47 protein-coding genes, 4 tRNA genes and 2 pseudogenes (2 of these 53 cut by a window edge) are annotated in these 55822 nt (G+C 72.6%); 26 read left to right on the forward strand and 27 right to left on the reverse strand.

Going from position 1 to position 55822, the window contains the following annotated elements; genetic code table 11:
* Positions 1-3271, reverse strand: the 5' portion of a protein-coding gene (locus IH61_RS0108495) for a PAS domain-containing protein (RefSeq protein WP_051836576.1). Its footprint begins 164 nt before the window's first position; the window shows 3271 of its 3435 coding nt (coding positions 1-3271); its start codon is at positions 3269-3271; its stop codon lies off the left edge, out of view.
* A 177-nt stretch (positions 3272-3448) separates the two neighbouring features.
* Here IH61_RS0108495 and IH61_RS0108500 point away from each other — a divergent pair.
* The 6 genes from IH61_RS0108500 to IH61_RS42715 all read left to right on the forward strand — a co-directional run bounded on the left by IH61_RS0108500 (position 3449) and on the right by IH61_RS42715 (position 9816).
* Positions 3449-3539, forward strand: a tRNA-Ser gene (locus tag IH61_RS0108500).
* A 144-nt stretch (positions 3540-3683) separates the two neighbouring features.
* Positions 3684-3759, forward strand: a tRNA-Arg gene (locus IH61_RS0108505).
* A gap of 32 nt (positions 3760-3791) precedes the next feature.
* A tRNA-Arg gene (locus tag IH61_RS0108510) sits at positions 3792-3867 on the forward strand.
* 363 nt (positions 3868-4230) lie between these two features.
* The gene (locus tag IH61_RS40575) at positions 4231-7347 is read left to right on the forward strand and encodes an Ig-like domain-containing protein (protein WP_037971976.1); all 3117 of its coding nucleotides are present in this window, start codon (positions 4231-4233) and stop codon (positions 7345-7347) included.
* A 226-nt stretch (positions 7348-7573) separates the two neighbouring features.
* On the forward strand, positions 7574-8857 hold the full coding sequence (locus IH61_RS0108520; protein ID WP_051836580.1) for an SPFH domain-containing protein: 1284 nt from the start codon (positions 7574-7576) through the stop codon (positions 8855-8857).
* Positions 8854-9816 (forward strand): C40 family peptidase, encoded by a 963-nt coding sequence (locus IH61_RS42715; RefSeq protein WP_051836582.1) that lies wholly within the window; start codon positions 8854-8856, stop codon positions 9814-9816. The genes IH61_RS0108520 and IH61_RS42715 overlap by 4 nt, the downstream gene beginning before the upstream one ends.
* 86 nt (positions 9817-9902) lie before the next feature.
* Here IH61_RS42715 and IH61_RS0108530 read toward each other — a convergent pair whose 3' ends face one another.
* Positions 9903-10856, reverse strand: coding sequence for an aldo/keto reductase (locus tag IH61_RS0108530; RefSeq protein ID WP_031067367.1), 954 nt, complete (start codon positions 10854-10856; stop codon positions 9903-9905).
* Between the two features lie 155 nt (positions 10857-11011).
* Here IH61_RS0108530 and IH61_RS0108535 point away from each other — a divergent pair, with 155 nt between their 5' ends.
* Complete coding sequence (locus tag IH61_RS0108535; protein WP_031067370.1) at positions 11012-11212, forward strand: hypothetical protein; 201 nt, start codon at positions 11012-11014, stop codon at positions 11210-11212.
* A 53-nt stretch (positions 11213-11265) separates the two neighbouring features.
* On the opposite strand, the gene IH61_RS40585 is transcribed toward IH61_RS0108535, so the two are convergent.
* The 16 genes and pseudogenes from IH61_RS40585 to IH61_RS0108620 form a co-directional block, all read right to left on the reverse strand.
* Positions 11266-12243, reverse strand: coding sequence for an endo alpha-1,4 polygalactosaminidase (locus tag IH61_RS40585; RefSeq protein ID WP_234327083.1), 978 nt, complete (start codon positions 12241-12243; stop codon positions 11266-11268).
* A gap of 22 nt (positions 12244-12265) precedes the next feature.
* Complete coding sequence (locus IH61_RS0108545) at positions 12266-13003, reverse strand: spherulation-specific family 4 protein (protein WP_324607589.1); 738 nt, start codon at positions 13001-13003, stop codon at positions 12266-12268.
* Complete coding sequence (locus tag IH61_RS0108550) at positions 12958-13875, reverse strand: NAD-dependent epimerase/dehydratase family protein (protein WP_031067378.1); 918 nt, start codon at positions 13873-13875, stop codon at positions 12958-12960. The genes IH61_RS0108545 and IH61_RS0108550 overlap by 46 nt, the downstream gene beginning before the upstream one ends.
* 164 nt (positions 13876-14039) lie before the next feature.
* Positions 14040-14741: pseudogene (locus IH61_RS0108555) on the reverse strand (nucleotidyltransferase family protein); the annotation flags it as partial.
* A 74-nt stretch (positions 14742-14815) separates the two neighbouring features.
* Positions 14816-15811 (reverse strand): SDR family NAD(P)-dependent oxidoreductase, encoded by a 996-nt coding sequence (locus IH61_RS0108560; RefSeq protein ID WP_031067382.1) that lies wholly within the window; start codon positions 15809-15811, stop codon positions 14816-14818.
* A gap of 77 nt (positions 15812-15888) precedes the next feature.
* On the reverse strand, positions 15889-17490 hold the full coding sequence (locus IH61_RS0108565) for a hypothetical protein (protein WP_037971979.1): 1602 nt from the start codon (positions 17488-17490) through the stop codon (positions 15889-15891).
* A gap of 73 nt (positions 17491-17563) precedes the next feature.
* A complete protein-coding gene (gene pelF, locus IH61_RS0108575; RefSeq protein WP_078910940.1) occupies positions 17564-19078 on the reverse strand; it encodes a GT4 family glycosyltransferase PelF in 1515 nt (504 codons plus the stop codon).
* 129 nt (positions 19079-19207) lie between these two features.
* Entirely contained in the window at positions 19208-21550 is a 2343-nt protein-coding gene (locus tag IH61_RS0108580; protein WP_063763162.1) for a hypothetical protein, read from the reverse strand.
* Between the two features lie 324 nt (positions 21551-21874).
* The gene (locus IH61_RS0108585) at positions 21875-22753 is read right to left on the reverse strand and encodes an RNA polymerase sigma factor SigF (protein ID WP_031067392.1); all 879 of its coding nucleotides are present in this window, start codon (positions 22751-22753) and stop codon (positions 21875-21877) included.
* A 145-nt stretch (positions 22754-22898) separates the two neighbouring features.
* Complete coding sequence (locus tag IH61_RS0108590) at positions 22899-23738, reverse strand: RNA polymerase sigma factor SigF (RefSeq protein ID WP_420713868.1); 840 nt, start codon at positions 23736-23738, stop codon at positions 22899-22901.
* Between the two features lie 307 nt (positions 23739-24045).
* Positions 24046-24339, reverse strand: coding sequence for a Dabb family protein (locus IH61_RS0108595; RefSeq protein WP_031067397.1), 294 nt, complete (start codon positions 24337-24339; stop codon positions 24046-24048).
* Between the two features lie 83 nt (positions 24340-24422).
* Positions 24423-24587 (reverse strand): hypothetical protein, encoded by a 165-nt coding sequence (locus tag IH61_RS47675; protein ID WP_199823286.1) that lies wholly within the window; start codon positions 24585-24587, stop codon positions 24423-24425.
* Positions 24588-25099: 512 nt separating this feature from the next.
* Positions 25100-25189 (reverse strand) — tRNA-Ser (locus IH61_RS0108605).
* A 109-nt stretch (positions 25190-25298) separates the two neighbouring features.
* A complete protein-coding gene (tadA, locus tag IH61_RS0108610; RefSeq protein WP_051836586.1) occupies positions 25299-25826 on the reverse strand; it encodes a tRNA adenosine(34) deaminase TadA in 528 nt (175 codons plus the stop codon).
* Between the two features lie 51 nt (positions 25827-25877).
* Entirely contained in the window at positions 25878-26414 is a 537-nt protein-coding gene (locus IH61_RS0108615) for a tRNA adenosine deaminase-associated protein (RefSeq protein ID WP_031067404.1), read from the reverse strand.
* 257 nt (positions 26415-26671) lie between these two features.
* Entirely contained in the window at positions 26672-26908 is a 237-nt protein-coding gene (locus tag IH61_RS0108620; protein WP_031067407.1) for a hypothetical protein, read from the reverse strand.
* A gap of 162 nt (positions 26909-27070) precedes the next feature.
* Here IH61_RS0108620 and upp point away from each other — a divergent pair, with 162 nt between their 5' ends.
* Positions 27071-27706 (forward strand): uracil phosphoribosyltransferase, encoded by a 636-nt coding sequence (gene upp / locus IH61_RS0108625; RefSeq protein WP_031067409.1) that lies wholly within the window; start codon positions 27071-27073, stop codon positions 27704-27706.
* Positions 27707-27792: 86 nt separating this feature from the next.
* On the opposite strand, the gene IH61_RS0108630 is transcribed toward upp, so the two are convergent.
* Positions 27793-28446: a LytR C-terminal domain-containing protein gene (locus IH61_RS0108630; RefSeq protein WP_107057080.1), complete on the reverse strand. Its 654-nt coding sequence runs from the start codon at positions 28444-28446 to the stop codon at positions 27793-27795.
* A gap of 231 nt (positions 28447-28677) precedes the next feature.
* Entirely contained in the window at positions 28678-28974 is a 297-nt protein-coding gene (locus tag IH61_RS0108635) for a type II toxin-antitoxin system VapB family antitoxin (protein WP_030061387.1), read from the reverse strand.
* A 175-nt stretch (positions 28975-29149) separates the two neighbouring features.
* Here IH61_RS0108635 and IH61_RS0108640 point away from each other — a divergent pair, with 175 nt between their 5' ends.
* Positions 29150-30736, forward strand: coding sequence for a helicase HerA-like domain-containing protein (locus tag IH61_RS0108640; protein WP_031067419.1), 1587 nt, complete (start codon positions 29150-29152; stop codon positions 30734-30736).
* 37 nt (positions 30737-30773) lie between these two features.
* Here the strand turns inward: IH61_RS0108640 and IH61_RS0108645 are convergent, their stop codons facing one another.
* Together IH61_RS0108645 and IH61_RS49525 are read right to left on the reverse strand one after the other, a co-directional pair.
* Positions 30774-31940: a hypothetical protein gene (locus IH61_RS0108645; RefSeq protein WP_031067421.1), complete on the reverse strand. Its 1167-nt coding sequence runs from the start codon at positions 31938-31940 to the stop codon at positions 30774-30776.
* A gap of 91 nt (positions 31941-32031) precedes the next feature.
* The gene (locus IH61_RS49525; RefSeq protein ID WP_063763163.1) at positions 32032-32793 is read right to left on the reverse strand and encodes a rhomboid family intramembrane serine protease; all 762 of its coding nucleotides are present in this window, start codon (positions 32791-32793) and stop codon (positions 32032-32034) included.
* 111 nt (positions 32794-32904) lie between these two features.
* On the opposite strand from IH61_RS49525, the gene IH61_RS0108655 reads away from it, so the two are divergent.
* Entirely contained in the window at positions 32905-33423 is a 519-nt protein-coding gene (locus IH61_RS0108655) for a YbhB/YbcL family Raf kinase inhibitor-like protein (RefSeq protein WP_031067425.1), read from the forward strand.
* 156 nt (positions 33424-33579) lie between these two features.
* Here the strand turns inward: IH61_RS0108655 and IH61_RS0108660 are convergent, their stop codons facing one another.
* Positions 33580-34539, reverse strand: coding sequence for a helix-turn-helix transcriptional regulator (locus tag IH61_RS0108660; protein WP_031067427.1), 960 nt, complete (start codon positions 34537-34539; stop codon positions 33580-33582).
* Between the two features lie 88 nt (positions 34540-34627).
* Here IH61_RS0108660 and IH61_RS0108665 point away from each other — a divergent pair, with 88 nt between their 5' ends.
* On the forward strand, positions 34628-36109 hold the full coding sequence (locus IH61_RS0108665) for an MFS transporter (protein ID WP_031067429.1): 1482 nt from the start codon (positions 34628-34630) through the stop codon (positions 36107-36109).
* A 135-nt stretch (positions 36110-36244) separates the two neighbouring features.
* On the opposite strand, the gene IH61_RS0108670 is transcribed toward IH61_RS0108665, so the two are convergent.
* On the reverse strand, positions 36245-36886 hold the full coding sequence (locus IH61_RS0108670) for an HhH-GPD-type base excision DNA repair protein (RefSeq protein ID WP_051836589.1): 642 nt from the start codon (positions 36884-36886) through the stop codon (positions 36245-36247).
* Between the two features lie 283 nt (positions 36887-37169).
* On the opposite strand from IH61_RS0108670, the gene IH61_RS0108675 reads away from it, so the two are divergent.
* The 9 genes and pseudogenes from IH61_RS0108675 (at position 37170) to IH61_RS0108710 (ending at position 46967) form a co-directional block, all read left to right on the forward strand.
* Entirely contained in the window at positions 37170-37517 is a 348-nt protein-coding gene (locus IH61_RS0108675; protein ID WP_031067434.1) for a DoxX family protein, read from the forward strand.
* 263 nt (positions 37518-37780) lie between these two features.
* Positions 37781-37972: pseudogene (locus IH61_RS49905) on the forward strand (helix-turn-helix domain-containing protein); the annotation flags it as partial.
* 192 nt (positions 37973-38164) lie between these two features.
* Positions 38165-39076 (forward strand): DNA-binding protein, encoded by a 912-nt coding sequence (locus IH61_RS0108680; protein ID WP_324607590.1) that lies wholly within the window; start codon positions 38165-38167, stop codon positions 39074-39076.
* A 78-nt stretch (positions 39077-39154) separates the two neighbouring features.
* Positions 39155-39937 (forward strand): toll/interleukin-1 receptor domain-containing protein, encoded by a 783-nt coding sequence (locus tag IH61_RS0108685; RefSeq protein ID WP_031067440.1) that lies wholly within the window; start codon positions 39155-39157, stop codon positions 39935-39937.
* A complete protein-coding gene (locus IH61_RS0108690; protein WP_031067442.1) occupies positions 39934-41868 on the forward strand; it encodes a hypothetical protein in 1935 nt (644 codons plus the stop codon). The genes IH61_RS0108685 and IH61_RS0108690 overlap by 4 nt, the downstream gene beginning before the upstream one ends.
* Before the next feature lie 50 nt (positions 41869-41918).
* The gene (locus IH61_RS40590) at positions 41919-42983 is read left to right on the forward strand and encodes a hypothetical protein (protein WP_158844809.1); all 1065 of its coding nucleotides are present in this window, start codon (positions 41919-41921) and stop codon (positions 42981-42983) included.
* Between the two features lie 136 nt (positions 42984-43119).
* Positions 43120-45534, forward strand: coding sequence for a terpene synthase family protein (locus IH61_RS0108700; RefSeq protein ID WP_051836598.1), 2415 nt, complete (start codon positions 43120-43122; stop codon positions 45532-45534).
* Positions 45535-45675: 141 nt separating this feature from the next.
* Entirely contained in the window at positions 45676-46485 is an 810-nt protein-coding gene (locus IH61_RS0108705) for a VOC family protein (protein ID WP_031067452.1), read from the forward strand.
* Positions 46482-46967, forward strand: coding sequence for a DinB family protein (locus IH61_RS0108710; protein ID WP_031067455.1), 486 nt, complete (start codon positions 46482-46484; stop codon positions 46965-46967). Before IH61_RS0108705 ends, IH61_RS0108710 begins: the two co-directional genes overlap by 4 nt.
* 117 nt (positions 46968-47084) lie before the next feature.
* On the opposite strand, the gene IH61_RS0108715 is transcribed toward IH61_RS0108710, so the two are convergent.
* Positions 47085-47885, reverse strand: a complete 801-nt coding sequence (locus IH61_RS0108715; protein WP_078910941.1) for a TetR/AcrR family transcriptional regulator — start codon at positions 47883-47885, stop codon at positions 47085-47087.
* A 286-nt stretch (positions 47886-48171) separates the two neighbouring features.
* On the opposite strand from IH61_RS0108715, the gene IH61_RS0108720 reads away from it, so the two are divergent.
* Positions 48172-49695: an MFS transporter gene (locus tag IH61_RS0108720; protein WP_031067459.1), complete on the forward strand. Its 1524-nt coding sequence runs from the start codon at positions 48172-48174 to the stop codon at positions 49693-49695.
* Between the two features lie 373 nt (positions 49696-50068).
* Positions 50069-50785, forward strand: a complete 717-nt coding sequence (locus tag IH61_RS0108725) for a helix-turn-helix transcriptional regulator (protein WP_031067460.1) — start codon at positions 50069-50071, stop codon at positions 50783-50785.
* Between the two features lie 209 nt (positions 50786-50994).
* Here the strand turns inward: IH61_RS0108725 and IH61_RS0108730 are convergent, their stop codons facing one another.
* On the reverse strand, positions 50995-51405 hold the full coding sequence (locus IH61_RS0108730; RefSeq protein WP_031067461.1) for a VOC family protein: 411 nt from the start codon (positions 51403-51405) through the stop codon (positions 50995-50997).
* Between the two features lie 81 nt (positions 51406-51486).
* Here IH61_RS0108730 and IH61_RS0108735 point away from each other — a divergent pair, with 81 nt between their 5' ends.
* The 3 genes from IH61_RS0108735 to IH61_RS0108745 all read left to right on the forward strand — a co-directional run bounded on the left by IH61_RS0108735 (position 51487) and on the right by IH61_RS0108745 (position 54011).
* A complete protein-coding gene (locus IH61_RS0108735; RefSeq protein WP_031067462.1) occupies positions 51487-51999 on the forward strand; it encodes a GrpB family protein in 513 nt (170 codons plus the stop codon).
* A 77-nt stretch (positions 52000-52076) separates the two neighbouring features.
* Positions 52077-53039, forward strand: a complete 963-nt coding sequence (locus IH61_RS0108740) for a molybdopterin-dependent oxidoreductase (protein WP_051836600.1) — start codon at positions 52077-52079, stop codon at positions 53037-53039.
* Between the two features lie 12 nt (positions 53040-53051).
* Positions 53052-54011 carry an aldo/keto reductase gene (locus tag IH61_RS0108745; protein ID WP_031067467.1) on the forward strand — a complete coding sequence of 320 codons (960 nt, stop codon included), beginning with the start codon at positions 53052-53054 and terminating at the stop codon, positions 54009-54011.
* Between the two features lie 192 nt (positions 54012-54203).
* On the opposite strand, the gene IH61_RS46840 is transcribed toward IH61_RS0108745, so the two are convergent.
* Positions 54204-54341, reverse strand: coding sequence for a hypothetical protein (locus IH61_RS46840; protein WP_158844812.1), 138 nt, complete (start codon positions 54339-54341; stop codon positions 54204-54206).
* A gap of 417 nt (positions 54342-54758) precedes the next feature.
* Here IH61_RS46840 and IH61_RS0108755 point away from each other — a divergent pair, with 417 nt between their 5' ends.
* Positions 54759-55822, forward strand: the 5' portion of a protein-coding gene (locus tag IH61_RS0108755) for an asparagine synthase-related protein (RefSeq protein WP_063763164.1). Its footprint extends 874 nt past the window's final position; only the first 1064 of its 1938 coding nucleotides appear in the window; the start codon lies at positions 54759-54761; its stop codon lies beyond the right edge, outside the window.

Genomic DNA, 55822 nt, shown 5'->3' on the forward strand with positions numbered 1-55822 from the left:
TGTAGACCACCAGCGGGGTGCGGTGCAGCCGGTCGTTGGCGCGCAGCCAGTCCAGCAGGCCGACCCTGCGGCGGCGGATCTGCAGCAGGTCCATCACCACCAGGTTGGGCTGGACGCTGCTGGCGCGGGCCACCGCGTCGTTCTCGTCCGTCGCGTGCTCGACGTGCATGCCGCGCCGCTCCAGGCTGGCGATCATGGCGGCGGCGATGTCCGGGTCACTCTCGACCAGCAGCACCCGGGGCGCGTGGTGCTCGCCGTCGCGCGGGGCGAGGGCGCGCAGCAGCACGGCCGGGTCGGCGCCGTACGCGGCGTCGCGGGTGGCCTGGCCGAGGCCGGCGGTGACCAGCACCGGGATGCGCCGGTTGAGCGCCGCGGTGCGCAGCGACTGCAGCGCGGTGCGGGTGATCGGGCCGGTCAGCGGGTCGACGAAGAGCGCGGCGGGATCGGCGCCGGCCTGGGAGTCCACCTCCTCGCGGGAGCGGACGATCACCGGCCGGTAGCCGCGCGACTGCAGCGCCTCGCGGGTGTTCGGGTCGGGCTCGGGCCAGACCAGCAGCCGCCGTTCGCCGTTCGACCCCTCCTGCGGCGCCTCCGCGCGCTCGGGGGCGGCGGGCAGCTCGGCCATCGCGCGCGGCGCCGTCCGGGTCTCGACCGGTACGGGCGGCTGCGGGGGCACGGCGGGCAGCGGCGGCGGGCCGATCGGGCGCGGCGGGGCCAGCTCGGCCAGGCCCGTGCCGACGGGCCTGGGCGCGGTGGGCTCCTCGGCGGCGGGCAGCGCGGGCCTGGCGGGTTCCAGCGCGGTGCCGGGGGTGCCGTTCGACGCGGCGGGCGCCTCCTGGCCGGGGCCGGGCGGCACGGCGAGGCGGCGCCGACGGCCGGTGGGCGCGGCGGCGGGCTCCGGCGGCGCGGGTGCGGGGCCCGCGGGCAGGGCGTGCTCCAGGCCGGGGTAGACCGGGACCACCTCGGGCAGCCCCGGCAGGGCCCCCGGCACGGCTCCTGGTACAACGCCGGGCACGGCTCCGGGTGTAGCTCCGGGTACGGCTTCGGGCAGGGCTCCGGGCAGGGCGAGGGCGCCGGAGGAGTCCTCGGCGGAGGGCAGCCCGCGGCGCCGTCTGGGCTTGGCCTCGCCCTCGCCGGACGGGTCGGCGGACGGCGCGGGAGCCTCGGCCACGGCCGTGCCGGGGCCGAGCGCAAGCGGCTCGCGACCGCCCGTACGGGCCTGGGCGGGGCGGCCCTCCTCGACGGGCACGGCGTAGGCGGGGCCGGAGCGGCCGTCGTCCTTGCCCCACGGGTCGGTCCGGGTGCCGTCGGGGCCGGTCAGGCCCTGGCGTCCGTACGCGGGGCCGGCGTTGCTGACCCACTGCCCGGTGGCGTCCCGCTCGGCGGGCGCAAGGGGGGCGGCGGAGGCCGGCGGTTCGGTCTCGGCGGCGGGGCGGCCACGGCGGCCGCGCCGCTCGGCGGGGGGCTCCTCGGCGCCCGCGCGCTCCGGCTCGGGGGTCTCGTGCGCCGGGCGCCCGCCCTCGGCGGGCGACTCCCCGGGCTCGGCCGCCTCCTCGCTGCTGGGCAGCTGCGGGATGCCGGGCAGCTCGGGCAGGACGGCGCTGTCGGTCTCCTTGGGCCGGTCCGAGCGGCCCTCGGCGGCCGCGCGCTCGGCGGCGGCCTTCGCGGCGACCGGGTCCAGCGGCAGCTCGACGACGTACGTGGTGCCGGCCTTGCCGGGCAGCTCGTGCGGCTGGAGGACGCCGCCGTGGCGCTCGACCACCGCGCGGGCTATCGGCAGGTGGACGGCGCTGCCGCCGCGGCCGGGGCCGCGGATCTCGACCCGGGCGACGTCGCCGCGCTGGGCGGCGGCCAGGACGACGGTCGGCGGCTCGGAGGCCGGGCGCGGCGCGGGCGCGCCGGTCAGCCCGGGGACGGCGAGGCCGGGGGAGGCGGGGACGGGGGCGTCCAGCGCGTGACCGACGCCGCTGACGTCGGCGACCAGGTGCGCGAGCGCCTGGGCGAGCCGCTGCTCGTCGGCGATCACCTCGACGGCGGCGGCGTGCACCGAGAACCGCACCCGGCCCGGACCGGTCAGCTCCCCGGCCTCCTCGACGGCCCGCCGGACCACCGTGTCCAGGCCGACGGGGACGTGCTCCGGGGCGGGCTGGCGGCCGCTTCTGCCGTCCTTGTTCTCCTTGCCGTCCTTGCCCTCGGCCGGGGCGCCCGCGCCGGCCTCGGCGCGCTGGTGGGCCAGCACGTCGTCGATGAGCTTCCCGTAACGGCGGCACTCGTCGGCGAGGCGGCGCAGGGTCCAGTTGGCCTCGGGCCACAGCTGCCCGGCCGGGTCGGCGGCGAGGGTCTCCAGCCGCTGGTTCAACGCGCTGAGCGCGCCGCCGAGTTCGCTCTCCAGGACGGCGGTGAGGTGCTCGTTGCGGGCGATGAGGGCGAGTTCGCGGCTGCGGTCGGTGAAGGTCATCACCGCGCCGACCAGCTGGTCCCCGTCCCGGACGGGGGCGGTGGTGAGGTCGACGGTGACGGGCCGGCCGTCCTTGCGCCACAGCACGGTGCCGCGCACCCGGTGCTTGCGCCCGGAGGTCAGGGTGTCCAGCAGCGCGGACTCCTCCAGCGCCAGCGGGGTGCCGTCCGGCCGGGAGTGCTGGATCAGCGGGTGCAGCTCGCGCCCGCCCAGCTCGCTGGCCCGGTACTCCAGGATGTGCGCGGCGGCCGGGTTGACCAGGACGCAGCGTCCTTCGAGGTCCACGCCGAGCACGCCCTCGGCGGCGGCCCGCAGGATCATCTCGGTCTGCTTGTGCTGGCGGCGCAGCTCGGCCTCGACGCCGACCCGGCCGGAGAGGTCGCGGACCAGCAGCAGGAGCAGGTCGGAGGAGGGGGAGCGGGAGCCCTCGCGGTAGGGGTCGTACGGGACGAGGGGCGAGAGCGCGTAGCCGCGGCCCTCGGTGTCGCCGTCGGCGAAGTCGTTGCCGGAGACCTCGACGGGGAAGGTGGTCCCGTCGGTGCGGTGGGCGGTCATCCGGACCGGACGGTCCAGGGGGTCGTCCTCGCGGGTGGCCGGGCGCATCGAGCCGGGGATGCGGCTCGGGTCGAACTCGGGCAGGAGGCCCAGCACGCCCATGCCGACCAGTGAGGTGCCCGGGGCCTGCAGCGCCTGGACGGCCGCGCTGTTGGCGTCCACGACGGTGCCGTTGCTGTTCACCAGCAGCAACGCGTCGGGCAGGGCGTCGAGTATGGCGTCGAGGCGAGCAGCGCCTCGGATCGGCCTGCTGCTCACGTCGACAGGTCTCCTCGGCTCGGGGCAGCTCCTCCGGAGACGGCAGTATCTCATTCTTCTTTGCGGCGGGGACGACCCGCCTAGTAACGTGGGCGGTGGTTGGTGCCGGGCCCCACGGTTGTGGCATCATCGCTGACACACGGAACGGGTCCGCGCGAGCGGGCGTGCTCCTTGTGGGGAGGCTTCGCCTAGTCCGGTCTATGGCGCCGCACTGCTAATGCGGTTTGGGTTTTACCGCCCATCGAGGGTTCAAATCCCTCAGCCTCCGCAGCACGGGAGCCCCGTCGACGGTCACGTCGGCGGGGCTCTTCGCATGCCGGGGGCGGGGGCCGGAGCAATCGATTTCGTCCCACGTCGCAGGTCATGTAATGTTGTCCTCGCACCGCCCCGGGGGCAACGTTCACCGGGGCGAGCGCTCATAGCTCAACGGATAGAGCACTTGACTACGGATCAAGAGGTTGCAGGTTCGAATCCTGCTGAGCGCACCACAACTCCGCAAGATCGGGTTCGCCCGTTCCTTGCGCTCATAGCTCAACGGATAGAGCACTTGACTACGGATCAAGAGGTTGCAGGTTCGAATCCTGCTGAGCGCACCATCGAGAAGCCCCCGGCCACAGGCCGGGGGCTTCTCCCGTTCCACGGCCGCCCCGGAGGATCGAACGGGCATTCCCGGTGGATGGGTTGACACCGAAGACCGGGCTCCGGCGGATTGTTCTGAATTCCCCTTTCCCGTAGGGCATTTCCGTGCGCCGCGCGCAGGATCGATTGCCGCCTAATGGATGAAATGCATCCGTTTCGGGTACATCCCGTCCTGCCGCCCGGATGCCTGCCAAACGGGTGGGACACGGCCAAAACAGCAGGTGTCGCGGTATGACCGGCTCAGGATCGTGATTCCGTTTTGTCCGATCTTGTGTCCAGACTGCCCGCCGTCCCGGCAGCCGACCGTGAAGGAGAGCCGGATGAGCCGACAGTTCCCCCGCACCGCTGCCGCCCTGGCCGTCCTCACGGCAGGGCTGCTGACCGGCTGGAACGCCCCGCTCTCGGTGGCCGAACAGTCCCCCGACACCTGGTCCGGGGAGCACCGCGCGGTGCTGCCCTCGGGCCTTTCCGTCCAGTTGGAATTCGCCGCTTCCCCGGGCGTCGGCATCACCGCCTCGGCCGGGGAATTGGCCGACCGGGCGGGCGGTCGTTCGGCCACGCCGTACGCGGACGGAATGCACCCCGGAGATCCCGCGCAGGTATTCGCGGTCGCCGACGGCGAAGCGCGGACGGACGGTTCCTGGCACCCGGTCGGAACGCTGCGGCTGACATTCTCCCGGCCCGTCCGCAATCCCCGGCTCCACCTCAGCGGGCTCGCCGCCCTCGCCACCGGGAAGTCCGGCACCACCTCCACCGCGGCCCGCCTCACCCTCACCGGCGGCTCGCCCGCCACCCCCACCCTGACGGGCCGCACCGACTGGGCGGGCTGGACGGTCGACGCCGCGACCCTGGCCCCGGTCGGTGCGGACGGCTCCACCGACGGCGCGGCCGGCTCCGCCGCCGAGGGCACCGTCGAACTCGCCGGGACGATCCGCAGCGCGGAGTTCCGCGTGGAACAGCGCAGCACCGCCCGCGCCGGGAGCACCACTCCCGCGCCCGCGCTGAGCCACGCCTTCACCGTCACCGTCGACGAGGACCTCGGCACCGCCCCGCAGGACTACGGCAACGCCTCCCACGTCGTCTCCGACCTCTTCCTCGGCCGCGACGCCACCGGCTCCGGCCGCAGCGCCCGTCCGTCGGCCTCCGGGGTCCCGGGGGCCGGGGGCTCAGGGGCCGGGGGCTCAGGGCGGGGCGACGAGCCGCTGGTCCAGCTCGACCACGGCGCCGCCCGGCGCAGCCCGTTCGACCGGCCCTCCGTCAGCCCGCCGCCGCCCAGGCTCCAGCCCGGCCGCGGCGAGTACCAGGGCGCCGACCCCTCGATCAGCTTCCCCGCGGAGGCTTCCGTCGGCCGCTACTACCGGGTCACCGTGCCCGTCGCCGTCGGGGACCAGCCCGCGACCCTGGCCGGCTGGATCGACTTCGACCACAACGGCCGCTTCGACCCGACCGAGCGGGTGCAGGTCGAGATCCCCGCCGGCGTCGACACCGGGACCCTGGAGTGGACCGTCCCGCCCGGCGCCTCCGCCAGCGACACCTGGGCCCGGCTGCGGATCGCCCGGGACACCGGCCAGCTCATCGGCTCCGGCGGCTTCGCCGACTCCGGGCAGGTCTCCGACCAGAAGATCAAGCTGACGGTCGGCGCCGCGCGGCCCGAGATCGCCGACCCCGTCGACGGCGACGTGCTCGCCGACACCCGCCCGCAGATCCGCGGCGAGGCGGCCGTCCCCGGCGCCACCGTCGAGGTCCGGGACGGCGACACCGCGCTCTGCCGCGCCAAGGCCGGGCGCGGCGGCGACTGGACCTGCCGGCCCGACACCGCGCTGGCCGGCGGCGTGCACAGCCTCACCCCGGTCGAGACCATCGCCGGGGGCGTGGTGCTGCGCGGCGAGGTCGTCCGGGTCAGCGTCAAGACGGCGCCGCCGAGCACGCCCGTGCTCACCCTGCCCGAGTTCACCAACGACCCGGCGCTCCTGCTCACCGGCACCGGCGAGCCCGGCAGCGCCGTCTCGGTCTCGGACCGCTACTCCGACAGCGAGGTGTGCACCACGGCCGTGCGGGCGGACGGCCAGTGGTCCTGCATCCCGGTCGAGAACCTGCCGGACGGGCAGCACCCGCTCACGCCCGTCGCCGTCGACGCGGCCGGGAACCGGACCACCGGGAAGCCGGTCACGCTGACCGTCGACACCGTCGCGCCGGACAAGCCCGTCCTCGCCACCCCGGCCTCCGGGGAGACCGTCCGCAGCAGCCGTCCGAAGCTCACCGGGCGCGCCGAGCCCGGGGTGAACGTGCAGGTCACGGCCCGGACGGGCGGCGCGGATTCGGCGGATCGGACGGTGCTGTGCGGGGCGACGGCTGCCCTCGACGGCAGTTGGAGCTGCACCGCCAACCGGGACCTGACGGACGGGGCGCAGTGGCTCGTCGTCACGGCCACGGACCGGGCGGGGAACGCGACTTCGGGGGACCCGGTGGCGATCCGGGTCACGGCGGGGGCGGATACGGCGAGCACCTCGCCGAGCCCGTCCGCCGCGGCTTCGCCGAGTGCGGCGGTGCCCGCGTCGGTGCCTGCTTCGGCTCCGGTGAGTGCGGTGGCGTCGCCGAGTGCCTCGGCTTCGAGCCCGGCGGCGGGGACGGGTACGGCTTCGCCGAGTGCGAGTGCGAGTGCGAGTGCGAGCCCGAGCCCGTCGGCGTCGACCTCGGCGTCGTCGGCGGAGGTTTCGCCGAAGCCGAGCCCGAGTGCTCCGGCCTCGGTGGTGCCGGAGGTGCCGGTGACGGTGCCGCTGCCGCCGGGGGTGCTGCCGATTCCCGTGCCGGCGGTCCCCGTGCCGGCCCCGGTTCCCGGGGGGCCGAGCCCGAGCGCGGTTGCTTCGGCGTCGGTGGCCTCGCCGTCGGCAGTGCCGACGGTGTCGGGCTCGCCGAGTGCGCCCGCGTCGCCTTCGGTCGCGGCGTCGGGTCTGCGGCCGGTCGAGCCCGGGGTGTTGCCGGTCTTCGTCCCGCAGGTCCCTGCTCCGGTTCCGCCGGGTCCGACGGTTCCGTCGGTCGCGGCCCCGAAGCCGAGCGCTCCCCCCAACTCGCCGAAGGCGAGCGCGAGCCCGAGCCCGAGTCAGAGTCAGATCCCCAGCGCATCCGCGCAGGTCACGGCCTCGCCGTCCGCCTCGCCGTCCGCGTCCGCGTCGGCGTCGGCCTCGGCCGGTTCGAGGGCGGCGCTCGCGCCCGCCGACCCGCCGTCGTCGCCGTCAGCGGTCGTGGAGGAGGAGCAGCCCGAGGGCGCAGCGGCGCGGCCGCAGGCGGCGCCGCCCTCCGAGGGGCGGGTCGCGGCCGCGCCGCCCGGGGAGTCCGCCCGGCGGGGCCTGCTCGCCGGAGTCCTGCTGGTGCTCGCCGGGATCGCGCTCATCACCCGCCGGGTGATCGCCCGGGGGCCCGGCTCCAGACGGCGCTGACCTGCGCAGACTGTCCTCCGATCTCCCTCCGACCGTCCCCGAACCGTCCCGACCATCCGTTCATGTGCCTGCGCGTCAGGTCGGCTTTGGACGATTCGTCAGCAAATGTCGACACACCTCAGCTCAAATGTCGCATTTGATGACGTATGAACTTAGCCTGACCCTGGCACTGCCCGTCAGATCCGGGCCGCCCGTTGCGCGACACACCGACCCTGAGGACCCGTGCATGGACGTCACCCGCGATTCGTCGCAGCGACCCGACCACCTGCCCAAGCCGCTCCCCCCGGCACTGCCGGAACGTTCCGCCTCGGGTTCCAGCCCCCTGGCCAAGGCCACGACCGTGCAGGTGACCAAGACCGGCAAGCCGGTCGCCTCGGTCGACCTGGCCGACGCGGGCCCGGCGACCGCGCCGCTGGCCCTGGTGCCGAGCCCCTTCCAGGGCGGCCCCTCCGACCTGGGCGATCCCCTGGAGGCGGCCGCGCCGGAGACGGTCGAACTGCCAGGGACGGCCGCGCCGGCCGCCGCCACCTCCCGCCGCCCCCCGCGCGCCGACCAGGCGCTGCGCGAGCACGGCGCCCGGGCCGTACCCGGCTGGATCGCCGTGTTCGCCGTCCTGCTCGGCCTGGCCGGCGTGCTGTACCCGCTGCTGCGCACCGGCGTCATCCCGCACTGGGACGTGCTGCCCGACCTGCGCGGCACCGCCGCGAAGGAGAACGGCCGGGCCGAGGTGGACCTCCTCTCGATCGCCGAGGTCGCCGGGGCGGGCCTGGTCGTGGTGTTCGCGCTGGCCGGCCTGCTGGCCAACGCCGGCGGCGAGACCCGGGTGCTGACCCGCTGGGGGCGCTACCGGGGGACGGTGCGCCGCACCGGCCTGATGTGGGTCAACCCGCTGCTGCGCCGCCGCCGGGTGGACGTGCGGCTGCGGCACTGGCGCAGCGAGCCGGTCAAGGTGGTCGACCGCACCGGCACCCCGATCGTCGTCCGGCTGCTGATCGTCTGGCGGGTCAAGGACACCGCGCGGGCGCTGCTGGCGATCGAGGACCACGAGGGCTACCTGCGCGAGCAGGTCCAGGCCGTGCTCACCCGGACGGCCTCCATCCTGCCCTGCGACAGCAACGCGGCCCCCGGCCCCGCCCTGCGCGACGGGCAGTGGTTCGCCGACGAGCTGACCCGGGCCCTCGCCGCCGAGGCGGCCCCGGCCGGTCTGGAGGTGTACTCGGTGCAGCCGTTGGCGCTGGACTACGCGCCCGAGGTCGCCGAGTCGATGCGCCGCCGCCGGCTGGCCGACCTGGACGCCGGTCTGCGCACGGTGCTGGTCGACGACGCGGTGGAGGCGGCGGCCCTGGCCGTGCGCCGGTTGGAGCGGGCCACCGCCCACGAACTGGACGAGGCCGCCCGCAGCGCGCTGATGGAACAGCTGCTGGTCGCCTTCGTCGCCCCGGCCGGAGTGGCCGCTTCGGTACCGCCCCCGGCCGCTCGGGCCGGGCGGAAGGAAGGACGACCCGCATGAGGATAGCCACCGGCGCGTACGCCGAACCCGATGTCGAGCAGGCGGTGGACGCCGGGCTGATCGGCTTCGAGGAGAGCCTCGGCAGCATCCCCGCGATCGTCGGCTGCGGCTGCCCGAACTGCGCGGCCCGGCCGCGGACCGCCGACTCCGACTCCTCGGCCGGTGGCAGCCGAATACACCGCGCCGTGCGGGGGACCTGCCTGGCGACCACCGTTCTGGCGGGCGCCGGCGTGGTCGGCCTGACGGCCGGAGCCGGGGCCGCGCACGCCGCGCCGGGCACCCAGGGCTGGGACGGGTCGAAGTACTGGTTCAAGAACAGTGCGGGTGAGTGGCGTTGGACGAGCCACTACACCGTGTACTCCAACCGCACCGGCGGGTCGGGCTCCTCCGGCGGCCAGGCGGTGTCCAACGGCTCGGCCTCCTCCTGGGGGATGCAGCAGGGCTGGGACGGGTCGAAGTACTGGTTCAAGAACGGCGCCGGCGAGTGGCGTTGGACGAGTCACCACGACGTCTACCTGAACCGCACCGGCCAGTCCGGCGGCGGCTCGGCGCCGCAGACCCCCGCCCAGCCGTCCGGGAGCAGCGCGCCGAGCTCGGGGAACACCGAGGCGGTGATCGGCTACGCGCTCGCGCAGCTGGGCAAGCCGTACGTCTGGGGCGGTGACGGCCCGACCGGCTACGACTGCTCGGGGCTCGTCCAGCAGGCGTACCGGCGCAGCGGGATCAGCCTGCCGCGGGTGGCCGACGACCAGTACGCGGCCACCACGCCGATCAGCTCGGGGCAGCTGCGCCGGGGCGACCTGGTGTTCTGGTCGGACAGCGGCCGGGCCTCGGGGATCCACCACGTGGGGATCTACCTGGGCGGCGGCAAGTTCGTCGAGGCGCCGAGGCCGGGCAGGACCGTCCGGATATCGACGCTCAACTCGGGCTACTACCCGACCCACTTCGGTCGGCCGTAGGGCGTTCGCGAGACACCTCGCAACACACCTCGCGAGACACCTCGGGCCCCGGCGGGAACGCTCCCGCCGGGGCCCGAGGCATGCGGTCAGGCGGAGGCGTCGTCCAGCAGGGCGGTCTGCGCCGGGGTGAGCTCCAGGGCGGCGGCGGCCAGCAGCGGGGGCAGCTGCTCGACGGTGCGGGCGCTGGCGATCGGGGCGGCGACGGTCGGGCGGGCGGTGAGCCAGGCGAGGGCGACGGTGGCGAGCTCGACGCCGTGCTCGGCGGCGACGGCGTCCAGGGCGTCCAGCACCTTGGGGCCGCGCGGCTCGGCCAGGTAGCGGGCGGCGCCCTCGGCGCGGGCGCTGGTGACGTCCGGGCCGCCCGGGCGGTACTTGCCGGTCAGGAAGCCGGAGGCGAGCGCGTAGTAGGGGACGGTGGCCAGGCCGTGCCGGGCGACGACCTCGGCCAGCGGGCCCTCGAAGATGGCGCGGGAGACCAGGTTGTAGTGCGGCTGGACGGCGACGTACGCGGCCAGGCCCTCGCGCTCGGAGAAGGCCAGCGCCTCGGCGAGCCGCTCGGCGGAGATGTTGGAGGCGGCGACGGCGCGGACCTTGCCCTCGCGGACCAGCTCGTCCAGCGCGGTGACGAACTCCTCGACCGGGGTCTCGTCGTCGCGGTGGGTGTAGTACAGGTCGATGTGCTCGACGCCGAGGCGGCGCAGCGAACCCTCGGCGGACGCCTTGATGTTGGCCGCGCTCAGGCCGCGCGCCTCGGGGTGCATGCCGACCTTGGTGGCGATCACCACGTCGTCCCGACGGCCGCGGCTGCGCAGCCAGTCGCCTATGACGGTCTCGGACTCGCCGCCGGCGTTGCCCGGGGCCCAGGCCGAGTAGACGTCGGCGGTGTCGACGAAGTTGCCGCCGGCGGCCGTGTAGGCGTCCAGGACGGCGAAGGACTGCTGCTGGTCGGCCGTCCATCCGAAGACGTTGCCGCCGAGGGAGAGCGGGGAGACGGACAGGTCGGAGGCGCCGAGGCTCACCCGGCTGAAGGCTGCGGTCATGATCGCAGTCAACCGGATCGGCGGGCGGCGCATTCCGTCCGTCGCACGGACTTCACACGCTCGTCGCCCCGCCGTCGCACGAAGCGGTGGGCGCGGGCAGGTGAGGTGGGGTCCGGGGTGTGCCTGAGGTGGGCGGATTCGTTAGAGTCCGTGCCATGGCTGACAACGACTACGACCCCGCCGGCAGCACGCAGATGTTCCGGGCGTTCGTCGACGAGACTCCGGCCCCCCAGGCTCCGGGTTCCGTCTCCACCTACGGCAGCACCGGCGGCGGCAGGCGCACCGGCGTGATCGCGCTGATCGCCGTCGTGACCCTGGTGGTCCTGGGCACCGTCGTCTGGCTGGCGGTCAAGTGACCCTCGCGCGGGTGACCCGGACGAGGGTCACCCGCGCGGTGGGAGTGTGAGGTTCAGCAGGGCTTGCGCCAGGCGTTCAGATCGAGCTGCTTCTGCATCGAACTGAAGCCCAGGGACTTGGCCTTGGCGCAGAACTGGTTGGTGTCGAGCTTGTACTCGACGTGGAAGACCGCCTTGTTGGCCTTGATGAACGGCGCGACGCGGTCGCACTCGTCGAACTGCGAGCACTCCTCGTTGACCGCGAAGTCGAAGTCCGGCAGCAGCGCGGGGATCTGGTCGAGGTCGTTCTTGAGGCCGATGGCCAGGCCGCGGTCGTGCGCGAGCTTGGCGAGCATGCGGTTGTACGCGAGCTGGTCGTCGGGGGTCAGCGGGAAGCCGCTGTGCTGGTTGTACGCCTCGATGGTGTCGGGCTCGATGGCGTCGAAGCCCTTGCTCTTGCACATGTCGAAGCGCGCGGCCATCAGCGGCTTCAGCTGGTCCAACTTGCGGATGTCGAACCACTTCTCGCCCGTCCAGCCCGTGTCGGAGCCCTGGAGGGCCTTGGCGAAGGCTTTGGAGTCGGGGCGGAAGTCCTCCCAGGAACCGGCGTTGATGTAGCAGATCACCTTGCGGCCCTTGGCGTGCAGGGCGGAGACCACCGAGGCGTCGTTCTCGAAGCCGTCGATGTCGTAGACCGGCACGTCCACCGACTGGTCGACGGGGCCGTTGCCGAGCTGCCACTGCCAGGCCAGGCCCGGGGCGGGCTGCCAGCGGCCTCCGGCGGCCGGCGGCGGGACGGGGGAGCCCGGGGTGCCGGGGGCGGTCGTCGTGGCGCCCGGGGTGGTGGGCGTCGTGCCCGGCGGAGTGGCCGGGGTGGTGCTGCCGGGGCCCCCGGGGGTGCTCGGGGCGGTGGCCGCGGGCGGGTTGCTCGGCGAGGAGTCGGCCGAGTCGTTGTCGTCGTCCGAGCCCGAGCTGCTGCACGAGGTGGCGAGCAGCGCGGTGGCGGTGGCGAGGGCTGCGGCGGCGGGCATCAGCCGGAGGCGGCGGTTCACGGTTGTCGAACTCCGAGTCGGGTCAGGTGAGTTCGGCGGCGGCCAGGCCGTACGGCAGGGTGCACCAGGGGTTGTCCCCGGCGCCCGGTACGGCGCAGCCGACGCCGGCGCGGCGGGCGGCGATCAGTGCGGTGGCATCCTCGGCGGCATCGGCCGGGACGTCGTAGACCAGGTGGCAGAAGCGGGAGGCCGCGTGACGGCCCGTCCACAGCGGCTGGGTCATCGAGCGGTACGCCGTCCAGTCGCCCTCGAAGGTGACCAGCAGGTCGGCCAGGCCGACTTCGGCGTAGCCCGGGTCCGGGTGGTCGCCGTGGCCGAACACCACGGTGTGGCAGCCGGCCGCCCTGGCCGCCGTCGCGAGGCGGCGGTAGTGCGCCAACGCGCCGGGGTGGGTGGCGACTTGGTCGAGGTAGGCGCCGTTGATGCCATGGCGCTGACGATACGTGAGGATGTCGGCGACCACCGCCGCGTGGGGCCTGCGGCCGTAGTCGGTGTCCGTGTACCCGATCAACGGCAGCCCGGCGGCGCGGAGTTCTTCGACGGCGTCGGAGAAGACGCCGTCCGGGGTCTCGCCCGGACCGTCCGCGAGGTTGAGCACCACGGCGGTGATCCGGGAGGGGTCGGCGGCGGCGACCGCCCGCCAGGCCGCCGGGTCCACCGCGGGGTGGACGTACAGCGGCACCAGCAGGCGGCCGTCCGGTACGGGCCCGGTCGTCATGCCACCGCCGGGGTGGTGGCGGGCGCGGCGCTGTCGAGCCACAGGTCGCGCAGGGTATCGGCGAGGCCCGTGGTCGGGTGCCAGCCGAGCGCCTCGGCGGCGGCCGACACGTCGGCCTGCTGCCAGGAGACGCCGGCCGAGCGCTCGGAGCCCGCGCCGCTCTCGTCGATCCGGCCGGTGAAGCCGGAGGCGGCGACCAGCCCGTCCGCGATCGCCCGGACCTGCTGGGCCCGTCCGGAGGCGAGGTTGAGCACCCGGGGGAGCGGGCCCTCGGCGGCGACGGCCAGGCCGACCGCCCCGGCGACGTCCCGGGCGTCGACGAAGTCGCGGTAGGCGGAGAGGTCCCCGACCTTCACGACTCCCTCGGCGCCCTCGGGGGCCACCCGGCGCAGCTCGGCGGCCAGCCGGCCGGGCAGCGAGCCCGCCGGAGCGCCCGGGCCGACCGGGTTGAACACCCGCAGCACCACGGCGTCCAGCGGCGAGCCGGCCACCGCGAGGGAGCCGGCCAGCTTGGTGGCGCCGTAGACGCCCACCGGGCGGGCGTCGGCCTCCTCGGACAGCGAGCTGCCCTCGGCGCAGACGCCGTACTCGCCGGCCGAACCGATGTGCACCAGGCGGGTCTTCGGGGCGCACAGGGAGAGCGCCTCGCAGAGCACCGCCGGGCCGCGGGCGTTGACCTCGGCGAGCTTGACCGCGCTGCCGGCCACCGCGCCGGCGAAGTTGACCACCGCGTCGGGCGCCAGCGCGGCGATCTCCTCGCCGAGCGGGCCGGCCTGGGCGGTGGCCAGGTCAAGCCGGAGGTCGTGGGCGGGCCGCCGCCCCGCGGTCAGCACGGTGGCCCCGGGCAGGGCCCGCAGGACGGCGGCGGCGTGACGGCCCAGGAAGCCGTCACCGCCGAGGAGCAGGATTCTCACGCGGCCCGTCCGTCGCTCTCGGCGCCGGCGGCGGCCGGGGTGTCCGGCTGGGCGCTGTCGTCCGAGGCGGTGCGGGCCGCCGGGATCGGCAGTTCCGCGACGGCCGGGACGACGGCCGGGACGACGGTCGGGGTGGCGGCCGGGGTGTCGGCCGACTCGAAGGGCATCAGGACCGGGCGGATGCTGGAGAACTCGGCGTTGGCCCGGTCGTAGTCGTCCGGGCGGCCGATGTCCAGCCAGTAGCCGTCGAAGTCGTAGGAGGACGGCGGGGTGTCGGCGGCCAGCAGGTCGAGTACCAGCTCGTCGAAGCCCAGCGGCAGGCCGGGGGTGTACTTCGCCAGCGCCGCGCGCGAGACGCCGTACACGCCCATCGAGACGCGGTAGTCGATGCTCGGCTTCTCCTGGAAGCCGGTGACGCTGCCGGCCTCGGTGGTCAGCACGCCGAAGTCGATCCGGACCTGGCGGGCGTAGGTGGCGATGGTCAGCGGGGAGCCGGACGCCTCGTGGTGGCGGAGCACCGCGGCGAAGTCCAGGTCGGTGAGGATGTCGCCGTTCATCACCAGGAAGTGCTCGGGCAGGCGGTCCTGCATGGTGAGCAGCGGGCCCATGGTGCCGAGCGGGCTGTCCTCGACGGCGTAGCCGACCCGCAGGCCCCACTGGGAGCCGTTGCCGACGTACGCGCGGATGATGTGGCCGAGGTGGCCGATCGCCAGGGTCACGGTCTTGAAGCCCGAGGCGGCGAGCTGGCGCATCACGATCTCCAGGATCGCGTGCTGGTCGCCGATCGGGACGAGGGGCTTGGGAAGCGCGGTGGTGTACGGGCGCAGGCGGACGCCCTTACCACCGGCGAGGATCACTGCGTGCATGGTGTTTCCCCCACGGAAAGGATGTGCTGGACACGAGCCTCGGATACCAGGGCGGTCATGATCGCGACGGTGCGTCAGACGTTGTAGATGTCGGTCTTGTAGCGGGCGAGGTTGGCCGGGTCGCGGAAGAACTCGATGGTCTCCTCCAGGCCCTGCTCCAGGCTGAAGCGCGGAGCCCAGCCGGTGGCCTCGCGCAGCCGGGTCGCGTCCGCGACGAGCCGCATGACCTCGGAGTTGGTCGGGCGGATGCGCTGCTCGTCCTCCTTGACGAGCAGGTCCACGCCCATGAGCTTGCCGACCAGGGTGACCAGGTCGCCGACGGAGATCTCGCCGCCGGTGCCGGCGTTGAAGGTGCGGCCGACCACCGACTCGGCGGACGCGGTGCCCACCGTGCGGAAGGCGTTGGCGGTGTCCTTGACGAACGTGAAGTCGCGGGTCGGGCGCAGGTCGCCGAGGGTGATCTCGGTCTGGCCGGCCGCGACCTGGGCGATCACGGTGGGGATGACGGCGCGCATCGACTGGCGCGGGCCGAAGGTGTTGAACGGGCGCAGGGTGACGACCGGGGTCTCGAAGCTGGCGTGGTAGCTGTCGGCCAGCCGGTCCCCGCCGGCCTTGGAGGCGGCGTACGGGGACTGGGTGTTGATCGGGTGGTCCTCGGTGATCGGCACGGTCTGCGCGGTGCCGTAGGTCTCGCTGGTGGAGGTGTGCACCAGGCGCGGGATCTCCAGGTGGCGCACGGCCTCCAGCACGTTCAGGGTGCCGGTGACGTTGGTGTCCACGTAGGAGTGCGGCGCGCGGTAGGAGTAGGGGATCGCGATCAGGGCGGCCAGGTGGTAGACCGCCTCGGTGCCCTTGACCAGGCCGTTGACGGAGCCCGGGTCGCGGACGTCGCCGAGCACGATCTCGACGGAGTCCAGAACCTCCGGGGAGAGGGTCTCCAGCCAGCCGAAGGAGGAGAAGGAGTTGTACTGCACCATCGCGCGGACGTGGTGACCGTCGGCGACCAGGGTCTCGACGAGGTGGGAGCCGATGAAGCCCTCGGCTCCGGTGACCGCGACGCTGCTGCTCATGCGGAATTCGCTTTCTCGATGTGCGGGACGGTCCGACGCCCTGTGGTGGTCGGCCGAGCTTGTCGATCGGTTGTCGATCAGCGGTGCTGGGTGGTGCGGCCGAGCGCGGGCCCGGCGATGGCGGTGAGGAGGAGTGCGGCCGCCCCGCAGCCGATGAGCTGCAGGGCGATCGGGTCCGCACCGGTCAGCAGTCCGACGCTCTCGGCGACGGCGGCTGCCAGACAGATGAGGGCGGTGCTCCAGCTGAACCCGAAGGCGTTCAGCAGCAGCGCCAGCCAGAGCGAGCCGCCCAGGAGCAGCATCGCGCCGAGCTGCGGCACGCCGAGCGCGGGAGCGCCCGGCCACAGCACGGTCGCGGCGGCGTCCAGCGCGGCGACGGTCGTGAGGTAGATGAACAGGCAGCCGAGCAGGATGCCGCCGGTGCGGCGGCCGAACTGCGCACTGGTGTGGCTGGTGCGCAGCGCCGCCACGGCCATCGCCCGGTAGCGGAACAGCAGCCACTCGGCCAGGCCCAGGCTGAGCGTCAGCGCGATCATGGCCGGGCCGGTGAGGGCGGCCTTCGTCTGCCCCGCCGCATGGTGGGCCCCGGGGTGCGCACCGGCGTGGGCGGCGGCGTGCGTGACGGTGGTGTGGACGGCGTGGACGGTGTGCCCGCTCGCCTGCACCGCCTGGTGGACGGTCTCGCCGAGGCCCGCGATCAGCGTCAGCGCGCCGCAGGCCAGGCCGAACAGCAGGTGCGGCAGCTCCTGGTACAGCGGCAGCCTGAGCGCGGGCGCGTCCTTGTCGCCGGCGCGCACGCAGCGCAGCAGCTCCCGGGCGGCCAGCCCGATCGCCAGCGCCACCGAGGCGAGCAGCACCACCGTCCGTACGACCTCCGGCACGTCGGCGGCGAGCACCACGCCCGCGCCGACCGAGGCCGGCGCCAGCGCGACCAGCAGGAACTTCTCCCGGCCCAGCACCAGCAGCACGGTGGCCGCGCCCAGGTACGCCGACTGCCCGGCGGCGAAGCAGAGTGAGCCCAGCGGGCCGCCGACCACGTACGCGGCGGTGGCCGCGACCAGCGCGCCCATCGGCGCGCCCACGGCCAGGCAGACGGCGGCGTCCCGGCGGCGCACCCGGCTCAGCCAGCGGTACGAGCGGTGCGCCAGCGCCTGGTTGAAGCCCCAGCTGACCAGCGTCGCCACGGAGAGCGCGAGCATGCCCGAGGGCAGGCCGAAGCGCATCCGGGCGGTCGCGAACAGGTTGGCGCCGAGCAGGTAGCCGAGCCCGGGCAGGGCGAACACCAGGCCGCGCACCACGCAGCGCCAGGGGTCGGCCCGCCAGGGGTTGGCGAACTCGGAGCTCGGGCCGGGGTAGCGGCGCTGGACCTTCTCGAACAGCTCCTCGGCGACGGTGAAGGCGTCGGGGCGGCCGTAGAGCAGGGCGGCCTGCTCGTCCGAGAGGCCGTCCGACTCCAGGATGGCCGCGATCTCGTACGGGTGGACGGCGTCGGCGCAGATGTCGTTCAGGCGCTCGGCGAGCTCGTCCAAGGGGTCGGCGGAGAGGCCGAGTTCGTCCTCCGGCTCGGGCTGCACCGGGGTGGCCGGGGCCTGGCGGCGGAGCTTGAGCGGCAGCGTGCGCAGCTGCATCGTCCGCTCGGCGCCGCCCTCGTCCTGGACGAGCCGCAGGGGACCGCTCATGCGTCCACCTCGCTGCGCTCGGCGGCCGCTTCGCGGGACACGCACCTCTTGATGATGAGCTCGCTTCGCTCGCTCATGCGTCCACCTCGCTCGGCTCGGGCTGGACGGAGGCGAGCGGGCGTTCCCAATCGGGGCTGGGGGCCTGGTCGGTGACGGGGACGACGCCGCCGGGCATCCAGCGGGCGGTGCCCAGGAGTTCGGTGTAGATGCCGCGGAAGCCGTCGATGTTCTGGCGCAGGGTGAACTGCTCGATGACCCGCAGCCGGGCGCCCTCGCCGAGGCGGGCGCGGCGCTCGGGGTCGCGCAGCAGCTCGATCGCGGCGGCGGCCATCGGCTCGGGCTCGCGCGGGGGGACGACCAGGCCCGTGTCGCCGACGGCCTCGCGCACGCCGCCCACGTCGGTGGAGACGGTCGCGCGGCCGCAGGACATGGCCTCGATCAGGGTGAACGGGAAGCCCTCGCTGATGCTGGAGAGCATGACCACGTTGCCGGCCGCGTAGGCGTCGGTGATGTCGGCGACGCGGCCCTCGAAGACCACCGAGTCGGCTATATCGAGCTCGGCGGCCAGGGCTATGCAGCCGTCCCGGTACGCCTCGCCGCCCTTGGGCGTGCCCCCGAAGAGCCGCAGCCGCGCCTCGGGGATCTCGCTCCGGACGATGGCGAAGGCCCGGATCAGCGTCTCCAGGTCCTTGATCGGGTCGACCCGCCCGGCCCAGCTGAGGGTGGGCGTCTCGGGCTCGGGCCCGGCCGGGGGGAAGGCCGCCGGGTCCACCCCGTTGTAGACGGTGCGGATGTGCGTGGACGGCGTGCCGCCGCGCTCCTCCCAGCGCCGGTTGTACCGGTTGCCGGGGGTGACCAGCGCGGCCTGGCGGTAGCTCTCCTCGGCGAGCATCCGGTAGAAGCCCAGCAGCAGCGCCTTGACCGGCCAGCGGTACGGGCCGGTGCGGTAGCCGAGGTAGCGCTCGCGCAGGTAGATGCCGTGCTCGGTGAGCAGGAACGGTACGCCGTACTGCTGGGCGGCGATCAGCCCGGGCAGGGTGGCGAGGCCGCCGCTGGCCGCGTGGGCGACGCCGTCGGTGGGCGGTTCGACCGCGAGCGGCCGCAGGGCGTGCTCGAGCAGGTCGGTGGCGTTCAGGGCGTCGTGCATGGTCGGCCGGGAGGCGGCGGTCGGCAGGTAGTCGCGGGTCCAGACCTGCTGCAGGGTGCGCAGGGCGCGCTCGCTGCGCAGCGCCGGGCTGAGCAGCCCGCGCCGAGCGAGGTCGGCGAAGCCGTACAGCTCGGTGCCGAAGTGGGTGGTGTAGACCGGGTCGAGGACGGAGTGCAGGAAGCGCTCGTACGCGTTGAGGAAGAGCCGCATCTCCTTGCCGCGCGGTGCTCTGGCGTCGGAGGCCGGGCCCCACAGCGGTGCGGTGGTCACGGACCGTACGTTGGCGGGCAGTTCCCACGCGAGCGGTTCCTGGCCGGTGCCGGTGACGGCGATGATGTCGAAGTCGACGTCGGGCATGCCCTGGACGAGCTGGTCGCACCAGACACTGACCCCGCCGTGCTGGTGCGGGTACGTCCCCTCGGTGAGCAGGGTGACGCGCATGTCCTGTCCCCCTCCTGTTCTTGCCTGTTCTTGCGTCGGTTGTCCGGCCTGGATGGCCGGAACGGCAGCCGTGGCGGGGCCGGGCCGGTCGCCCGGTCCGGCCCCGTCATCGGGTGTTGCGGTTACGGGTTACCGGTTGCCGGAGCGGCCGGTGGTGGTGCCGCGCGAGGCCGTCCCCCCGGAAGCCTTGCCGCGCGTGTCACGGGCGTCGGCAGCCTTGGCTACGACGCCCTTGCCGGGCACGGGGGTTCCGCTGCCGGGCACCAGGGACGGGGTGGCGCCGCGAGCGGTGTCGCTCGGGCCCACCGGGACGGGAGTGGCCACGCCCTGCGGGACGACCTTCTTGTCGGCCGGGGCCGGGGCCGGGACGGACTTTGCGGCGATGCTCGGGGCGACGGCGGCCGGAGCGGCCGGGGCGGCACCCGAGGGGAGCTGCAGCACGACGCTGGTCTGCATGGGGCCGGGGGCCACCCAGCCCGAGAGGTTACCGGCGTAGGCGGAACCGAAGGCGGTCGTCCCGATGGCCAGCTGCTGAGCAGTTCCGGTCGGCATGGTGGCCTGGACCTGAACGCCCGCCGGCGCGTTGACCGTGACGGTGTTCCCGATCCGGTAGCCGGTGACCTGGCCGGCGGCGACGGCCGTGTTCCAGGCGCCGCGCTTCTGGAACTCCTGGCCGATCTCGCGCTCGCTGAGGTTCACGATCGGGGTGTTGTCGGCGTGCAGCGAGCGGTAGGTGCCAAGGATCTTCTCCAGCACCGGGTACAGGATGCGGTCCTCGGACAGGTTCGACTGGTGCACGAAGTGCGGGCGCGGGTCGTTGTTCAGCACGTGGCCGAGGTCGATCCGGGCCTCCAGCGGCACGATGTACGACTGGTAGCCGGTGGTGGTGTTCAGCGGCTGGGGCAGGCAGGTGGAGTTGGCGTTGTTCTCGCAGACGCCGCTTCCGCCGTTGGCCTTGCTGGTGTAGATCCAGTTGTACTCGTCGGTCTCCTCCACCGCCGAGCCGGCGTTGTAGAAGACGTTCATCGGGTACCGCGGCACGGTCAGCGTGGACGGGCCGACGGGCCGCTGGGCGGCCTCGCGGGAGGCGTCGCTGCCGGTGAACTTGATGCCGTTGGCGGCCAGCGCCGGCGCCAGGTTCGGGTTGTCGCTGGTCTCCTGCGGGGCGGTCAGCAGCCCGGAGTGCTCGCCGGTCACGAGGGCCTGCGGGTCGACGCGGAGGCCGTTGCGGGTGGCCCAGTCGAAGTTGTTCTTGATCTGGGTGCTGATGGTGTTGTAGTCGACCCAGACGGTGTTGCCCGCGGCGTCCTTGGTGCACCGCCACGGCACCACGGTGACGTCCTGGAGGCAGCCCAGGTACGGGTGGGAGTACGTGTGGTTGACCCACCGGTAGCTGGTCTGGTCGGTGATCATCTGGCCGGCGGTCGGGTCGACCGTGGCCTGGTGGTCGGCCTTCCAGTCCTCGCTGCCACCGCCGTTGAACAGCATGTCCAGCGTGAAGTTGTTGGTGGTCTGCCACTGCTTGAGGAACTGGGCGTCGGCCTGGGTCATCCGGATCGGGTTGGCCGTGTCCGGGGTGCCGGGCGGGCAGGTGACGTCGCCGGGGGTGCACTTGAGCGTGGTGCTCCAGCGGTCGTCGGCCAGGAAGACGTCGTCGACGTGGGTCGCGAAGTAGTTCCGGTCGTAGCCGAGGTGGACGCCCTGGGTGATCCAGTCGACCATGCCGCGTGCCAGCAGCCGGTACTGCTGCTGGTACTGGTTGTAGACGAAGGTGACGACCAGTTCCTTGCGGCCGTCGTGGGTGTACTCGCCGACCAGCGAACCGCGGCTGGTCGTGCTGGGTATCGGCGCGTCGACCAGCGGGGTGAACGAGGCGCCGGCCGGCAGGGAGGCGAGCGGGGTGGCCAGGTAGCCGTAGCTCTCGTTGACGTTCGGGTCGTTGTCCTCGAACGGGACGCTGCCCTTGAGGTACCCGAACGGGCCGGACGTGCCCGCGGCCGTGGTGGCGGCCTGGAATCCGTCGAGGGTCCCGACGAAACCGGGATTCTGAGCGTAGTTCAGCCCCACCGCCGGGCTGGCCCACGTGTACGCGTCGATCTGACGGACATTGAAAGCGGCCTCGTAGGTCGCGATCGCGGTCATCTCGGCGGCGCTGTTGGGGAAGGGGTTCTCATTGGGCATGACAATGCCCTGGAACTTGCCCCGGGGCAGACCGTTCACGGTGTCGCTCAGGAAGGCCGAGGTGATCACCGGTCGGCCGGTATCGCTGAGGGTGACGACCTTGTACGGGGTGCCCTGGCTCTTGAGTTCGGCGGTGATGGCCGCGACCGCCGGGCCGCCGTCGTCGATGACGAGGACGGTGAGGTCGATCCTGGGCGGTGTGGTGTCCGCGTGGGCCAGGGTGGTCTGAAGCCCTCCGGCCAGCAGAACTGCCGCCGCACACGCGGCGACTCTTCGGGTCGCTCGACCCATGTTGTGCCTCCCCTTGGGGCCGGACTCCGGGCCGTAACCACGGCCGTCCGCCCCCTTGTCGCTGTTCGCGGGCAGCAGGCTGCCCGGCGCCCATCCTGGTGGAGGCCCGGGTACGGGAGTGACCATTTGGGTGAGAGTGCAGCGAACCTGTTACCAACGTTCATGGCAAAGCCATGAAGGCGCTGATTGTGACCGGAAGAGGACCGGGGATGCAAATAATGAATTGAAAATGAAAAACCGGAGCCCCGGGCATCCGGTGCCATGTGACAGCCCGAATTCACAATGCGACGGAGACGGCAACATCACCCCCCGGGGACGGGGTGATCAGCCCTCGTTGATCAATCCCTCACGGAGCTGGGTCAGGGTGCGGGTGAGGAGCCGCGAGACGTGCATCTGGGAGATGCCGATCTCCTCGCCGATCTGCGACTGGGTCAGGTTGCCGAAGAACCGCAGCATGATGATCCGGCGCTCGCGCGGCGGCAGCTTCGCCAGCAGCGGCTTGAGCGACTCGCGGTACTCGACGCCCTCCAGCGCGAGGTCCTCGTACCCGAGCCGGTCGGCCAGCGGCCCGTCGCCGTCCTCCTCGCCGGGGCTGGAGTCGAGCGAGCTGGCGGTGTAGGCGTTGCCCACCGCGAGGCCCTCGACCACGTCCTCCTCGCTGACCCCCAGGCAGGCCGCCAGCTCGGCGACGGTGGGGGAGCGGTCCAGCCGCTGGGACAGGTCGTCCCCGGCCTTGGTGAGCGCCAGCCGCAGCTCCTGGAGCCGGCGCGGCACCCGCACCGACCAGCTGGTGTCCCGGAAGAAGCGCTTGATCTCCCCGACCACCGTCGGCATCGCGAAGGTGGGGAACTCCACCCCCCGCTCGGGGTCGAACCGGTCGATCGCCTTGATCAGGCCGATGGTGCCGACCTGGACGATGTCCTCCATCGGCTCGTTGCGGCTGCGGAAGCGCGCCGAGGCGTACCGGACCAGCGGCAGGTTGAGCTCGATCAGGGTGTCGCGGACGTACGTGTGCTCGGCGCTGCCGGGTTCCAGGGCGGCCAGCCGCAGGAACAGCGAGCGGGAGAGCGTACGGGTGTCCAGCGCGGACCCGGGCGGAGCCGCCTCCGCCGGCCCGCGTTGCGGCGGGAGGCCGCCCTCGGCGACCGTGGTGTTCTCGGCCTGACCAGCGTGGATCTCCGCAGTGCCCAGCTCTCCGGACATGCGCCCACCCCCTCGTGACTGACGTTTGAACGGGGGCCGACACCCGGAGGTTCCCGGCGGGGGCCCAATCCCCTCCATACCGGATCACCGCGCACGGCAAACCCGAACGTCGCGAATCGTCACGCCCGGGTAACGCGCAGCAATCTCACTCTTCCCATGAGTTGCCGGTCCGAAGCCTCGTCAGAATCCGCGACAGCAGTCGGGAAACATGCATCTGCGACATTCCCAGCTCGGTACTGATCTGCGACTGGGTGAGGTTGGCGAAGAACCGCAGCATCACGATCCGCCGTTCCCGTTCCGGGAGTTGGACCAGAAGGTGGCGCACCATGTCGCGGTGCTCGACCTCGGCGAGCGCGGAGTCCTCGTAGCCGAGCCGGTCGAGCAGGGCCAGCCCGCCCTCGTGCTCCTGGGCCGCCTCCAGGGAGGCCGCGTTGTAGGCCCGCCCGGCGTCCAGGCAGGCCCGGACGTCCTCCTCGGGGATGCGCAGGCTGGCGGCGATCTCGGGCACCTTGGGCACCCGGCCGTGCAGCACCGTCAGCTCCTCCATGGCGCCGCTGACCTGGACCCAGAGCTCCTGGAGCCGGCGGGGGACGTGCATGGTGCGGACGTTGTCGCGGAAGTAGCGCTTGATCTCGCCGAGGATGGTCGGCAGCGCGTAGGTGGGGAACTGCACGCCGCGGGTGGGGTCGAAGCGGTCGATGGCGTTGATCAGGCCGATCGTGCCGACCTGGACGACGTCCTCCATCGGCTCGCTGCGGCTGCGGAAGCGGGTGGCCGCGTAGCGCACCAGCGGGATGTTCACCTCGATCAGTGCCGCCCGGACCCGCTCCCGCTCGGGGGCGTCGGGGGGCAGTTCGGCGAGCCGCTCGAACAGCACCCGGGTCAGGGTCCGGACGTCCACGACGGGCCGGCCGCCGGGGCCGCGCAGACCGTCCGGGCGGAGTTCGCCGGCCGGACTGATGATCGCAGCCAGCACTTCGTCCACGGACACGTCACCCCTCCCAAAGTCGTCTACGGCGGGCCCTGCGGATCGGGTGTCGCGGCTGGTTCTTCACCTCGCCATGTCCGGCAAAACCGGTCATAGCATCACAAGGCGGGCGCAGGTCGGGCAAGTACCCGGTGGAGGTGTGTTGATGGGGCGAACGGCCGTCGCGGGGCCCGGGGGCGGGGCGCGGCACGGGTCGTTCCGGGGCGTAGCAAGCCGCCCCGCCCGGTGGCCGGGCGGGGCGGTCGGGGTCCGTCCGGGGGACGGGCCGGGGGTGCGCTCGGGGAGCGCGGGGGCCGTTCGGGGCTCAGACCTCGATGTCGGCGATCACCCAGGTGGCGAATTCGCGCCACTGGCCGGCCGCAGCCTGGTGGGCCGGGTGGGTCAGGTACGCCTGCAGGGCCTCGCGGTCCTCGACCAGGCTGTTGATCGCGTAGTCGTAGGCGATGTCCCGCTCGGTGGTGTTCCAGCCGCACTCCCACGCGCGGAGCTCGGGGATCAGCGAACCGAGCTCGGCGAACGCCTTCGCGCCGGCGATTGCGCGCTCGTCGTCCTTGGTGACGCCTTCATCGAGCTTGAACAGGACCAGGTGCCGGATCACGACGGCCACTCCTCGCGGACGGGGGGAACAGAGGGTCCCGCCCACCGTAACGGGTGCGCCGGGGCCCCTCGCGGGCCGTCCCGCTACTTGATCAACCCGGTCATGAAGGTGCCGACCGCCTTGGCCGCGTTCGAGATGCCCTCGAAGCCCAGCTGGACGAGCTCGGCCGAGCGCGACGGTGAGGTGATGATCGAGTAGAGGACGAAGACGAGCAGGAGCACCATGCCGATCTTCTTCGCCTGCGCCATCGGGGGTCCCTTCCTCCCAGCTGTGGGCCGCCGTCACCCTGCTCCCCGAGCGGCCCTGCACTGGGCAGCTTATCCACCGGACGGGCTATCAAGTGTGCGACGCGTTCGCCCGACGGGACGAAGGTCCCCGCGAGTGGGGCCTTTCTCCGGATGCCCGGGCCCGGCCGCGGCGGCAGGATGGACGGTGTGCCGCGGATCTGGCAGGAATCCCCGGTACGTGGACCGGAGATCCCCGCTGTGGGACCGGGCGCCGCGACTTCCCCCCGACGCGGCACCGGTTGTGGGACTCCGCCAGGGGGAGCGGTGAGTCCCCCCGAGCCGCTCCCCCTCCAGGCTCCGTACGGACCGGGTTTCGGTGGTCATCGGCCCGGCGTACGGAGCCCTTTCCGTGCCCGGGAACCGGGACCGGAACGTGAGATCGCAGCTGAGGCGGCAACTGAGGCCGGAACTGAGACCGCGACGACGAAGGGCCCCGACCGTTCCCGGTCGGGGCCCTTCGTTCTTCCTGCTCATGGCGGTAGCGGTGGGATTCGAACCCACGGTGGAGTTGCCCCCACACACGCTTTCGAGGCGTGCTCCTTTGGCCGCTCGGACACGCTACCGAGGGGAACTCTACCGGACGGGTGGCGCGGTCACGAAATCCGTTTCCGGACAGGGTGGACGGGCGGGGTGGCCGACGGGACGGCCGGAGGGGGTGTCAGCGGCGCCCGGTCAGCGGTGGCCGTCGAAGAAGGCGCGCAGCTGGGTGGCGCACTCCTCGGCGAGGACGCCCGGGACGACCTCGGGGCGGTGGTTGAGCCGGCGGTCGCGCATCACGTCGAAGAGGGAGCCGGCCGCGCCGGCCTTCTCGTCGAGGGCGCCGTAGACCACGCGGTCGATGCGGGAGAGGACGATGGCGCCGGCGCACATGGTGCAGGGCTCCAGGGTGACGACGAGGGTGCAGCCGCTGAGGCGCCACTCCCCGGCCTTCTCCGCCGCCTGCCGGATGGCGACCACCTCGGCGTGGGCGGTCGGGTCGCCGATCGCCTCGCGCTCGTTGTGGCCGCGCCCGATCACCTCGCCGTCCGGGCCCAGCACGAGCGCCCCGACGGGGACGTCACCGGTGGCCGGCGCCAGGGACGCCTCGGCGATGGCGAGGCGCATCGGCGCCGCCCAGCGGTCGCGTACCGGGTCGGGGCGGACGGGGGCGGGCAGCGGGGGGACGTGCGGGACGGTCGGCGGGGTGGCGGCGGGCTGCATGGCATCCAGTGTCGGCCATCCGGCCCGGGGGCCGGAGCCGGGCACCGGCCGCTACCGGACCGCTTCCAGGACCTCGCCGCAGCCCAGGGCCTCGGCGATCTCCTCCAGGGCGTCGCCCGGCACCGCGCCCTCGCCGCTGAGGGCGAGCAGGCCGTCGGAGGCCAGGCCGAACTCGGTGAGCAGGTGGGAGTCGCCCAGCGGGCCGACCGGGACGCCGCCGCGGGCGTCCGCGTCCTCGTCGTCCTGCTCCTCGGCCTCCTCGGCCTCGTCCAGCAGGTGGTCCAGGTCGCCGAACTCGCTTTCGCCGGCCTGGTCGACCAGTTCGTCGGTGAGGACGGAGCCGTAGGAGCTGCGGGCGGCGGCGGCGCCGTCCGACACGAAGATCCGCGGGTCCTCCTCGCCGTCCACCCGGACGATGGCGAACCAGGAGTCCTCCTGTTCGATGAAGATCAGGACGCTGTCGTCGTCCTGGGCACTGTCGCGGGCCAGGTCGGCCAGATCGGCCAGGGTTTCGACGTTGTCGAGTTCCGCCTCGCTCACATCCCACCCGTCCTCGGTGCGAGCAAGCACTGCAGCGAAGTACGCCACCAGGACACTCCCAAGATCATCGGTGTCGGCTGTCGGCGCGCACGGGCGACGCGAAATCCTGGCCGCCCCCGCGCCAGAGGCGGCCCGCTTGTTCGGACCGTCCCATCGGAATCGTGACAGAAAGCCCGCCCTTGCGGGGGGTGTTCGGCAGCGCGTCTTCGCAGGTCGTGTCGGAAGGCCCGGTCGGTGTCCGGCCCCGCAGCGCCGCAGGCTCCGAAGGCGGTCGAACTTCGCCCGGTGCGTCCGAAATGGCCGCGTCAGATCCGGAACGTACGCATCCGCATGGCCTCGCGCATCCGCCGCTCCTTGGTCCTCCGGGGCTGGACGCGCTCGCGCAACTCGCGTGCCTCCGCGAGTTCGCGCAGGAAGAGGGCCCGCCGTCTGCGGCGCTCCACCTCGGTCTCCGGAGGGTCCTGGGGCGGGCCGGAGCGGAGGCCCGCTCCGGCGACGGGTTCGTCCGCCGAGCCGTCCCCGGGTTTCGGGTTGCTCGTCATGGGTCGAGACATTCCCCGTTCCGCCCGGTTGATACCACAGGAGGCCGTTCCGTCCCGACATCCGGCCGGTGTCACGGCGTGTCACCGGAAGGTGACGGGTCCAGGCGGAAGCCCTGGCACGGCGTGTCGTACGGGCGTCCGGGAGCGGGCTAACCTCGGTACATGCGTCTCCACGTCGTCGACCACCCCCTGGTGGCCCACAAGCTCTCCACCCTGCGCGACGAGCGCACCGACTCGCCGACCTTCCGTCGCCTGACCGACGAGCTGGTGACCCTCCTCGCGTACGAGGCCACCCGGGACGTCCGTACCGAGGAGGCGGAGATCACCACGCCCGTGGCGGTCACCCTCGGTACCAAGCTCAGCTACCCGCGCCCGCTGGTGGTGCCGATCCTGCGGGCCGGCCTCGGCATGCTCGACGGCATGACCCGGCTGCTGCCCACCGCCGAGGTCGGCTTCCTCGGCATGGTGCGCAACGAGGAGACCCTGGAAGCCTCGACCTACGCCACCCGGATGCCGGACGACCTCTCCGGCCGCCAGGTCTACGTGCTCGACCCGATGCTGGCCACCGGCGGCACCCTGGTCGCGGCGATCCGGATGCTGATCGAGCGCGGCGCCACCGACGTCACCGCCGTGGTGCTGCTGGCCGCGCCGGAGGGCGTGGCGGTGCTGGAGCGGGACCTCGCGGGCCTGCCGGTCACCGTGGTCACCGCCGCGCTGGACGAGCGGCTCAACGAGAACGGCTACATCGTGCCGGGCCTCGGCGACGCCGGCGACCGGCTGTACGGCACCGCGGGCTGAGCCCGTACCCGGACAGACGGAGGAGCCCCCGGCCGCGACGGCCGGGGGCTCCTCTCTTCGGTCTCGACGCTCTTCGGTCTCGACGCTCAGCAGCTGCCGGTGGCGGTCGGGGTGGGGGAGGGCTTGACGGCCAGGGCCAGGGCGGCCGCCGCCTGGGTCTCGTCCAGCAGGGCGCTGTAGCCGTCGCCGATCACGAAGTCCACGGTGGTGTCGGTGCGGGCGTCGGGGGTGGTGACGGCCCCGGCGATCTGCGAGCCGATCAGGGTGGCGGCGCCGGCGCCGCCCGGGCCGGCGATCACCTGGGCGGTGCCGGGCACCTTCTTGTCCAGCTCGGCCGGGGCGTTGCCGACCTTGCCGATGACGAAGCCGCGCTTCTTCAACTCCTCGGCGGTGCGGCCGGCGAGGCCGCCCTTGGCGGTGGCGTTGTAGACGTTCACCGTCACGGCGGAGGGCTGCGGGATCGCGTGCGGGTCGCCCGCGGCGGGCGTGGTCGGGCCGGGGGCCGGGGCGGCCAGCGCCTTGCCGGAGGGAGTGGCGCACGCCTGGGCGGAGGCGTTCTTGTCCTTGCCGGTGAAGATGTCGTACAGCTGGACTCCGCCGAGCCCGATCAGGGCCAGGGCGAGCAGGCCCGCGAGCGCCGCGATCACCTTGCGGCTCTTCTTCGGGGGCCGGCCCAGACGCGGATAGCTGTTGCCGGTGATGCGGTACTGCTTCCCCTTGAGACCTTGGGGAGTCAACATGCTCACGGTATGTCTCCCCCTCGTGCCGGGGCGGGGTCGGGATGACGGGACGGCCGGTGCGGGCGTCCGCCGGGTGCTGCGGCCTGCCTGGTCGTGACGGACTGCCTGGTCGCGGCCGTAGTCAGCAGCCTAGTGCCGTCCGGCAGCGAAGGTACTAAACGATCATCATCTGGAGTACCCCGGCACCCGAAAGGGTTACCGGGGTGCGGGCGGGGCCCGGTCGGAGGTCCGTCACTCCATCTCGAGGACACGGGCGTGCAGCACCTGGCGCTGCTGCAGCGCGGCCCGGACGGCCCGGTGCAGCCCGTCCTCCAGGTAGAGGTCGCCGTGCCACTTCACCACGTGGGCGAAGAGGTCCCCGTAGAAGGTCGAGTCCTCGGCCAGCAGGGTTTCCAGGTCGAGTTGGCCCTTGGTGGTCACCAGCTGGTCGAGCCGCACCGGACGCGGGGCGACGTCAGCCCACTGGCGGGTACTCGTCCGGCCGTGATCCGGGTAAGGCCGCCCATTGCCGATGCGCTTGAAGATCACACGGAAAGCCTACCGTTCGGACGGCGGATGGCCCAGCAGCGGCGGCTCCGCCACGCGCGCGGGTGCGAGCTGCGGGTGGGCGAATGCGGTTGTTTGATGGGAAATGTCGCGAACATCGCCCAGCGACTGTGTCGTTCAGGCAGGCCCGTCAGTCGCCGTTCAGGAGTGTGCACCCATGTCCTCCGCCCCCACCCCGCAGCCCGTCCGGGAGATCGCCGACGGGTACGCGTTCACCGGGCCCGCGCTCGACCTCGGCGCGGTGCTGCTGGACGGCACCGCGTACGCCGACGCGCAGGTGCGCATCCCGCTCGCCGTGCTCAACCGGCACGGGCTGGTCGCCGGGGCCACCGGCACCGGCAAGACCAAGACGCTCCAGCTGATCGCCGAACAGCTCTCCGCCCAGGGCGTCCCGGTGTTCCTCGCCGACGTCAAGGGCGACGTCTCCGGCATCTCCGCGCCGGGCGCGCCCGGCGACCGGACCGCGACCAGGGCCGCCGAGGTCGGGCAGAACTGGGCGGCGCAGGGCTGCCCCGCGGAGTTCTACGCGCTCGGCGGCATGGGCGCGGGCATCCCCGTCCGGGCCACCGTCACCGACTTCGGACCGCTGCTGCTCGCCAAGGTGCTGGACCTGAACGAGACCCAGGAGTCCTCGCTCAGCCTGGTGTTCCACTACGCCGACCGGCGCGGGCTGGAGCTGTTCGACCTCAAGGACCTCAGCGCCGTGATCGCCCACCTCACCTCGCCCGAGGGCAAGGAGGAGCTGAAGGGCATCGGGGGCCTCTCCCCGGCCACCGCCGGGGTGATCCTGCGGGCGCTCACCGTGCTGGAGAACGAGGGCGCAGGGGCGTTCTTCGGAGAGCCCGCCTTCGACACCGCCGACCTGCTGCGGACGGCCCCGGATGGGCGCGGCGTGGTCTCGGTGCTGGAGCTGCCCGCCGTGCAGGACCGGCCGCGGCTGTTCTCCACCTTCCTGATGTGGCTGCTCGCCGACCTCTACCAGGGGCTGCCCGAGGTGGGGGACCTCGACAAGCCCAAGCTGGTGTTCTTCTTCGACGAGGCGCACCTGCTGTTCAAGGGCGCCTCCAAGGCGTTCCTGGAGGCGATCACCCAGACCGTGCGGCTGATCCGCTCCAAGGGCGTCGGCATCTTCCTGGTCACCCAGACCCCGAAGGACGTACCGGCCGACGTGCTGGCCCAGTTGGGCAATCGGGTGCAGCACGCGCTGCGCGCCTTCACCCCGGACGACGCCAAGGCGCTCAAGGCCACCGTCTCGACGTTCCCGCGCTCCTCGTACGACCTCGGGGCGGTGCTCACCTCGCTGGGCACCGGGGAGGCCGTGGTGACCGTGCTGTCGGAGAAGGGCGCGCCGACGCCCGTCGCGGCGACCAGGCTGAGGGCGCCGCAGTCGCTGATGGGGCCGATCGAGCCGGCCGCGCTGCAGGCGGCGGTGGACGCCTCGCCGCTGACGGTCCGTTACCGGGACGCGATCGACCGGGAGTCGGCGTACGAGAAGCTGGCGGCGCGGGCGGCCGAGCCCGCGCCCGAGCCCGTCCCGGAGCCCGAGCCTCAGCGGGAGGAGCGGGGGGAGCGGGCGGAAAGGGAGGAGCGGGAGGAGCGGGCCGGGTCGAAGGCGGCGGCGGGCGGGCTGCTCGGATCGCTGCTGAACAACCCGACGGTGAAGTCCTTCGCCCGCTCGGCGGGGCGCCAGCTCGGGCAGGAGATCTCGCGCAGCCTGTTCGGGACCTCCAAGCGACGGCGCTGAACCACCCGGTGGGCCAGCGGGTGGGCCAGCGGGTGGGTCACCCGCTGAGCGCGGCGCCGATCCGGTCGAGGGAGGAGAGGCGCATCAGGCCGTAGTTGTAGAACTCGACCTCGGGGACGCCGAGTTCGCGCAGGATGGTGATCTTGGCGGCGAGGTTCTCGGGGCCGTCGCAGTCCGAGGCCATCGGGCGCAGGATCACCGCCATGTCCTGGGGGCGGACGCCGTGCAGGGCGAAGGCGGCGATCCTCTCGCGGACGGCCTCCGGGGTCTTGGCGTAGCCGAGGGTCTCGATCTGGTCGGCGGCCTTCGCCAGGGCGGGCAGGTCGATGCCGGACAGCCAGCCCTTGCCGGGGCCGCCGCCGTCCATGAAGCTCAGCCGCAGGCCGTGGCGGCGGGCCTGCTCGGCGAGGTCGGCGGTGAGCGCGGTGACGGTGGCGGCGGAGGAGTCCACGTACGCGGCGAAGGCGCCGCCGGCGAGGGTGCTCAGGTCGGCCGGTTCGGCGGCCGCGTGCTCGTCGGCGAGGCGGCGGCGCAGTTCCGTCCGTACGGCTTCGGCGACCTCGTCGGCCGGGACGCCGGCGCGGGTGGCGGCGGTGCGGCAGTGGGGGCAGAAGCAGACGCCGAGCAGGGCTTCGGCGGTGGGGCCGAGCCACTCGAAGTAGCGCTCGTGGTGGTAGCCGTGGCGCAGGCCGTGGAAGTGCAGGGACTCGGCGCGGATCGCGTCCACGCCGTAGCGGGCGAGGTCGGCGACCAGGGTCAGCGCGTACTCGCGGACCTCCGGATTGGCCGGGCAGAGCTCGGTGAGGTGGCGGTCGCCGAAGGCGTTGGCCGGGGCGCAGTCGGGGTGGGCGAAGCCGAGGCGGTCGTTGTGGCAGAAGACCGTCCAGGCGTGCAGCTTCAGTCCGCGGCGGCGGGCCTCCTCGGAAGCCTCGGCGAAGGGGTCGCGCTCGCCGATCGCGGTGGAGGGCGCGGGGGCCAGGCGGCGGCCCTTCCAGGCGGCCGGGTCGGGGCGGAAGTAGGCGGCGCCCGGTTCCAGGTAGCGGATCACCCGGCGGGGGTTGTGCGGGAAGACGTCGCGGGCCTCGTGGTAGACGGAGGCGAGGGTGACGCCGCCGACGCCTGCGCGGTCGGTGAGGTTGCCGAAGAAGGTGTCGGCGCCCTCGTCGAGCAGGTCGGTGGCGAAGGCGAGGACGGACGACTCCACGGCGCGGCTCCGGAGCTGGGGGCTGGTGCGCCGACCACGCTAGCCGCCGGGGTGGGAATGGTCTATACCGCCGCGCTGGGCCCTGTCCGGCCTAGAGCCCCAGGTCGTCGAGCTGCTTGAGCAGGTCGGCGTTGGGGCTGTTGGGGTTGGTGGCGGACTGCGGGGCCTTGGCGTCGGCCCTGGCGGGCTTGGGTGCCTTGGGGGCCTTGGCGGGCCTGGGGGTGGCGGCGGCCGCCGGGCGCGGGCCGCGGTTGCGGAAGATCCAGGCGCCGGCCAGGCCCCCGACCAGCCCGCCCAGGTGCGCGGCCCAGCTGATGCCGTGCGGGGCGACGCCGGGCACGGCGCCGCTGACCATGTAGGCGAAGGAGGCGCCGAGGACCACGCCGATCAGGGTGTCGACCAGGTTGCGGTCGATGATCCCGCGCAGCACCACGTAGCCGAAGTAGCCGAAGACCACGCCGCTGGCGCCCGCACCGATGGTGTTCGGCGGGTCGAAGACCCAGGCGGTGAGCTCGCTGGTCAGGGTGACCAGCAGGGTGAGGCCGAGGAACTTCTTCACGCCGCGGTAGGCCGCGAGGAAGCCGAAGACGAACAGCGGGCCGGAGTTGGCCTCCAGGTGGGCCCAGTTCCAGTGCAGGAAGGGCGCGGTGACGATGTTCGGCAGACTGCCCAGCTCCTGCGACTTGACGCCGAACTGCCGGCCGAGGTCGTAGTCGTCCATCCAGTTCACCAGCTGGATCAGCCAGACCGCGGCCAGTACCCCGACCATGGTGAACAGCGCCCGGCGGGCGTCGGCGATCATCTGGGCGGGGTCGAGCGTGCTTGCGGCGGTGCTGCGGTCGTCCGAGGCCATGGCTTCGACTCTAGGCGCGGCAGGAACGGACGTGCACCCCATTACAGTGACTCGTGTCGATTTCCGACTCGATTTCCCGACTCGATTCCCGATCGTGAGAGGTGGCCCCCGATGGGCGTTCGTCCGCCGCTGCCGTACGAGTTCCTCCCGCAGGTGCCGTCCTTCGAGCTGACCAGCCGGGACATCACCGAAGGCGGCACACTGGCCCAGGAGTTCGTGTACGCGGCCGGCAACCTGTCGCCGCAGCTGGCCTGGTCGGGCCTGCCGGAGGGCACCCGGAGCATCGCCGTCACCTGCTACGACCCGGACGCGCCGACCGGCTCCGGCTGGTGGCACTGGCTGGCGCTGAACCTGCCCGCCGACACCGCCGAACTGCCGCGCGGCGCGGGCTCCTCGGACGCGAGCCTGCCGGGCGAGGCGTCCTTCCACGGCCGCAACGACTTCCCCGGCAACCGCTACGACGGCGCCGCCCCGCCGCCCGGCGCGCCGCACCGCTACGTCTTCGCGGTGCACGCGCTGGACGTGGAGAAGCTGGACGTCCCCGCCGACGCCCCGCCGGCGCAGGTCGGGTTCCATCTGACCTTCCACACGCTGGGCCGGGCGCTGCTGACGGCGGAGTACGGGGCCTGACGACCCGGCACCTGCTGGTCGGCAGGAAGTGGAAGCAGACCGGGAAGCGGAAGGTCGCGGGCGGGGTCGACGATCGCGCCCACGGCCGGGACGGCGTGCTCCGGTTCCGCTCCGGGGACGTCTGGTGCCGGGTGTCCGCCTAGGCCCTGTCCGGGCCTAACTCCCGCCTCCAGCTGCGTGGTTGGCCTGGTCGGCGAGGGAGCGGAGGAAGACGCGCATCTCCTCGGGCGCGCTCACCTCGAAGGGGTGGCCCAGCCTCAGCAGGCGCATCGCCGTCCACTCCACGGAGTCGGTGGTGCGCAGCAGGCAGCTGTGCTCGTCGATCGGTTCGATGCTGCCGTCGCAGCGGCCGAAGCGGCGGCGCAGCTCCTCGGCGGAGGTGTGGACGGTGGCGACGATGGTCGTCAGGGTTGGGCGGCGCAGCTTGCCGGCGACGTACGCGGCGGCGTCCTCGGCGGGCAGCGGGCGCGGGGTGAAGCGGGCGCCGGTGGCGTGGGGTTCGCCGAGGCGGTCGACGCGGAAGAGCCGCCAGTCGTCGCGGTCGAGGTCGTAGCCGACCAGGTACCAGCGGTGTCCGGCCGAGACGAGCCGCTCGGGTTCCACGTTGCGTCTGCTGGCGGTGCCGTCGTACGTCAGGTAGGCGAAGCGCAGCCGTTCCCGGTTGGTGACGGCGCCGGCGATCACCGTCAGGTCGTCCGGGTCGACGGTCGTGCCGTCGCCGGGCAGCAGCGCCACGGTGGCGGTGTTGAGGGCGCCGACGCGGTGGCGCAGCCGACCGGGCAGCACCTGGAGCAGCTTGCCGAGGGCCCGTACGGAGGCTTCCTCCAGCCCGGCGACGGCGTGCCCGGCCGCGGCGCGCAGGCCCACGGCGATGGCCACCGCCTCCTCGTCGTCCAGCAGCAGCGGGGGCATCGCGGTGCCGGCGATCAGGCGGTAGCCGCCGATGGCGCCCATGGTGGCCTGCACGGGGTAGCCGAGGTCGCGCAGCCGGTCGATGTCGCGGCGGATGGTGCGCGGGCTGACGCCGAGGCGGTCGGCGAGTTCGGTGCCGGGCCATTCGCGCGGGGTCTGGAGGAGGGAGAGCAGGTTCAGCAGCCGGGCGGGGGTGTCGGACATGCCGTCCATCATGCCGGAGGAACTAGGACAGGACCTGGCCTACTTCCCTCGTATCGTCGAGGACGTGCCGACGAGCGAGGAGTACGGAATGAGCAGCGCGGACGTGGACCGGCGGAGGTGGATCGCGCTGGCGATCGTGATGGTCGCCTCCTTCATGGACCTGGTGGACGTGACCATCGTCAACATCGCGATCCCGAGCATCCAGGCGGACACCGGCGCCTCCTTCAGCGCCGTCCAGTGGGTGACCGGCGGGTACTCGCTGGCCTTCGCGGTCGGGCTGATCACCGGTGGCCGGCTGGGCGACATCCACGGGCGGCGGCGGGTGTTCCTGGTCGGGATCGGCGGCTTCACCCTGGCGTCCGCGCTGTGCGGTTTCGCCTCGGGCCCGGAGATGCTGGTCGCGATGCGGGTGCTGCAGGGCGGGACGGCGGCGCTGATGGTGCCGCAGGTGCTGTCGATCATCCACGCAACCTTCCCGGCGGAGGAGCGCGGCAAGGTGTTCGGGATGTTCGGCGCGGTGGTCGGGCTGGGCGCGGTGTCCGGTCCGATGATCGGTGCGCTGCTGACCGAGTGGGACCTGTTCGGCCTGGCCTGGCGTCCGATCTTCCTGATCAACCTGCCGGTCGGCATCGCCGGACTGCTGCTCGGGCGCCGCTTCATCGACGAGTCCAAGGCCGAGAAGGCGCTCAAGCTGGACCTCGTGGGCATGGTGCTGGCCAGCCTCGGCCTGCTGATGCTGATCTACCCCCTCACCCACGGGCGCGAGGCCGGCTGGCCGCTCTGGGGGTACCTGTCGATGGGTGGGAGCGCGGTCGTGTTCGCGCTGTTCGTGGCGTACGAGAAGGCCAAGACACGGCGGGACGGCTCGCCGCTGGTGGAACTGTCGCTGTTCCGGGTGAAGTCCTTCGCGGCCGGCATCGCCGTGCAGACCGCCTTCGGGATCGGGCTCGGCATCTTCTTCCTGGTCTGGACGCTGTACATGCAGATCGGCCTGGGCTGGAGCCCGCTCAAGGCCGGCGCCACCGGGCTGCCGTTCTCCCTCGCCGTCTCCACCGCCGCCGGGCTCTCCGTGCAGAAACTGGTGCCGCGGTTCGGGCGGAAGGTGCTGCAGGCGGGGGCGCTGGTGATGGTGGCCGGTGTGCTGGTCTACATCGCGGAGGCGAACCGGTACGGGGCGGACATCGCGCCCTGGCAGATGGCGCTGCCGCTGGTCGTGATGGGCCTCGGGATGGGGCTGGTGGTCGCGCCGATCACGGACGCGGTGCTGGCGGAGGTGCCGCGCGAGCACGCCGGGTCGGCGTCGGGGCTGATCAACACCGTGCAGCAGGTGGGCAACGCGCTCGGGCTCGGCCTGGTGTCCGTCGCCTTCTTCGGGCAGGTGGACGACGTGGTCGCGCCGGAGGCGGTCGGGGCGGCCTTCAACGGGGCCTTCGTGCACGCGATGTGGTGGGTCGCGGCGGTGCTGGCGGGGGTGTTCCTGCTGATGTTCGCGCTGCCGCGGCGCAAGGCGGTCGTCGCATGGGAGGCGGAGACCTCCGTTGCCGAGCAGCGGGAGAGCGCTCTGGTGTGACGGTCGGGTGCGGGGCCCCGGTCGCGGATCGCGGCCGGGGCCCTGCCGTTGTGGGGGCGGAGTCGCCGCCGTTGCGGGGCTCCCGCCGTTGTGGGGCTGCTGCTGTTGCGGGGCCTCTGCCGTTGTGGGGCTCGCTCAGCGGACGGCGGGCATGCTCGCGACCGAGGCCCGGGTGACGGTGCGGGGCTTGGCGGCGGCCTTCGCCTCCTTCGCGGCGCGCTTCGCCTCCTGCTTGAACTCCCGCACCAGGGTGAGGGATTCGGGCCCGGTGATGTCCGCGACCGAACGGTGGGCGCCCTCCTCGCCGTACGCTCCGGCGGCCTCGCGCCAGCCCTCCGGCCGGACGCCGAACTGCTTGCCGAGCAGGGCCAGGAAGATCTGCGACTTCTGCTTCCCGAAGCCCGGAAGGGCGTTGAGGCGGCTGAGCAGCTCCTTGCCGGTGCGCACGTCCTTCCACAGCGCGGAAGCCTCGCCGTCGTACTGCGCGACCAGGAACTGGCAGAGCTGCTGCACCCGTTTGGCCATCGCGGCCGGGTAGCGGTGGACGGCCGGCTTCGCGGAGAGCAGGGCGACGAACTCCTCGGGGCCGTAGGTGGCGATCTCGTGCGCGTCCAGGTCGTCGCGGCCGAGGCGCTGGGCGATGGTCAGTGGGCCGGTGAACGCCCATTCCATCGGGACCTGCTGGTCCAGCAGCATGCCGACGAGGACAGCCAGCGCGCTGCGTCCGAGCAGTTGGTCGGCCTCGGGTTGCTGGGCGAGCCGGACGGTGACGTTCATGGGCGTCCCTACCTCGGAGTTGGCGTCGGGTCGGCGCCCAGTCTGGTCGACGTGCTGGGGCCGGGCGTGGTCAACACGCCCGTTTGGTGGGGAGTTTTGGTGTTCACCACCCTTGGGGGGTCTGCATGGTTCGTCAGCGGAGCGGTTGTTGGGGGTACTGCGGAATATTTTTTGCCCGCGTTTTCGCCCGAGCTGTCACATCGGCGGTGCGCCCCGGGTCAGAGGGGTGTCGAGCCGCCGCGGAACGGACCGGGGCGGCGCCACTCGAGTGGGGAGAACCACCATGTCCGTCGCCTACGTCGTCGTCACCGTCTTCGCCGCCCTGAACACCGGCTTCTCCGCCTACTCGGTCTTCGCGAAGGCTTCGTACGTGGTGGAGCCCCTGACCCAGTACGGCGTCCCGCGCTCCTGGTGGATCTGGCTCGGCATCGCCAAGGCGGCCGGAGCGGTCGGCCTCCTCGTCGGCCTCGCCGTCCCGGCCCTCGGCTACGCCGCGGCGATCGGCCTGATCCTCTACTTCCTGGGCGCGGTCCTCACCGTGCTCCGGGCCCGGGTGTACAAGAACGTGGTGTTCCCGCTGATCTACATGGCCCCGTCGGCGGCCTCGCTGGTGCTGGCGCTCGCCGCTTGAAGGCGTTCTCTCTAGGGGTCTCGGCTGCGTCGTTCCGGCGCACCGGGACCTCTTCCTGTGTGCCGCCACGGCGAACATGTCGCCAACTCGTTTTGTTCGCATGACTATTCGATGGACAAGAGGAAACGGGAAACCCCGTCGATCCCCGTTTGATCGGCTCGGTCGCATGCCAATATTCAGGCGGAAGCGAGGGGAGACCGCTTCCGGCCCCCTTGGCGGCGGATGCTCGGGCGGCCCGATCGGGAATGGGGGTTGGCATGCCCATGTCTAATAGAGGGTTCGGCCAGTTCGGCCCGGAACTCCGCAGACGGCGGATCGCCGCTGGGGTGAGTCTCACGCGGTTCGCCGAACTGCTCAGCTACAGCAAGGGACACCTCAGCAAGATCGAGCGCGGGCACAAGGTGCCGCCGCCCGGGTTCGCCCGTCGGTGTGATGCAGAGCTGGATGCGGGCGGAGAGCTGGAACGGCTGTTGCATGCCGCCCCCCGGCGACGTCGTGCCGAAGATGATTCTCCGGATGTCGGGGAGTTCTCCGGCCCGTCGCGGACGGGCGGACCCGGTGGCATCGGGGAGCCCGGAGGGGTCGGTCGGCGGCGGGTGCTGACGGTCGGGGCGACCTTGCTGTTCGTCGCCTCCTTGCCCGTGCCCATGACGGGTGCGGCAGAGGTGGAGGACTCCTCCACGGTCGAGATCTTCCGCGGTCAGTTCGATCAGATGAGGCGGCTCGGTCAGGCGAGCGACCCGCGCACGATGATCCCGCTGCTCGCCGCGCAGACCCGAGCGCTGTGCGAACTCGCCCACCAGGCCGCCTCCGTTGAGCGTTTCCGGCTGCTCGCTCTGGCCGCTCGGTACGCGGAGTACGGGGGGTGGATGGCTCAGGAGTCCGGGGACGATCCGGCCGCACTGCAGTGGACCGCCAGGGCCGTTGACCTAGCCGAGGCGGGCGGCGACCGCGACCTCGCCTCGTACGCCCTGGTCCGACGGGCCCTGATCACCTTCTACGCGGGAGACTCGGTCGGGACCGTCCAGCTCGTCGGTGCCGCCCAGGGGAGCGGCCTGCCGCCGAGGATTCGCGGCCTCGCCGCTCAGCGCGAGGCCCAGGGCCACGCTCTTGCTGGGGATCGTGACGCCTGTCTGCATGCTCTCGACCGCGCCCGGGACCTGCTGCACAAGGCCCGCGCAGAGGCCGGCGGCGCACCGGTGCTCGGCACCACCAGTCTCTCCGACCCGGCCGCCATGGTCACCGGCTGGTGTCTGTACGACCTCGGCCGCCCCGGCTCGGCCGCCGAGGTGTTCGACCGCGAGTGCCCACGGATTCCCGTCGGCGCCGTCCGTAGCCGTGCCCGATACGGGCTCCGGCGAGCCCTCGCGCACGCGGCGGCCGGGGAACCCGAACGTGCGTCCGGGATCGCGGCGGAGCTCCTGCCGCTCGTTCCGACCCTGCGGTCGGCCACCATCCGGGCCGACGTCCGGCGGCTCGCGAGCGAGCTGAGCCGCTTCCGGACCAGCGGAGCGGTGCTGGAGCTCCAGCCTCTACTGGCCCGGGCGTTGCACCCGTAGGCCACGCGTAGTCACCCGAAGCCACGGCGGCCCGTCCGGCCGTCGTTCGATCCGCCATGCCTGGAGAGGTGATCCGTCATGCCCGACATCTTCATCAACTACCGCACCAGCGACGAGGACACCACCGCCACCCTGATCGAGCGCGAACTCTCCCGCAGGTTCGGCAGCGAGAGCGTGTTCCGTGCCAGCAAGTCGATCCCGATCGGCAAGCCGTTTCCGCAGGAGCTGCTGACGGCGGTCCGCCGTAGCAGCGTTCTGATCGCGGTCATCGGAGCGCGCTGGGTCGATGCCCGTGACCGGGACGGGGGCCGTGCACTCGACGACCCGGAGGACTGGACCCGTCGGGAGATCCTGGAGGCGTTCGAGAGCGGGGCCCTGGTCGTCCCGGTGCTCGTCGGCAGGGCCACCCGGCTCGACCGGAGCGACCTGCCGGCGGCGCTGGCGGAGCTTGCCGACTGCCAGTACCTGCGCTTCGACAACCGCGACGCCGAATCCGGCCTGCGAAGGCTCGGCGACGACCTCGCCTCGGCGATTCCCCGACTTGCCGAGGCCGAGCAGCGGATCATCCGGGAGTCCGCCGCCGAGGGAACCGACTGCGAGGCCGACCGGACGGGCGGTGGTGTGGTGCGGGCCCGGACCTACCGGCACGAGCAGAGCGGTGGCATCGGCAACGTGAACGGCGACGTGGGGACGTTCATCAACACCGCCAGCGGGCAGGTGCACACCGGGAGCGGGACGCAGAGCACCACGATTCGGCGCGGCGGCGTCGAGTTCCATGGTGACGGCGGTAACTACATCGAGAACGGCACCGTCAACAACGACTTCGGTGGCCACGAGGGTCGAGAGGGCCGTCGGCGATGACCGAACGCGCGGACACGACCTGGATCGGTGCCGCGAAGGGGCCGACGCATACCGGCAGCGGGCCGCAGAACATCTACAACAGCTACCTCGCGGAAGGTGCCGAGCCGTCCTTCCGCCGAGGCGGGAAACCCGTGGAAGTGGCACTCGATCAGCGACGCTTCCTGCGTGCAAGGTTCATCGGGCCGCGTGGGTACGGCGAGGCGGCCGCGCGACTGGAACGGCCGGGGACGGTCGTCCTGCTCATGGGAGGATCCGGCAGCGGGCGACGCTCGGCCGCCATCGTGCTGCTGCACTGCGCCGACCAGGAAGGAAGGCGGTTCCGAGAGCTCTTCCCCAACGACGAACGGTTCGATTCGGGGGAACCGGAGAAGAGCGAGCGCGTCCTGTTCGATCTCACGGAGACATCCGAGAGTGAATTCCTGGAAGCACAAGGCAGGTTGAGACGAATCTGGGAGCAGATCCGGCGGGTCGGCGGCAGACTCGTCGTGGTCGTGCCGCAGGAGCACGAGCATCTGTTGCAGTCCGACTTCCGCCAGCTCCTGGTGGGGATCGGGCGCCCCGACTGGGCCGGGGTGATCGTCAGGCACCTTCGGCTCGGCGGCGTCAAGGTGTCGCGCCGGGAAGTCCACGGGTCGGCCTTCAGCGAGGACTTGAAGCGGTACCGGATGCGGGAGCTGCAACGACTGTGCGAGTTGATGGTCGTGGCGCACACGGAGGGAGGCCAGTTCGATGCATGGGCTGCGAAGGCCGTAGAGGCCGTTCGGAAGCGCGGGGAGGAGGCCGCCCAGCAGATCTCCTCCCTCACGGACGGGCGGCAACGGGCACTGCTGTTTGCGGCGGCCATGCTGGAAGGCACGTCGGTCGACGCGGTGTGCCGGCTCGTTGACCGGCTGCTGGCGAAACTCGGTCATCCGGCGGACGGACGACCGGAGCTCGACCGGGACGACATGACCCGACGGCTGAAGGCCGTTCGGGTCGATATGCGGGGCGAGCGAATCCACTTCGAAGCACTGGCGTACGGGGCGGCCGTCCGTTCCCACTTCTGGCTCTACTATCCGGATCTGCGGGAGACCTTCGGGGCGTGGGTCGCGGACACGGTGCAGAAGACGAACTGGTTGACGCCGGCCGACCGTCGGCGGCTGGTCGGCCGGTTCACCGAGCAGGCCCTCAAGGTCGGCGATGTCCGGAAACTGATCGAGACGGTCGAGTCGTGGGCCGAACAGCCGGGCTCGTCGGACGAGGCGGTTCAGGTGCTGGGCCTGGGGCTCATGAGCGAGCGCCACGGCGCGGAGTTCCGGGCGAAGATCTACGACTGGGCGACGTCCCCGCAGCCGGCCGACACCCTGGTGCCGGTCCTGGTGCGGACCTGTGTGGACATCATGGCCCTGCAGCATCCCGACCAGGCGATCGTCCGCTTGCACCAGCTCGCGCGCCGGGAGAGCGGGCGGATCGCGACGAATGCGCTCCTTCGACTTGCCCGAGGGGAAAAGCGGCTGTACCTGAAGCTGCTCGAACGAGTGCGTGCGGGAATGGCGCGGCAAGACCCCTGGTTGCCGGATGTCGACCTCTTCCTGGCATTGATGGATCCGCTGCCGACCTGGCTGCCCCGAGCGGAGGCGGTGCGCGGCTGGCGCGAGGTGCTCCGGCTGCCACCGTCCTTGTGGGCCAGGGGGGTCAAGACATGGCTCCAAGCCGCGAGGCTGGTGCCGGACGACGGTTTGCGCTTGATGGGCGTCCTGCTCGCCGCGGCCGAAGGCAGGAGCGAACCGCTCAGCCACTACTACCTCCTGGCACACGCCTGGGAGACCGAACGGGACGATCGGCCGTTGTCGGTGAGCCGGGCCGAGGTGGCGAAGCGCTTTCGCCGGGAAATCGACCGAGCGCAGGGCCTCGGCCCGCTGGTCGGGGCTGCCGAGAGGGGGCGCCGGTGACGGTCATGGGAAGGGTGCCACTTGTCGTGTTGGCGCTGGCGGCAGGGGCCATGACCGTGGTGCTCGGGGTGTCGGCGAGATGGCCGGTGTGGCTGTGGGCGGTGCCGGCGGCGATGGCCGTGGTCCTTGCCGGAGTGCTGGCGACGGCTCGGGGGCCGCGACCGGAGTCGGGTGAACCGGCCTGGGAGAAGACCCGGGTCGTCGGTGTGGCACTGCCGAGCCGGGTGCCCGACTACGACTTTCACTTCTCGGCGACGGTCTGGTGGCGGCCGGTCCCCAACACGAGCGGCCAGGTACACGCTGACCCGGCCGGTCTGGCGATCGAGACAGTGCTCGCCCGGGCTCGGGAGGTGACCGAACGGGAACTGCCAGAACGCTTGGACCTGGTGCAGCACCGACTCAACGGTGTGCTCGGCACCCAGGGGCTGGATCGGTCCGCGCTGGTGGAGGCCATGGGCGGGAAGGTGGAACTCCGGCTGTCGGAGGACGACCGGAACAGGTTGGGGAAACTCTCCGAGGTGCGCAAGACCGAGGAGGTGTGGGAGCACGAGCGGCGTCACGAACAGAGCAAGCGGGCCTATCTCGGCGGGGATGTCCTGAGATCGCCCGGTGATGCGGTCGTGTGGTGGCTGGCCCGGCACGACGACCAGATCAAGGAGGCGGTGGACCTGATCGGTCCGCTCGCCCAGCTCTCGGCGGCGGCCAACAACGAGGCGGTGAGCGACCTGTACGAGCACCTCCTGCCACTGTCGGGGCCGTTTCCGGACGATGACGAGGACGGGACCGGTGACGGCGGGCCTCCCGAGCCGCCGAGCAGGCCGCCGGTGCTCGGGCCGTTGCGGGATCTGCTGGGCGACGTCCAGGTGCCGGAGTCCTCCCCCGAGGGGAAGGTCTACGTTCACCGGACGGCGGAGCTCATGGAGACGATCGGTCGGCCGTACGAGGCACGCCTGATCCGCGAGAGTCTGACCGACGACGGGGACGCTCCGCCTGCCCGGGGTGGACCGTCGGCCGGTGATCGGTTCGGAGTTCCCTTGAGCAAGTTCGACAAACCTGCCAGCGGCTACTCCGTGGACGGGGCTGCGCGGGAAGCAGGACGTGATCGGGAGGACTGACAGGTGGGGCGAGGTTTTGAGTGGATGGGTCATTTCATATGACTGTTCCCGTTGTGCTGCTCATCGGGCCTGACGGGGAGTCATCCTTGGTCCAATTGGAGTGTCCAGTCGAAGCGTCCAGAAAGGCTCGCCCGCCGTGACCCAGCCGTTCGAACTTCCGTCCTTCTACGTGCCGCACCCGGCACGCCTCAATCCGCATCTGGACGAGGCCAGAGCCCACTCCTCCGTCTGGGCGCGGGAGATGGGCATGTTGGAAGGTTCCGGCGTCTGGGACCAGGCCGATCTGGACGCCCACGACTACGGACTGCTCTGTGCCTACACCCACCCCGACTGCTCCTCCGAGGCGCTGTCGCTGGTCACCGACTGGTACGTGTGGGTGTTCTTCTTCGACGACCACTTCCTGGACATGTACAAGCGCACCAACGACCGGGAGGGCGGCAAGGCGCACCTGGACCGGCTGCCGCTGTTCATGCCGGCCGACCCGGACACGCCGATGCCCGAGCCGGAGAACCCCGTCGAGGCGGGGCTGGCCGACCTGTGGCGCCGAACCGTTCCGGCGATGGGCGAGGACTGGCGGGTGCGGTTCGCGGAGAGCACCCGGAACCTGCTGAACGAGTCGCTGTGGGAGCTCTCCAACATCGACGCCGGGCGGATCGCCAACCCGGTGGAGTACATCGAGATGCGCCGCAAGGTCGGCGGGGCGCCCTGGTCGGCGCAGCTGGTCGAGTACGCGGCCGGGGCCGAGGTGCCGAAGGAGGTGTCGGGGTCGCGGGCGCTGCGGGTGCTGATGGACGCCTTCTCCGACGGCGTGCACCTGCGCAACGACATCTTCTCGTACCAGCGGGAGGTCGAGGACGAGGGTGAACTCAGCAACGGCATCCTGGTGTTGGAGACCTTCCTGGACTGCTCCACCCAGGAGGCGGCCGAGGCCGTCAACGACCTGATCACCTCGCGGCTCCAGCAGTTCGAGAACACCGTCTTCACCGAACTGCCGGTGCTGTTCGCCGAGACGGGGCTCGGGCCCGAGGGCCGGGCGCGGGTGTTGGCGTACGTCAAGGGCCTGCAGGACTGGCAGGCGGGTGGCCACGAGTGGCACATGCGCTCGAGCCGGTACATGAACGGCGGTGGTGCGGCGGCCGGTTCGCAGGGCGAGGTGACCCCGGGCGCGGGCGGCTCGCTGCCCGGGGTTTCGGGCAACTGGTGGGACGCGTACGCGATCGGCGGGATCGGGACCTCGGCGCTGGACATCCTGCGCAGTGGGGCCACCGTGCTCCAGGGCGACAGCTCGGCCGGGCGGTCGGGCGGCCTGGCGCCTGCGGTGCGTCGGGCGCGCTCGCACAGCCACGCGCCGTACCGGCCCGTCGGGCCCGGTCAACTGCCTGAGTTCAGGCTGCCGTTCGAGCTCAGCATGAGCCCGCACCTGGACGGCGCGCGGGAGCGGGTGATCGAGTGGGCCGAGCGGATGGGCCTGCTGGCCGAGGAGCCCGGCGTCCTCGGCTCCGGCATCTGGGACGCCGAGTCGATGCGTGACTACGACCTGCCGCTGTGCGCCGCCGGCATCCACCCGGACGCCACCGAGGAGGAACTCGACATCTCCTCCGCCTGGTTGGCGTGGGGCACCTGGGCCGACGACTACTACCCGGCGGCCTTCGGCCGCACCCGCGACCTCGCCGGCGCCAAGCACGCCAACGAGCGGCTGTCGCTGTTCATGCCGGTGGACGGCACCCCAGCGCCCCAGCCGGCGAACGCGCTGGAGCGCAGCCTCGCCGACCTGTGGGAACGCACCGCCGGCCCGATGGCCGTCGAGGCACGGGGCAGGCTGCGCGAGTGGGTCGAGTCGATGACGGCCAGCTGGATCTGGGAGCTCGCCAACCACATCCAGAACCGGATCCCGGACCCGGTCGACTACCTGGAGATGCGCCGCGCCACCTTCGGCTCCGACCTCACCACCGGTCTGTGCCGGCTCGGCCACGGCCGGACCGTACCGCCGGAGGTCTACCGGCACGGCGCGATGCGGGCGCTGGAGAACTCCGCGATGGACTACGGGTGCATGGTCAACGACGTGTTCTCGTACCGGAAGGAGATCGAGTACGAGGGCGAGCTGCACAACGTCGTCCTGGTGGTGCAGAACTTCTTCAACTGCGACTACCCGGCGGCGGCGCGGATCGTCGACGACCTGATGCACTCGCGGCTCGACCAGTTCCAGCACGTCGCGAAGAACGAACTCCCGGTGATGTACGACGACTTCGGGCTGGACGCCGAGGCCCGGGCGATGCTCGACGGGTACGTGCGGGAGCTGGAGAACTGGCTGGCCGGGGTGCTGAACTGGCACGAGGAGTGCCGGCGGTACAGGGAGGAGGACCTGGAGCGGCACTTCGGCCCTGAGCGGGTGCTCGCGGCGCGGGGGACGGGGGCCGGGGGCGGGGTGCCCCGGACGCTCGGGGTGGTGCCGACGGGGCCGACCGGGCTGGGCACGGCCTCGCTGCGTCTGCCGGTGCCTGCGGTGTCGCCGGTGCCTTCGGTGAGCGGCGGGGTGGCGGGGGTGCACTGACCTTTCGGCCTCTCGACTTCTCGACCTCTCGGCTGAGCGGCGCCCCCGCGCGGGGGCGCCGCGTCGTGGTTAGGCTGGCGAACCGGGGAGGCGCGTACGCCCGCCGGCGTGCGTGTACCGCCGCACGCGAGGGCAGAAGAGATGGCTGCGCTACCTGAGGGCACACCCTGCTGGGCCGACGCGATGTTCACCGACCTGGAGGGCGCCAAAGCCTTCTACGGCGACGTCCTGGGCTGGACGTTCGGCGAGAGTTCGTCCGAGTTCGGCAACTACACGCAGGCGTACTCGGACGGCAAGGCCGTCGCCGCGATCGTGCCGCCGATGCCCGGCGCGGAGGCCCAGTCCGCCTGGTGCCTGTACCTCGCCTCGCCGGACGCCGCCGCCACCGCGGAGCGGATCCGTACGGCGGGCGGCGAGGTGATGATGGGGCCGATGACGGTCGGAGACTTCGGCACCATGGTCATCGCCCGGGACCCGGGCGGCGTGGCGTTCGGCGTCTGGCAGGCCGGCGTGCACGTGGGCTTCGAGAAGCAGGACGCGCCCGGCTCGTACGCCTGGGCCGAGGTCATCACCCGCGAGCCCGGTAAGGCCGACGCCTTCTTCCCCGCCGTCTTCCCGTACAACGTCCAGAAGATGGTGGGCGGCGACTTCGACTACCGGATGTTCCGGGTGGGCGATCGGCCCGTGCTGGGCAGGATGGGCACGGAAGGCGCGGAGGGCGACTTCCTGCCGCCCGAGGCCCCCTCGTACATCAGCGTGTACTTCGCCGTGGACGACACCGACGCCGCGATCGGACGGCTGACCGCGCGCGGCGGCAAGGTCTACTTCGGGCCGATGGACAGCCCGTTCGGCCGGTTCGCGGCGGTCGGAGACCCCCAGGGTGCGGCCTTCGGGCTGATCGACCTCGGTCGGACCGTGGGCGAGCGGCCCGCGACCGAGTCCGTCCGATGACGGAGCGGGAGGAACTCGTCGGGAGCCTGGACCGGCGCCGCATGCTGCTGCTGCGCACCGTCCGCGACCTCACCGACGAGCAGGCGGCCCGGCGCACCACGGTCAGCGAGCTGACGCTAGGCGGGCTGATCAAGCACTGCGCGGCCGTGGAGGCGCGGTGGGCACGGTTCATCACCGGCGGCGCGGAGGCGATGCGCGGCGGGGACGAGGACTGGGCCGGGCAGTTCCGGATGGCGGAGGGCGAGACGCTGGCCGGGCTGCTCGACGGGTACCGGCAGGTGGCGCTGGAGACGGACGGCACGCTGCGCGGCCTGCCCGACTTCGACCTCGCCCACCCGCTGCCGCCGGCGCCCTGGTTCGAGCCGGGCGCGCGGTGGTCGGCGCGGCAGGTGGTGCTGCACCTGATCGCGGAGACGGCGCAGCACGCCGGGCACGCGGACATCATCCGGGAGTCGCTGGACGGGGCGAAGTCGATGGGGTGAGGGCAGCGGGGTGAGCGCGCCGGGGGCAGGGCGCCGGGGTGACGGTCGGGTGGGGTGACGGTCGGACGGGGGCGCCCCCGCCCCCGCCCCCGCCTGACCCGCCCGACCGTCCGGCGGTCAGTGCTTCCAGCCCTCTCCGAGGGACGCCTCCAGCCCGTCCAGCACCAGGCGGACGCCCTTGGTGAAGCCGCTGTCCCGCCCGGTGTCGAGGCTCTCCGGCATGTGCTTGGTGTACAGCCGGTGCAGTCGCGGGAAGTCCTTGGTGGCCTCGACGACGGTCGGCATCACCTCCGAGACCCACTGCTCCTCCTCCCGGCCGCTCTTGGCGAGCGCGCTGAGCCAGGCGGCCTCCACGGTGGCCGTCCCGATGACGAAGCCGAACAGGACGCTCATCGCGTCGTTGGCGTCGTGGGCCTCGAAGCCGGCCGTCTCCATCAGGGCCAGCCCGGCCTCGCCGAGCCGCATCCAGCTGGGGCCGAAGTAGATCATCCCGACGTCGCCCATCACCGAGACCATCCACGGGTGGCGCAGGATGCAGGCCCGCAGGCTCTCGGCGATGTCTTCCAGGGCCTTGCGCCACACGGCCGGGTCCTCGGCGCCGGCCGGGTCCGGCAGCGGGAGTTCGCCGAAGACCGCGTCGACGACCAGGGCGAGCAGCTCGTCCTTGTTGGCGACGTGGGTGTAGAGGGAGGTCGCGCCGGCGTTGAGGCGGGCGCCGAGCTTGCGCATGCTCAGCGCCTCGATGCCGTCGGTGTCCAGCAGCGCCAGCGCCTCCTGGACGATCTGCTCGCGGCTGAGCACCGGCTGGTCGCGCCGGGCGCGCTGCGGGCGGGCCCACGGGTTGGTGATCGCCGGGGCCGCGCTCCTGCGGGCCTTCGGGGATTCCTTCGTCTCTGCTTCCTCAGAGTCGGCCTTCATCGGGCACTCCTTCGGTTCTGTTCCGTCCGCGCCCTGCCGGGGCGGTTCACGAGCCCAGCATAGGCCCGATCCCGAACGGTGTGCGGCGATGCGCACGATGTTCGGGTCGCGCGTACGCCGTGCGTCGACGCGAACGACGTACGGCCTTGCGTACGCCGTTCGGTGTCCGTACAGTGTTCGGCATGGCGCACACCGTACTCCGGGGGAACGGAACGGAGAGCGGTGTGGCCGAGACGACTTCCGAGCGCCGTGACGGACGGTGCCGACTTCGAAGGGGGTGCGCGCGGTGGCACGTCATCCGCAGCGCTGGCTCATCCTGATCGTGCTCTGCCTCAGCAGCCTGGTGCTGGTGGTCGACAACATGGTCCTCACGGTGTCGATCCCGCCGATCGCGGCGGACATCAAGGCCGGGGCGCAGGACATCCAGTGGATCATCGACTCCTACATCCTGGTCTTCGCGGGCCTGCTGCTCACCTCCGGAAGCCTCTCCGACCGCTTCGGCCGCCGAAAGGTGATGATCATCGGACTGGCGCTGTTCGGCGCCGCCTCCCTGGTCGCCGCCGAAGCCGCCAGCCCCGGCCAGCTCATCGCCGGACGCGTCCTCATGGGCGTCGGCGGCGCGCTCGTCATGCCGAGCACCCTCTCCATCCTCATCACCGTCTTCGACGACGAGGAGCGCCCGAAGGCGATCGCCGCCTGGAGCGCGGTGGCCATGATCGGCCTGGTCGGCGGCCCGGTGCTCGGCGGCGCGCTGATCGCGCACTTCTGGTGGGGCGCGGTCTTCCTGCTCAACGTGCCGATCGCCGTGGTCGCGATCATCGCGGCGCTCGTCCTGATGCCGGAGTCCAAGGGCCCGTGGCGCAAGCCCGACCTGCCCGGCATGGTGCTCTCCATGGTCGGCATGACCGCCCTGGTCTGGTCGATCGTCGTCCTGCCCCGCGACGGCATCACCAGCGCCGAGACCCTCGTCCCGTTCGTTGTCGCCGTGGCCGCGCTCGTCGGCTTCGCCGTCCGCCAGGTCCGCACCGACGCCCCGATGGTCCCGCTCCACCTCTTCCGCAACCGGGTCTTCACCGGCGCCAGCTTCTCGCTCGTCCTGCTCACCTTCGCCACCGGCGGCCTGATGCTGGTGCTCACCCAGTACCTGCAGTTCGTCCTGGAGTTCACCCCCACCGACACCGGTCTCGCCTTCATCCCCCTCGCCGTCGCCTCGCTCCTCTTCAACGGCATCGGCGCGGCGCTCGGCAAGAAGCTCTCCGCCCGGGTGCTCACCGCGATCGGCATGCTGATCATCGCCGGCGGCTTCGGACTGCTCGCCACCCTCTCGGTCGGCGACGGCTTCGTGAAGGTCGCCCTCGGCATGCTGGTCCTCGGCATCGGCTCCGGCCTCGCCATGCCGGCCGCCGCCAACGCCCTCCTCGGCGCCATCCCCGGCGAGCACGCCGGCGTCGGCTCGGCCCTCAACGACACCATCCAGCAGTCCGGCGCAGCCCTGGGCGTCGCGATCCTCGGCACCGTCCTCTCCAGCACCTACACCAACGGCATGCCCACCGACGCCCCCTCGGCCGCCCGCCACTCGATCACCGACGCCCTCGCCATGGCCTCGACCAACGCCGACAACGGCCTGGTCACCGCCGCCCGCGACGCCTTCAACACCGCAACCTCCAGCACCTTCACCGCCGGCGGCATCGCGGTACTCGCGGCGGCGGCGCTGACTCTGGTGCTGATGAAGGGCGGCCCGAAGGCACCGGAGGCGGAGGCTGCGGATGCCGATGCGGCCGCCGAGCCCGAGGCCCAGCTGGTGGGCTGACCCCGCAGCGCCGTTGAAGGCCCCGGCCCGCTGAACGCGGCCGGGGCCTTCGGCTGTTCCGGCGGGGGCGGCCGAAGGCCCTCACGGCACCCAAACCGCCTGGCTCCGCACTGGCAGGTCGCCGCCCCGGGCCTGCCAGGGGCGGCGCCCGGGCGTTGCGTGGCGGGCCAGGACCTCGGCGCGGTGAGTGCGTCTCGGGGTGGCGGCGGCAGCGGGCCGGCCTTGGTGGTGGTGTCCCCGCTGCGTCGTGGCTGGGGCCTGCGTTCTCGCGGACGCGAGGTGGTCCGTGCCGGGTCGGACCCGCCGCTGAGGTGTCGGGCGCCGGGAGCAGTGGGCCCGTCTCCCGGTCTGCCCAGGCGCGTAGCCTTCGGGTATGCCTGCGATGCCCGCTGCCTACGCGGAGCGCCCGTCCCGGCTGCCGGGGGCGGTCGTGTGGACGAAGAGTGCCGCCTCCGGTCCGCAGCCGGGCGCCGCAGGGCTCGTGCTGCCGGACGGGTGCATGGACCTGCTCTGGACGGGCGGGCGGCTGCTGGTGGCGGGCCCCGACACCTGTGCGTTCCGGCCCGGACCCGGCCAGGGCGGTCCGTGGGCGGGTATCCGGCTCCGGCCCGGCGCGATGCCGGCTCTGCTCGGCGTTCCGGCGCACGAGCTGCGCGACCGGCGGGTCGACCTGGCCGCGCTACGGCCCGCCTCCGAGGTGCGCCGACTCATCGGCCGGATCGACGCCGCCCCCGATCCGGCCGCAGCGCTGGAGGACCTGGCCCTGCACCTGGCCGCCGAGGCGCAGCCGGAGGACCGGCTGGTCCGGGCGGTGGCCTCCTCCCTCGCAGCCGGGCACGGCGTCGCGGCGACGGCGGAGGAGGTCGGCCTCGGCGCCCGGCAACTGCACCGGCGCTCGCTGGCGGCCTTCGGCTACGGCCCCAAGACGCTGGCCCGCATCCTGCGGCTGCAACGCGCCCTCGCGCTCGCCCGCTCGGGCATGCCGCTCGCCGAGACGGCGGCCCGCGCGGGCTACGCGGACCAGGCGCACTTGGCGCGGGACGTCCGGGAGTTGGCGGGCACGCCGGTGACGTCCCTCCTGCGCGCCTGACGTCCTGCGGCCCGGCCTTCCGCGAGCGGCGCGAGCGGGTACAGCCGTGTGGGACGTAGGGGCGTGGGACGTAGGGGCGTGCCGGTGGGCACGCCGGTCACGCCCTGCCGAGGGCCGGACTGCCCTGGCGCCTTCGCCCGCCCCCCCCGTGAGCGGCGCGCGACGTACGTGAGTTCGTTCTCCAACGTGCCTCGAAGCCCGCCCCCCGTCTAACCCTCCGCGAGCGGGGCGAGCAGGTCCACCTCGTTGCCGTCCGGGTCGCGTACGACCGCGTACCGCTGCCCCCAGAACGCGTCCCAGGGCTTCAGCTCCCCGTGGTGCCCCGCGTCGACCAGTTGCGCGTACAGGGCGTCCACCTGTGCGGGGTTCGCGCAGCGGAACGCCAGGGCCGTGCGGCCGCCGCCGGTCGGGGGCTGCCAGTCGGGGTGGAAGGAGCGGATGGTGGATTCCGGGTCGAGGACCAGGAGGGGGCCGCCCGGCAGTTGGGCTTCGACGTGCGGTTCGTTCTCGGCGCCCTCGGCGAATTCGATGCCGAGGAGGCGGTAGAAGGCGATGGAGGCGGCGAGGTCGGAGACGGCGAGGCCGACGAAGGCGAAGCGGGGTGCGGGGGTGTCGTTCATGATCGCTACGGTAGGCGGTGCCGGGGGTCCGGTCTTGAAGGAATCGGACGTGGTCGTGTCGGGCGCCGGTACTCTCCGGGCATGCTCGACGAACCGATTCACCTTGCCCCGTACGATCCGGCCTGGGCCGATCAGGGCCGCGCGTTGGCGGCGCTGCTCCGCGCGGACCTGCCGGTGCGGGCCGAGGTCGAGCACATCGGCTCGACCGCCGTGCCCGGGCTGGACGCCAAGCCGGTGCTGGACGTCCAGATCGGGTGCGCGGGGGCGGACACGGCGGCGGTGGTCGAGGTCGTGCGTCGGCACGGGTTCGAGCACCTGGGCGAGTCGGGCGTTCCCGGGCGGCAGTACCTGCGGCGGCGGTCGGGGGTGCCCGCGAACGTCCATGTCGTCGAGCTCGGCGGCGCGTTGTGGACGGACAACCTGCTCCTGCGCACGTACCTGCGGGCCCGTCCGGAGGCAGCCGCCCGCTATGCCCGCGCCAAGCGGGAGGCCGCCCGGCCGGACGCCCGTCTGCTCGCCTACTCCGCGCACAAGGCTTCCACCGTCGCCGAGTTGATCGCCGAGGCCCGCGCGTTCGGCGGTCGGCCCGCCTGAAACCGGGCTGCCCGGGCGGGCTCCTGCGGGTAACGTCCCGGCTGGTACAGGTGATTCGTACGAGGAGGCAGTGGCGGATGAGCAACCACAACGACCCGGAGACCCCCGACGTCTTCCGGACCCCGATCGAGCAGGTCTTCGTCCGGACGCACCTCGGTGAGGCTCCGGCGATCGACGCCGCCGACTGGACGCTCACGGTCGACGGTCTGGTCGAACGCCCCCTGGAACTCGACCTGGCCGCTCTGCTGGAGCTGCCGCAGACCCGCGTCACCGCCGTGCACGAGTGCCTCGGCAACCCGCTGAACCCCGACGTCCCGACCCGCGCCGTCGCCAACCTGGAGTGGACGGGGGTCGCGCTCTCCGCGGTGCTCGCTCTGGCCGGTCCGTCCGCCGGGGCCCGGCACCTCTGGCTGGAGGGCACCGACACGGGCAGCTTCGCGGGGGAGAGCGGCCTGACGTACCTCAAGGACCTTCCGCTGGAGGAGGGCAGCGCCGCCGTGCTGCTCGCCCACCGGGTGAACGGCGAGCCGCTGCCGCGTCAACACGGCTTCCCCGTAAGGGCGGTGGTGCCGGGAATGTTCGGCACCAACTCGGTGAAGTGGCTGCGCCGGATCACCCTGGCGGCCGAGCGCCCCGAGCACCTCTTCACCACCCGCCTCTACAACCGGGTGCTCCCGGGGAGCGACGAGCGCGTCCCGGCCCGCGAGATCGACGTCAGCAGCAAGCTGCTCACCCCGCGCGACGGCGCCCGGGTGCCCGCCGGGGTGTGCGAACTCGCGGGCCGGGCCTGGAGTTCGACCGAGGTGACCTCCGTCGAGGTCTCCGTGGACGACGGCCCCTGGCGGCCCGCCGTCCTGGAGCCGCGCGGCGCGCAGCCCGCCTGGCAGCGCTTCGCGCTCGACCACGACCTCGCCCCTGGCCCGCACCGCGTCCGGGCCAGGGCGACCGACGCCGTCGGCCGGGTGCAGCCGCTCGCCGGCACCAGGAACCACGTCCACGAGATCCGGCTGACCGCCGGAGCCGAGCACGAGCACGAGTAGGGGACCGCGCGAATGAAGCACCGTGCACTGGGAGTCGGCGGCCCGAAGGCGAGCGCGTTGTGCCTGGGTGCGATGACCTTCGGCACCACCGTGGACGAGGGGACGGCGACGGCGATCCTGGACCGCTTCACCGAGGCGGGCGGGACGTTCGTCGACACCTCGAACAACTACGCCTTCTGGGTGCCCGGCGCGACCGGCTTCGAGAGCGAGGAACTGCTCGGCCGCTGGATCAGGAGCCGAGGCAACCGCGAATCGCTGGTGCTCGCCTCGAAGTCCGGCGCCCGCCCGGTGCCGGGCCTGCCGTTCCCCGAGCACATCGAGGGCCTCGCCGGGCCCGTGCTGCGCGCCGCCGTCGAGGGCAGCCTGCGCCGCCTCGGCACGGACCGCCTGGACGTCCACTACGCGCACGTGGCCGACCCGAACACCCCGGTCGAGGAGACCCTCGGCGCCTACGCGGGCCTGGTCGGGGACGGCAAGGTGGGCCTCCTCGGCTGCAGCAACCACACCGCCGCCCAGCTGTCCGAGGCCAACGCGCTGGCCGCGCACCGGGGTTGGCCTGGCTATCGGTGCGTCCAGCAGCGCCACAGCTATCTGATGCCCCGCCCCGACGCGGACTTCGGCGTCCAGGAGCACGCAGACGTCGCCCTGCTCGACCACCTCGCGGACCACCCCGGGACCGTCCTGCTCGCCTACTCCCCGCTCCTCGGCGGTGCCTACTGCCGCCCGGACCGGCCGCTGCGGGAGCAGTACGACTGGCCGGGGGCGAAGGCCCGCCTCGCCGTCCTGGCGGAGGTGACGGCCGAGACCGGCGCGACCGTCAACCAGGTGGTGCTGGCCTGGTTGTTGGCGCATCCCGTCCCCACGATCCCCGTTCTGGGCGTGAGTTCGGTCGCTCAGCTCGACGAGGCGCTCGGCGCGCTCGAACTGAGGCTCGACGAGGACCAGTTGAGGCGGCTCTCGGAGGCCGGCTGAGGGCTTGCCGAGATCCGGCCGAGGGGCGGCTGAGATCCGGCCGAGGGACGGTCGAGGGTCGGATCGGGTGCGGTCGATCGGGAATACGGAATTTCGAGAGCGATAGGAATTCTGAACCGCAGGAAAGGGATTCCGGAAAAAGCGGGACGGCCCGCCGGTGGTGCGCCGGCGGGCCGTCGAGCAGGAGCGAGGTCAGCGCGGCTTCTTGAAGCCGAGGGTCGTCGCGTCCTTCTTGGTGTAGATGGTGCCGTCCGTGTCCTTGGTGAAGTCGCCGACCTTGGCGGCCGCCGGCGGGGTGTAGCGCTCGGGCAGCTTCTGGTTCTTGGTCACGGTGCTCTCCCATGCGTCCGTATCGAGGCCCGGGTGGCCTCCGCTTCATTGAGACCGGCGTGCCCCGATGGTGTCTATGCGGACGTCCCGGCTTCGGCCATTGCGCATCGACTTCTGGTGCGCGGGGCTGGCTCGTAAACGAAGCGTTGCCCGGTCGACTTCGTCATGGAAGTGGGCATGACAGGTTCTAGCCCGATCAAAAGTGATCAGAACTGATCGTGATGATCTCTCGATCTGCATATTATCGATCCGGAAATGGCCTTATTCCGCCACCGAAGAATTGGCGCGATCCTCGGAAATCCGGCGATATTCGGTTGTGCGACCCCCCTCGGTGGTGCACGGTTCTGGGGCGAAGCACCGATGGTGCCGATGCCGTCGTGATACCTGTGATGACCGTGATACCTGGGGGTGGGGAACATGAAGTCGCTCGACGATTACCTCGTGGTCTTTCCGGATTCCCAGGGTGGCGCCGAGGCCCACCGGAGGACGGGCCGTCGGATCGGCCACGGAACCGCGCGGACGGTCGCGCACGCCTCCGGACGGCCCTGGCTGGCCGGCTCGTGGGCGCCGGAGGACCTGGTCGTCTCCACCGCCGGGCCGGTACGGGTGGCGGTGTTCGGGCCGAGCCCGGTCGCCGTCGATCGTCTCGACGCGCTGGTCTCCCGCGTACGCGGCCTCCCGGACCTCGACGCGCTCGCCCGGGGCCTCCCCGGCAACACCCACGTGGTGGCCTCCGTCCACGGGCAGGTGCGCTTCCAGGGCACCGTCAGCGGGACGCGCTGCGCGTTCACCGCCCGGCTGGACGGCGTGCCGATCGCCGGCGACCGGGCCGACGTGCTGGCCGAGTTGACCGGAGCCGAACCCGACGAGGGCCTGGTCGCGGCGAGCGTGACGTACGGGATGCTCTTCGCGCCGCTGAGCGAGCGCAGCTGGTGGCACGGCGTGCACCAGGTGCCCTCCGACTCCTGCCTGGTGCTCCCCGCCGACGGCCCCGCCCGGTCCGTGCAGTGGTGGCGGCCGCCGGAGCCGGAACTCACCCTGGCGCAGGGCGCGCCGGCGGTGCGCGAGCGCCTGCGGGAGGCGGTGGCCCAGCGGCGGCCGGAGCAGGGCAGGCTCTCCGCCGACCTCTCCGGCGGCATGGACTCCACCTCGCTGTGCTTCCTCACCGCCGAACAGCGCCCCGACCTGCTGACCTTCTGCTGGACGGGCGGCAGCGCGATCAACGACGATCCGCTGTACGCCGCCCAGGCCGCCCGCCTGCTCCCGCACGCCGAGCACCTGACCGTGCCGGACACCGACGCGCCCGCGGTGTTCGCCCCGCCCTACTGGGCGACGGACACGGAGGCCCCGCGCGCCGCCACCCGCGGCATGAACGCCGTCCGCTTCGGCGCCCGGTACCTGGTCGAGCACGGCGCCACCCGGCACCTCGCAGGGCACGGCGCCGACGAGCTGTTCACCGGCGGCGCCTCCTACCTGCACAC

The organism is Streptomyces sp. NRRL WC-3742 (assembly GCF_000720635.1).
Lineage (GTDB): Bacteria > Actinomycetota > Actinomycetes > Streptomycetales > Streptomycetaceae > Kitasatospora.

Excerpts from the sequence above, each read along its gene's own strand:
- IH61_RS40575 (WP_037971976.1), top strand. The coding sequence starts at position 4,231 with ATGAGCCGACAGTTCCCCCGCACCGCTGCCGCCCTGGCCGTCCTCACG.
- IH61_RS0108520 (WP_051836580.1), top strand. The coding sequence starts at position 7,574 with ATGGACGTCACCCGCGATTCGTCGCAGCGACCCGACCACCTGCCCAAG.
- IH61_RS42715 (WP_051836582.1), top strand. The coding sequence starts at position 8,854 with ATGAGGATAGCCACCGGCGCGTACGCCGAACCCGATGTCGAGCAGGCG.
- IH61_RS0108530 (WP_031067367.1), bottom strand. The coding sequence starts at position 10,856 with ATGACCGCAGCCTTCAGCCGGGTGAGCCTCGGCGCCTCCGACCTGTCC.
- IH61_RS0108535 (WP_031067370.1), top strand. The coding sequence starts at position 11,012 with ATGGCTGACAACGACTACGACCCCGCCGGCAGCACGCAGATGTTCCGG.
- IH61_RS0108560 (WP_031067382.1), bottom strand. The coding sequence starts at position 15,811 with ATGAGCAGCAGCGTCGCGGTCACCGGAGCCGAGGGCTTCATCGGCTCC.
- IH61_RS0108565 (WP_037971979.1), bottom strand. The coding sequence starts at position 17,490 with ATGAGCGGTCCCCTGCGGCTCGTCCAGGACGAGGGCGGCGCCGAGCGG.
- pelF (WP_078910940.1), bottom strand. The coding sequence starts at position 19,078 with ATGCGCGTCACCCTGCTCACCGAGGGGACGTACCCGCACCAGCACGGC.
- IH61_RS0108580 (WP_063763162.1), bottom strand. The coding sequence starts at position 21,550 with ATGGGTCGAGCGACCCGAAGAGTCGCCGCGTGTGCGGCGGCAGTTCTG.
- IH61_RS0108585 (WP_031067392.1), bottom strand. The coding sequence starts at position 22,753 with ATGTCCGGAGAGCTGGGCACTGCGGAGATCCACGCTGGTCAGGCCGAG.
- IH61_RS47675 (WP_199823286.1), bottom strand. The coding sequence starts at position 24,587 with ATGGCGCAGGCGAAGAAGATCGGCATGGTGCTCCTGCTCGTCTTCGTC.
- tadA (WP_051836586.1), bottom strand. The coding sequence starts at position 25,826 with ATGCAGCCCGCCGCCACCCCGCCGACCGTCCCGCACGTCCCCCCGCTG.
- IH61_RS0108620 (WP_031067407.1), bottom strand. The coding sequence starts at position 26,908 with ATGACGAGCAACCCGAAACCCGGGGACGGCTCGGCGGACGAACCCGTC.
- upp (WP_031067409.1), top strand. The coding sequence starts at position 27,071 with ATGCGTCTCCACGTCGTCGACCACCCCCTGGTGGCCCACAAGCTCTCC.
- IH61_RS0108630 (WP_107057080.1), bottom strand. The coding sequence starts at position 28,446 with ATGTTGACTCCCCAAGGTCTCAAGGGGAAGCAGTACCGCATCACCGGC.
- IH61_RS0108640 (WP_031067419.1), top strand. The coding sequence starts at position 29,150 with ATGTCCTCCGCCCCCACCCCGCAGCCCGTCCGGGAGATCGCCGACGGG.
- IH61_RS49525 (WP_063763163.1), bottom strand. The coding sequence starts at position 32,793 with ATGGCCTCGGACGACCGCAGCACCGCCGCAAGCACGCTCGACCCCGCC.
- IH61_RS0108655 (WP_031067425.1), top strand. The coding sequence starts at position 32,905 with ATGGGCGTTCGTCCGCCGCTGCCGTACGAGTTCCTCCCGCAGGTGCCG.
- IH61_RS0108660 (WP_031067427.1), bottom strand. The coding sequence starts at position 34,539 with ATGTCCGACACCCCCGCCCGGCTGCTGAACCTGCTCTCCCTCCTCCAG.
- IH61_RS0108665 (WP_031067429.1), top strand. The coding sequence starts at position 34,628 with ATGAGCAGCGCGGACGTGGACCGGCGGAGGTGGATCGCGCTGGCGATC.
- IH61_RS0108670 (WP_051836589.1), bottom strand. The coding sequence starts at position 36,886 with ATGAACGTCACCGTCCGGCTCGCCCAGCAACCCGAGGCCGACCAACTG.
- IH61_RS0108675 (WP_031067434.1), top strand. The coding sequence starts at position 37,170 with ATGTCCGTCGCCTACGTCGTCGTCACCGTCTTCGCCGCCCTGAACACC.
- IH61_RS0108680 (WP_324607590.1), top strand. The coding sequence starts at position 38,165 with ATGACGGGTGCGGCAGAGGTGGAGGACTCCTCCACGGTCGAGATCTTC.
- IH61_RS0108685 (WP_031067440.1), top strand. The coding sequence starts at position 39,155 with ATGCCCGACATCTTCATCAACTACCGCACCAGCGACGAGGACACCACC.
- IH61_RS0108690 (WP_031067442.1), top strand. The coding sequence starts at position 39,934 with ATGACCGAACGCGCGGACACGACCTGGATCGGTGCCGCGAAGGGGCCG.
- IH61_RS40590 (WP_158844809.1), top strand. The coding sequence starts at position 41,919 with ATGACCGTGGTGCTCGGGGTGTCGGCGAGATGGCCGGTGTGGCTGTGG.
- IH61_RS0108705 (WP_031067452.1), top strand. The coding sequence starts at position 45,676 with ATGGCTGCGCTACCTGAGGGCACACCCTGCTGGGCCGACGCGATGTTC.
- IH61_RS0108710 (WP_031067455.1), top strand. The coding sequence starts at position 46,482 with ATGACGGAGCGGGAGGAACTCGTCGGGAGCCTGGACCGGCGCCGCATG.
- IH61_RS0108715 (WP_078910941.1), bottom strand. The coding sequence starts at position 47,885 with ATGAAGGCCGACTCTGAGGAAGCAGAGACGAAGGAATCCCCGAAGGCC.
- IH61_RS0108725 (WP_031067460.1), top strand. The coding sequence starts at position 50,069 with ATGCCTGCGATGCCCGCTGCCTACGCGGAGCGCCCGTCCCGGCTGCCG.
- IH61_RS0108730 (WP_031067461.1), bottom strand. The coding sequence starts at position 51,405 with ATGAACGACACCCCCGCACCCCGCTTCGCCTTCGTCGGCCTCGCCGTC.
- IH61_RS0108735 (WP_031067462.1), top strand. The coding sequence starts at position 51,487 with ATGCTCGACGAACCGATTCACCTTGCCCCGTACGATCCGGCCTGGGCC.
- IH61_RS0108740 (WP_051836600.1), top strand. The coding sequence starts at position 52,077 with ATGAGCAACCACAACGACCCGGAGACCCCCGACGTCTTCCGGACCCCG.
- IH61_RS0108745 (WP_031067467.1), top strand. The coding sequence starts at position 53,052 with ATGAAGCACCGTGCACTGGGAGTCGGCGGCCCGAAGGCGAGCGCGTTG.